The following is a 55,988-nucleotide window of genomic DNA, read 5'->3' as shown; positions in this document are numbered from 1 at the left end:
CGAGGGCGGCGCGGATCACGGCGGGTTCGGCCACGGCGACGATCAGGCCCTCGTCGGCGGGGCGGGTGTTGAGCCAGCCGCCCACCCGGCCGATGAAGCCGAATAAGGACTCGCCGCCGTGCGGGGCGCTGCGCGGATCGGCGAGCCAGGCGTTGACGGCGTCCGGTTCACGGGCGGTGACCTCGCCCAGGGTCAGCCCCCGCCAGTGCCCCATGTCGCAGTCGCGCAGCGCGGGTTGTGCCATCGGCGCCAGCCCCAGGGCGTCCCCGGTGGCGCGGCTGCGCGGCGTCGGGGAGCAGTAGCGCAGTTCGGCCGCGCCGAGCGGGATCAGCGTGTGCGCGACGAGCCCCACCTCGTACCAGCCCGCCCGGTCCAGCGGGCGGTCGTCGTCGAAGCGTTCGGACAGCTGGGAGGAACTGCGCGCCGCTGCGACCAGGGTGACCCGAAGCGTCATGGCGGGATCGTCGGGCCGAACGCCAGTCCGGTCAAGAGGGCCTGCCGCCGAGACTCCTCGCGTACCGTGCCGTCACTCCGCGGGAGCCCCGTCGCCCGCGGCCGGGGCCGCCGGTCCCGTCAACGACCCGTAGGCGGTACGGAGGCGGCGGACGCCCTCCGCGATCTCGGCCGCCCCGGAGACCGCGGCGAAGCTCAGGCGGACGTGTCCGGCCGGGGGCTCGGCGCAGAAGTAGGGGCGGCCGGGGGCGATGGCGACCGAGGCGCGCAGCGCGGCCGAGACGACGGCGGGTTCGTCGGCGCCCGCGCCCGCCCCGCCGTCCGGCAGCCGGAGCCAGAGGCTGCCGCCGCCCGCCGGGAGGTGCGGCAGGGTGAGCGCGGGCAGTTCGCTGCTGAGGGCGGCGGCCATGGCGGTACGGCGGTGGCCCAGCTCCCGGGAGACGGCGGCCAGGTGGCGGGCCCAGGACGGGGAGCCGACCAGTTCCAGCGCGGCCTCCTGGAGCGGCCGGGGCACGAAGAAGCTGTCGACGACCTGGATGGCGCGCAGCCGCTCCAGCACCGGGCCCCGGGCAGCCAGCGCGCCGACCCGCAGGCTGGGCGAGGTGACCTTGGTGAGCGAGCAGACGTGCACGACGACGCCGTCCGGGTCGTCGGCGGCCAGCGGCGCGGGCAGCGGCCCCGCGTCGTCGTGGACGAGCCGCCGGGCGAAGTCGTCCTCGACGACGAACGCCCCCGCCGCCCGCGCGATCGCCAGGACCTCCGGGCGCCGGGCGGCCGAGAGGATGGCGCCCGTGGGGTTCTGGAAGAGCGGCTGGGTGACGAGGACCCGGGCGCCGGTGGCCCGGAAGGCGTCGGCGAGCAGCTCCGGGCGGATCCCGTCGGCGTCCATCGGGACGGGTACGGGGCGCAGCCCGGTGGCGCGGGCGGCGGCGAGCATCCCGGGGTAGGTGGGCGACTCCACGAGGACCGGGGCGCCGGGCGGGGCGAGCGCGCGCAGGGCGGTGGCCAGGGCGCTCTGGCCGCCCGCGGTGATCAGGACGTCGCTGCCGGAGACGGCGGGGCCGATCTCGCGGGCGAACCAGGACCGCAGTTCGGGCAGTCCGTCCGTCGGGGGGCGGCCCCAGGCCCCCGGCCGGCGGCCCGCCCGCGCCAGGGCGGCCGACAGCGCCCGTTCCGGCTGGAGGCCGGGGTGGAGGTAGCCGCCGTTGAACTCGATGACACCGGGAGGCGGTGCGGCGAGGGTGACCAGGACCCCGGAGGCGTCGACCGTACGCGGCACCGCCTCGGGCCCGCCGTCGCCGCTCAGCGACACCTCCTGCCAGGACGTGTCGCCCGGGGCGGACAGTCCGGCCCGGGGCCGGGCCCGGAAGGCGCCGGAGCCGGGGCGGGTGACGACGAGCCCCTCGGCGGCGAGCTGGGCGATGGCGCGGGAGACGGTGACGGGGCTGACCCGGAACCGCTCGACGAGGACCCGGCTCGACGGCAGCTTTCCACCGGGAGAGTAGCGGTGGAGCTCGGCCCGTAGGAAAGTGACCAGTTCGGTGACGCTGCTACGCTCCTGCATGAGAGCAGAGAATAGCGCTACCCCCTCGTCCTCGATAGCGGTCACGTCCCCGGGAGCGGGGGCAACCGCAGGACCGGCCACCTCCGGTGCCGCCCCGGGTGCCGCCCGCGCCTCCGCGCCGCCGACCGGTCGGGGCGGCACGGTGCTCGCCGCGCTCGGCGTCGTCGCGTTCTCGCTCACCTTCCCGGGTACCGCGTGGGGGCTGGAGAGCTTCGGTCCGTGGTCCCTGGTCGCCCTGCGCAGCGTGCTCGCCGCCGTGATCGCGGGCGGTTTCCTGCTGGCGGGCCGCATCCCGCCGCCCGGGCGCCGACACTGGGCCGGGCTCGCGGTGGTGGCGGGCGGTGTGGTGGTGGGCTTCCCGCTGCTGACGACGCTGGCCCTGGAGACCTCCACCACCTCGCACGCGGCCGTCGTCGTGGGCCTGTTGCCGCTGACCACGGCCGTCCTGGGCTCCCTGCGCACCGGCGAACGGCCGTCGCGGACGTTCTGGGCGGCGGCCCTCGCCGGGGCCGCCGTGGTGATCGGCTTCACGGTGTGGCAGAGCGGCGGGACCCTGACCACGGGCGACCTGTATCTGTTCGGCGCGCTGCTGGTGTGCGCGGCCGGGTACACCGAGGGCGGACGGCTGGCACGGGTGATGCCGGGCTGGCAGGTGGTCGGCTGGGCGCTGGTGCTGTGTCTGCCGCTCGCGGTGGCGGGCAGCGTGATGGCCCTGTCCCTGGAGCCCGTCCGCCCGAGCGCCCACGGGGTTCTCGGCCTGGTCTGGGTGGCCGCGGGCTCCACCTTTCTGGGGCTGTACGTCTGGTACCGGGGCATGGCCGCCATCGGCGTCGCCCGCGCCAGCCAGCTCCAGCTCGCCCAGCCGCTGCTGACGCTTGTGTGGTCCTTCTTCCTGCTGGGCGAGGAGGTGTCGGCGGCGGCTCCGGTGGCGGCGGTGGCCGTTCTCCTCTGCATCGCCGCCACCCAACGGGCGGGCCGCGGCCGCGGCCGGTTTCAGCGACCCTCGCGGCCGTGTGCCGGATACAGCCGGACCCGGTCCGTGTAGTGGTCGCTCACCACGCGCCGCATCGCGCCGATCCGGTCGGCCCGCACGCTCTTGCCGGAGAAGAAGACGTGCCCGCCCACCTCCGCGTGGTCCTTGGCGAGAGTGAGGTGGCGGGAGAGCTCGGCCGGGTCCTGCCAGGCCTCGGCCTGGGCCGGGTCGCCCGCCTTGTACAGCGCCTCCCCGACGTACAGGTCGACGCCCGTCCCCCGCACGGTCCCGCTCCACCAGGCCAGCACCTCGGCGTAGTCGGCGGCGGTCTGGCCGATGTGCCAGTAGATCTGCGGGCAGATGTAGTCGATCCACCCCTCCTTGACCCACTTGCGGGTGTCGGCGTGCAGGTCGTCGTAGGTCTCCACACCCGCCCGGGTGTCCGAACCCAGCGGGTCGGTCTCCTTGTTGCGCCAGACCGCGAAGGGGCTGATGCCGAACCGGACGTCCGGCTTGACCGCCCGGATCCGTTCCCCCGTCTCGCGCACGAGCCGGTCGATGTTGTCGCGCCGCCAAGCCGCCCGGTCGGCGAAGTCTCCGCCGTACCGCTCGAAGGCCGCGTCGTCGTCGAAGCTCTGCCCGGCCACCGGATACGGGTAGAAGTAGTCGTCCCAGTGCACCGCGTCGATGTCGTAGCGGCGCACCGCGTCCAGCATCGCGTCCTGGACGAAGCGGCGGACCTCCGGGAGCCCGGGGTTGTAGTAGAGCTTCCCGCCGTACGGCACGACCCAGTCGGGGTGCTTGCGGGCCGGGTGGGAGGCGATCAGGCGGGACGGGTCGGTGTGGTTCGCCACGCGGTACGGGTTGAACCAGGCGTGCAGCTCCAGGCTCCGGTCGTGCGCCGCGCGCACCGCCGTGCCGAGCGGATCCCAGCCCGGGTCCTTGCCCTGGGTGCCGGTGAGGCAGTCGGCCCACGGCTCGTGCGGCGAGGGCCACAGGGCGTCGGCGGTCGGCCGGACCTGGAGCACCGCCGTGTTGAGCCGCAGCTCGACCGCCCGGTCCAGGTAGGCGAGCAGTTCGGCCTCCTGCTGCGCCGCGGTGAGACCGGGCTTCGACGGCCAGTCGATGTTGGCGACGGTGGCGATCCACATGCCCCGCACCTCCCCCGCCGCCTCCGGGAGCCCGCCGCCCCGCCGCCACCTCGCCGGGGAGGCGACCGCGTCACCGGCCGTGGTCATCGCCGCCAGCAGTCCGGCCGCGCTCAGCACGAAAGCCCTTCTCGCCAGTCCCGTACGCCGCATGGTGCTTCGCCTCTCTCCGCCGCTGTCTCCGCCGACCGCACCGCGCTTCGACAGCGGTGCGTAACGGCATCATGCCCATCCGTAGCCGCAATGACCCGCAAGCCGCCCGCGTCGGCGCGCGGAGTAACGTCGGGGAGTCGAGGCGGGCACCGGAATCACACGGGACCCTGCGATACGGAGAACGGCGAAAGGCACGAGGTGACGGACTCTATGGCCGACATTGCACGCGTCGGAGTGGTCGGCTGTGGCCAGATGGGCGCGGGTATCGCGGAGGTCTGCGCACGCAGCGGCCTGGAGGTGAAGGTCGCCGAGACCACCGGCGAGGCCCTAGAGATCGGTCGCACCCGTCTGCACAACTCGCTCTCGAAGGCCGCCGAGCGGGGCAAGATCACCGCGGAGGAGCGGGACGAGACCCTCGGCCGGCTGAGCTTCACCACCGACCTCGGTGAGTTCGCCGACCGCGACCTCGTCATCGAGGCCGTCGTGGAGAACGAGCAGGTCAAGACCGAGATCTTCCAGGTGCTCGACCAGGTGGTGGTCCGGCAGGACGCGATCCTGGCGTCCAACACCTCCTCGATCCCGCTGGTGAAGCTGGCCGTCGCCACCTCGCGCCCGGACCGGGTCATCGGCATCCACTTCTTCAACCCGGCCCCGGTGCAGAAGCTCGTCGAGCTGATCCCGGCGCTGACCACGTCGGACGAGACGATCCAGCGTGCCGAGTCCGTGGTGCGCGACGTGCTGGGCAAGCACGCGATCCGCGCGCAGGACCGGTCCGGGTTCGTGGTGAACGCCCTGCTGATCCCGTATCTCCTCTCGGCGATCCGGATGTTCGAGTCGGGCATCGCCAGCCGCGAGGACATCGACAACGGGATGGAGATGGGCTGCGCCCACCCGATGGGCCCGCTGAAGCTGGCGGACCTGATCGGCCTGGACACCGTGGCCTCGGTCGCGGACTCGATGTACATGGAGTACAAGGAGCCGTTGTACGCCGCTCCCCCGCTGCTCCAGCGCATGGTCGACGCGGGCCGCCTCGGCCGGAAGACGGGCTCGGGCTTCTACCCCTACTGACCGTCGCGCGAGCGGGCCCGGCATTCACCTCTCCGGGCCCGCCGGGGTCTCACCGCCCGCCGCCCGCACACCGGGACGACGGCCGGGAGCGGATTTCCCTCAAGAGGAATTCAGCATTCACCACGCCAGGTCGCTTTGGTGAAGACGACTCCGCCGAGGAAATCCGCCTTGTATTCGCCGGGACCCGGGTTGTAGTGGAAGCACTTCTCGTGGGTGCGGCCGCCGTAGGTCCAGGTGAGCTGGATGTGGTCCTCGTTGGGAAACGGAATCCCGTTGTTGAAGAATGATTTCCCGCTGACGCTGCCCGTCCAGTTGTTCGGGGTGCGTACCAGAACGGTGCCGGTCTGGCCTTCTCCCGCGTAGATGCAGAAATTCTCTTTCGGGCAGCCGGACGGATCGGGCTCCGCCGAAGCGGTCGGAGCCAGGGCCAGAGTGGTGGCGACGGACAGGGCGATGGCCAGCGGGGCCAGGGTGCGGATACGCATGGAGCCAACTCCTCGATGAGGGTGTGCGGAGAGTGGAAAGCCGACCGCGCGAACGGGACTGACAGGCCATCAGTAAGGTGCGGCGGGTACCCGGGCGTGGTTCGGAGAAACGCGGTTCGTCCAGCGGTGATCCCCCCGGAGTCCGGCGACGACAACATTTGTACCGGTTAACGAGAAAGGAGGCCCATATTCCGGGGATGTGATCCGGCCAATCCGACCGTCACCCCGGGTTCGCGTCGGGGCACGTCGGCCACGTGGCCGGATCCCGGAAGGCGGTGCGGCCCATGTGGCGCTTTGGCTCATTCGAGCCGACAACCTTTCGTGCTTCACGGAAAAGAGACGCTGTTCTCCCACTCGCTGTGCCACCTTGACGGCGGCAACAACGCAGCCTTGCGGCACCGCGGACGATCTCCCGGCCGCCGCGACAAGGGGGAACGCATGACCAGCACACTCGGCCTGTTCAGACCTCGGCGGCCACGCCGCCCCGGAGCCCGTGGAGCGGCGGCGGCCGCCCTGCTCGCACTCGCCCTCACCGCCGCACCGGCGCCCGCGCTGGCCGCGCCGTCGGCGCCGAGCGCACCGGACGCTCCCGCCGGCAGCCACTGGGGGGACAACGGCCGGGCGCGGCCCCCGGCGGTCGTCACCGGTTCCAACCGGCCACCGCAGAGCGTCTCCTCCCGCCCGCCCTCCGCCGGTCAGCGCGCCTGGCAGCAGCGGGAGGACCAGCGGCTCCGGCGGGGCGAGCGGGCGCCGCTGGACCGCGCGGCGGCCGCTGCCGCGCCTGCCGGTCAGGGCGACGTGCCCTGGCACCGGATCACCGACTTCCGTATCACCGACGCGCTGGTCGGCCGGATCGACCACTCGACCGGCAACCTGATGCTGGCCGCGACCGACGCCGAGATCGCCGGAGCGGGACAGTCGCTGACCCTGACCCGCACCTACAACTCGCTCGACGCGCCCTCCGGGCAGGTCAGCCGCCCGTGGTGGCTGGGGTACGAGCGGTCGCTCGATCTGAGCGCGGCCGACGCGGTGACCCACTTCGACGACACCGGGGCCGGGCTCCGCTTCGTCCGTGCCGCGGACGGCGCCCTCACCACCCCGACCGGCTACTCCGTCGACCTCCGCAAGAGCGCCGACGGCACCCACACCCTCACCGACCGGGCGAGCGGCACCAGCGACACCTACGACGCCCAGGGCCGGCTGACCCAGGTCACCGACCGCAACGGCGGGGTGATCACGGTGTCCGGACACCGCAGCGGCAGCGGCGCGCCGGAGGGCTTCAAGCTGACCGAGACCCGCTCGGGCCGGTGGATCGACCTGACCCGTTCCAGCGCGACCCGGTGGCAGGCGACCGACAACGGCGGCCGCACCACGGGGTACGAACTCGACGGCCAGGGCAACCTCGTCCGCACCACCGACACCTCCGGCGCCACGACCGGGTTCGCGTACGACACGGACGGCCGGGTCACCCGCGTCACCTCACCCGGGGGCCGCTCCACCGCGTTCACCTATGACGCGGCCGACCGGATCACCTCGCTCCGCCGCTACGGCGCCGGGGACCCCGCGACCGGTCCCACCCACACCTACGCCTACAGCGCTCCCGGCGCCCTGGACGCGGGCAGCACCAAGGTGACCGACCCGCTCGGGCACACCACCACCTACGAGCACAACGCCGAGGGCGAAGTGACCCGGGTCACCGACGGCCTGGGGCACCAGCGGTCCACCGCCTACCAGGGCCACCTGGTGCAGACCGCGACCGACGCCATGGGCACCGGTGGCGGGGGCGGCGGCGGGAACGTCACCGTCTACGGCTGGGACGCCCGCAACAACCCGGTGTCGACGAAGCTGCCGACCGGGGCGACCGCTGGCGGCTCCTGGCAGACCGTCGCGGGCACCGAAGTGCCCAGCACCTCCACCGGAGCGGACGGGCAGAAGACCGACTACGCCTACGACACCGCGGGCAACACCCTCTCGGTCACCACGACGGGCACCGGCGGCGGCAAGCGCACCTTCACCTACAACCCGGCCACCGCCGACTGCGGCGGGTTCCGGGGCCAGCGCTGCTCGGCCACCGACGCCAACGGGCAGCGTACGAACTTCCGCTACGACAGCGCCGGGAACCTGGAACGCGCCACCCCGCCGGCCCCGCTGGGAGCGACCGGCTACACCTATGACGCGCTCGGCCGCGTGGCCAGCGTCACCGACGGCCGCGGTGTGAAGGTCGTCTACGGCTACGACCGGCGCGACCGCGTCGTCTCCGTCACCTCCTCCAACACCCCGACGGTCACCTACGACTACGACGGGGACGGCAACCTGACCGCCCGTACCGACGCCACCGGCTCCCAGTCCTACCGGTTCGACGCCCTGAACCGGGAGACCGTCCGCAGGCTCCAGGACGGGTCGGAGACCGTGCTGGCGTACACCGCGGACGGCAACGTCAGCACCTACACCGATCCCGGCGGGACGACCCGCTACGCCTGGGACGCGGCCGACCGGCTGACATCGCTGACCGGCCCCGACGGCAAGCGGACCACCTACGACTACGACAACAACGACCGGCGCACCAGGACCACCTATCCCGGTGGGACGGTCCAGCTCCAGGAACTCGACGCCTCGGGACGGCCCACCCGGGTCCGAGCCGCGGCGCCCTCCGGCATCGTCATCAGCAGCCTCACCTACACCTACGGCTACACCGCGGGCGGCCAGAACAAGGACGGCGTCAAGATCCGCTCCCGCAACGACGACCTGACCAGGACGAGGACCGACTACAGCTACGACGGCACGGGCCGCCTCACCCTGGCCGAGGAGAGCCACCCCTCGGGAACCAAGAAGTCCTGGCAGAGCTGCTTCGACCCGGCGGGCAACCTCACCTCGCGCGGCACCTCGCCCGGCTGCCCCGGCTCCACCCTCTACGGCTACGACGCGGCGTCGCAGCTCGTCGCCACCAACGGCGTCACCACGGGCTGGTCCTACGACAAGGCGGGCAACGAGACGGCGGGCGCCCCCGCCGGCACCCCCGCCCGGTCGGCCGAGCGGTACACCGCGCACGGGCAGCTCTCGTCCCTGCGGGTCGAGAACACCGTGCACGACGCCCAGTACGCCAGTACCGACAACAGCGAACGCACCCGGCTGGGAGCCATCGCCTTCCACAACGGCCCGCTGGGCCTCTCCGGCCAGACGCAGGGGGGCAAGGACACCGAGTTCGTCCGGGAGCCGGGCGGCACCCTGAACTCCGTCACCACGGGCGGCAAGAGCCACTATTACCTGAGTGACGCCATCGGCTCGGTCATCGGCCTCGTGGACGAGACCGGCAACATGGTCAACACCTACGCCTACACCCCCCAGGGCGAGTCCAGGGAGGGCACGGCCGAACGCGTCGGCCAGCCCTACCGGTTCGCCGCGGGCTACCTCGACCCGACCGGGCTGTACCACCTGGAGGCCCGCTACTACGACCCCGCCACCGGGCGCTTCACCCAGCCCGACCCCTCGGGACAGGAGGTCAACCCCTACCTCTACGCGGAGGGCGACCCGCTCAACCGCATCGACCCGGGCGGACTGAGCGTGCTGGGAGCCGTGGTCGGTGCCGCGGCCGGCACCATCGCGAGTGCCGCTCTGGACGGAGTCGTCGGCCCAGTCCTCGGAGGCGCAGCCGCTGGCTGCGTCTCCGGGGTGATCACAGCAGCCATCGACAACTCCTCGAAGGGCCAGGCATGCGCCGAAGGCGCGGCAGGAGGAGCGGTCAGCGCCGGCCTCGGCGGTGTGATCAAAGCAGCGAAGGCCGTCAAGTCCTCCTGACCCGCTCCTCAGGCCTGAAAGTCCGAGAGCGATGCCAGACACAGCGGGGTGGTCCGGAGGCTCGCGCGCTCCGTACCTCCCCGCTGTGCGGCCGACTCCGAAGGGAGAGCAGATGAAACGGAAGGGCCGTGGCCGACTGGCCGTCCTTCTCCTCGCCATCCTCGCTCTGGGGGTCGTCTGCCTGCCTGCCGTGATGTGGGCTCAGAGCTCCCTTCCCCCTGCAGGTCGCGTGGCCGTCTCCGCCGTGCTGTTTTCCCTTCTGGCCGCGACGATCCTCGTCGGTGGAAAATGGGTGAACCATGGACGCGGGCGGCAGACTCGGCGCTGAGGCTGGATTCCCTCCGCCTGAGCGCCGTTCCGGCGGAAGGGCGGAGCAGACCGCCTCCCAGGGGTAAGGAGAGCGGGCCACGGCGTTCTCCCCGTCCACCTGAGCACCCCGTATCCGAAAGGAGCCGGTTCCGGATCTTCCGGGACCGGCTCCCGCGCGTTCAGAGCCGCAGGTGGTGGAGCATCAGCAGCGCGGCCGCCATGTTCGCGGCGGGCACCTCGCCGCGGGCGATCATGTCCGGGACCACCTTGAGCGGTACCCACTCGCGCCGGGAGGACTCGAAGGCGTCCGCGGGCGGCCCGGTCCAGTGCGCCTCGTCGGACCAGTAGAGGTGGTGCCGGGCGTCGGTGAGGCCGTTGGCGGGCTCGACGGTGAGCAGCGGGCGCAGCTCGCCGGGGCGCCAGCCGGTCTCCTCCTCCATCTCCCGGGCCGCGGCGGCGGCGATGTCCTCGCCGTCCTCGACGACCCCGGCGGCCAGCTCCCAGCCCCAGCTGTCGGTGATGAAGCGGTGGCGCCACAGCAGCAGCACCTCGTTCGCCTCATTGACGACGGTGGCCGCCGCGACGGGGCGCAGCCGGATGACGAAGTGGTCGAGGTGTCTGCCGTCGGGCAGCTCCACATCGGCCAGATTCACCCGGAACCAAGGATTCTGGTACACATTTTGTTCGCTTAAGTTCGTCCACTGCACGGTTCTGCCGCCTTTCGACATGTTGAGGTCAACATGCCAGCAGGGTCGGCGGTGGAGCGGAACGAACGGCGGGGCGGCCCCGGAGCTCACAGAGGCACGCGGAGCGCCCCGGCGATCAGACCGGCGGTCTCCACGGCGTCGGCGCAGCCGCTCTCCGCCAACTGGGCGCGGGCCTGCCGCAGCCGGTCGCGCAGCCGCTGGGACTCCATGCCCCGGGCCTTTATCGCCATTTCGGCGGCGGTACCGGCCGCCCGGTCCGGCTCGCCCTGGAGCAGTTCGATATGGCTGAGCATTGCCAGCCGGTGCACGCGCCCCCGGTCGTGCGCCGGGGCGCGCACCGCGGAGGCCGCGTGCTCCCGCGCCCCCGGCAGGTCCCCGATGCTGAGCAGGGCCTCCGCCACCTGGACGTCCACCAGGCCGGGCTGCACATACCCCGTCTCGTCCGGTTCGCGCCCCGCGCGGATGCGGCCCGCCTGGGTCTGGGCCCGGCCGATGCAGGCCCGCGCGCTCGCCGCGTCGCCGAGCCTGCCGTACGCCTTGGCCTGCATGGCGTGCAGATCGGCGGCGAGGGCCGGGGTGATGTGCGCCCCGGCGGCCCGCAGCGCCGCCTCGGCGAAGGCGATGGAGCGCCGGTAGTCGCCGAGGAACAGGGACTGGGTGACCAGCAGCGCGATCACGTAGCCGCCCAGTCCCCGGTCGCCACTGGACTTGGCGAGCCGCAGCGCCTGGTGGAAGTAGCGCTGGGCGAGCCCGTGGGCGTCGGAGTCGTAGGCGCAGATGCCCGCCACCGCGACCAGACCCGCTGTCGCCCGGTGCAGCCCCCGCCCCAGGGTGTCGTCGTGGCCGCCGCGCAGCAGCGGCGCGGCCTCGGCGTTGAGGAAGCGGACGATCCGGGACCTGGTCGCCACGCCCCCGGTCTTGCGGTACATCTGCTCGTAGTGGTCGCGGGCCGCCTTGAGCATCGCTATGTCGGCCTCGCTGACCCGGCCGGGCCCCGGCCGCGAGACGTCGGTGTCCTCCGGGGGGTTCTCCCACTCCCAGACCGGCATCACCGCCGTGGTGCCGGTGACGGCGGGCACCTGGGCCAGATGCGGGCGCTGCTCGTCCGAGCGCCACAGCGCGGTGGCCCGGTCGACGAACCCGGAGAGGGATGTGCCCTCGACGCCGGTTTCCGCGGTCGAGGCGGCCGCGGCGCCCATGCCGATGTCGTCGAGACCGACCGGCCGCCCCAGCCGCCCGCCCAGCACCTCGCAGATCAGGTCCGGCACCTGGCCGCGCGGGCGCTGGCCCTTCAGCCAGCGGGAGACCGCGGTGTGTTCGTACCGCAGGCTCAGACCCCGGTTCCGGCCCGCCCGGTTGACGTGACCGGCCAGGCCCGCCCGGGAAACCGCGGCCTCCTCGATCAGGGATTCGAGCAGGACATTGGGCTCCATCGTCCCCCCAGGTGCGTGTCGCGATCAGCCTAGTGGAGCACGATTCACACGGGGTGTGAACGGAATGCCCGAACCCTCCTGCTGTGCGCTCTGCCGTGCCGTGCCCGGTCTCGGTTGAATGGGCTCCCTCGCAAGAGGCGGCCGGGTCGTCGGCTCCCCCTCGTAACGGTTGACGACCCGTCCCGCGCCGTCCGCACTGCTGTCCTGCCCGACACTCCGAGGCAGCGCGGACGGCGTCAGGACCGCACGGCCCACTGCCCCGACGACGAAGGAGGGTGGCTGCGGAACAGCGGCACGGAACCGCGCTTCCTCCCGGTTCCCGCCCAGGTCCGCGTGTGGTCCCCCGCCGCTCGGCGGGACAGGGAGAAGGGGCGTGTCCGGTGGCCGGACACGCCCCTTCTCAGCGCCGTCGCGCCCGGTCCCTACGCCCCGCGCAGCACCGCGCCCGTCCGCTCGGCGGCCAGGGCCACCGCGCTGTCCCGGGCGGCCGATGCCTCCTCGACGGTCAGCGTGCGGTCGGCGGCGCGGAAACGCAGCGCGTACGCCAGGGACTTGTTGCCCGTACCGATCTGCTCGCCGGTGAAGACATCGAACAGCCGCAGCGATTCGAGGAGTTCACCCGCGCCCTCGGAGAGCGCCCGCTCCACGTCGGCGGCCGGGACGTCCCCGGCGACGACGAGCGCGACGTCCTGGGTCGCCACCGGGAAGGTGGAGATCCTCGGCGCCCGCAGCGCTCCGTCGACGGCCCGCTCCAGCACGTCCAGGCCGACCTCGGCGGCGCAGGTCCGCTCGGGCAGGTGGAGCGCCTTGACGACCCGCGGGTGCAGTTCGCCCGCGTGTCCGAAGAGGGTCTCCTCGCCGTTCACGGTGACGTACAGCGCGGCGCAGCGGCCCGGGTGCCACGGGGCGTACCGGCCGGCCCGGACGGTGACCTCGACCCCGGCCTCGGCCGCGATGGTCCGGGCGGCCTCGACCGCGTCCGCCCAGGTCGCCGGGGTGCCCTTGCCCCACCAACCGGCCTGCTCGCGGGCGCCGGCGAGGACGACGGCGGCGTGGCGCGGCTGGTGCGGCAGGGCCGCGTCCAGTTTGGCGATCTCCTCGTCGGTGGGGCGGCGGTCGACGGGCAGCCGGGCGGCGGGCGTCTCCTGGCCGGTCGACGGGGCCTCCCCTGCTCGAACGGAGCCGGGAGCGTGGGGCAGGAAGACCAGACCCGTCTCGAAGAGGGCCAGGTCGTGGCTGCCGCGGCCGTCGTTGCGGCGCAGCGCGCCGAGGAGACCCGGCAGCAGCGTGGTGCGCAGCGAGGGCTCCTCGTCGGAGAGCGGGTTGACCAGCCTGACCGTGCGGCGGCGCTCGTCGTCCGCCTCCAGCCGGAGCTGGTCCAGGACCGCGTCGCCGGTGAACGGGTAGTTCAGCGCCTCGACGTAACCGGCCCCGGCCAGTGCCCGGCCGATGCGGCGGTGCAGCCGCTGGCGGTCGGTGAGACCGCGGCCGGAGGGGGGCGTGGGCAGGGTGGAGGGCAGGTTCTCGTAGCCCTCCAGCCGGATGACCTCCTCGGCGAGGTCGTTCGGCTCGGCGAGGTCGGGCCGCCAGGACGGGACGGTGACGATCAGCTCGTCCTGCCCGTAGACGTCGCAGCCGACCTCCTGGAGGCGGCGGACGACGGTCTCCCGCCCGTACGCCACACCCGCGACCCTGTCCGGGTGGTCGGCGGGCATCGCGACGGTGCGCGGGGCGGAGGGGGTGGTGATCTCGGTGACCCCGGCCTCGGCGGTGCCGCCCGCCAGCAGGACCAGCAGGTCGACCGTGCGCTGCGCGGCAGCGGCGGCGGCCTGCGGGTCGACGCCGCGCTCGAAGCGCTTGGACGCCTCGGAGGACAGCTTGTGGCGGCGCGCGGTGCGGGCGATGGAGATCGCGTCGAAGTGCGCGGCCTCGATGACGACCTCGGTGGTGAGCGCGTGCTCGCCGTCCGCGTCGGCGATCTCGGTGTTGGCGCCGCCCATGACGCCCGCGAGGCCGATGGGCCCGCGGTCGTCGGTGATGACCAGGTCCTCGGCGTCCAGCACGCGCACGGTGCCGTCCAGGGTGGTGAGCTTCTCGCCCTGGGTGGCGCGGCGCACGCCGATCGGCCCGTCGACCCGGTTGCGGTCGTAGGCGTGCAGCGGCTGGCCCAGCTCCAGCATCACGTAGTTGGTGATGTCGACGGCCAGCGAGATCGGCCGCATCCCGGCCTTCTGGAGGCGGCGCTGCATCCAGATCGGGGAGCGGGCGTCGGGCTGGAGCCCGGTGACGGTGCGCGCGGTGAAGCGGTCGCAGCGGAGCGGGTCGGCGATCTGGACCGGGTAGCCGTACGCGTTCGGCGCGGGCACGTCCAGCAGCGCCGGGTCGCGCAGCGGCAGCCCGTAGGCGGTCGCCGTCTCGCGGGCGACCCCGCGCATCGAGAGGCAGTAGCCCCGGTCCGGGGTGACGGCGATGTCCAGGACCTCGTCGACGAGCTGGAGCAGCTCGATCGCGTCGGTGCCGGCCTCGTGCTCGGGCGGCAGCACGATGATGCCGTGCGTTCCGTCGTCGCCCATGCCGAGCTCGTCGGTGGAGCAGATCATGCCGTGCGAGGTCTTGCCGTACGTCTTGCGGGCGGCGATCGCGAAGTCGCCGGGCAGGACCGCGCCCGGGAGGACCACGACGACCTTGTCGCCGACCGCGAAGTTGCGGGCGCCGCAGACGATCTCCTGCGGTTCGCCGGTGCCGTTGGCGGTGCCGACGTCGACGGTGCAGAAGCGGATGGGCTTCTTGAACCCCTCCAGCTCCTCGATGGTCAGGACCTGCCCGACGACCAGGGGGCCCTTGAGGCCCGCGCCGATCTGCTCGACGGTCTCGACCTCCAGGCCGACGGAGACGAGCTTGGCCTGGACGTCACGGCCGGTCTCCGTCTCCGGCAGGTCGACGTACTCCCGCAGCCAGGAAAGCGGGACGCGCATCAGATCTCCATCCCGAACGGCCGGGTGAACCGGACGTCACCCTCGACCATGTCTCGCATGTCTTCGACGTTGTGGCGGAACATCAGCATCCGTTCGATGCCGAACCCGAAGGCGAATCCGCTGTACTTGCGGGGGTCGACGCCGCAGGCGGTGAGCACCTTGGGGTTGACCATGCCGCAGCCGCCCAGCTCGATCCAGCCCTCGCTGCCGCAGGTGCGGCAGGGGCGGTCGGGGTTGCCGACGGACTCGCCCCGGCAGACGTAGCAGACCATGTCCATCTCGGCGGACGGCTCGGTGAACGGGAAGAAGTTCGGCCGCAGCCGGGTCTTCATGTCCGGTCCGAAGAGCGCCTGGACCATGTGGTCCAGGGTGCCCTTGAGGTCGGCCATGGTCAGGCCCTCGTCGACGGCGAGCAGCTCGATCTGGTGGAAGACCGGGGTGTGCGTGGCGTCGAGCTCGTCGGTGCGGTAGACCCGGCCGGGGCAGACGACGTAGAGGGGGGGCTCGCGCTCCAGCAGCGAGCGGGCCTGGACGGGCGAGGTGTGCGTGCGCAGGACGACACCGGACTCGTCGCCCTCGGTGACCTTGCCGTCGGGCGTGGTGCCCTGGACGAAGAAGGTGTCCTGCATCTGCCGGGCCGGGTGGTCGGGCACGAAGTTCAGGGCGTCGAAGTTGAACCACTCCGCCTCCGCCTCGGGGCCCTCGGCGATCTCGTAGCCCATGGCCACGAAGACGTCCGCGACGCGCTCCATGAACGTCGTCAGCGGGTGGCGGGCGCCGGCCGGGACGCGGTCGTAGGGCAGCGTGACGTCCACGGCCTCCTCGACGAGCACCCGGGCGTCGCGCTCGGCCTCCAGCTCGGCCTGGCGGGCGGCCAGCGCCTTGGAGACGGCGCCGCGGGCCTGACCCACGCGCTTGCCCGCCTCGGCCTTGGCCTGCGGGGGCAGGGCGCCGATCTCGCGGTTGGCGAGGGACAGCGGCGAGGTGCCTCCGGTGTGCGCGGTCTTCGCCTGGGCGAGCGCGTCGAGGTCACCGGCGGCGGCGAAGGCGGCGAACGCCTCGTCCCGCAGGCGCTCGATCTCTTCCGGTTTCAGTGCCTCGACCTCGACTGGGTCGTACGACTTGTTCGGTGCCGACATCTCTTCCCGTGCTTCCGATTGGCTGGTGGCGCGACCCGGCTCGATGCCGCTGGACGCGAAGGTGCCAAAGGCCGAGTCTACGGGCCGCGGGACGGTCGGGGCGCCCGTGGGCCGCTCACACCCCCTGCCGCCCCCCGCCACCCTGCCCGATCGCCGCGCGAGGCTCTACTTCATATGGGCGGGCAGGCTCACGGGCAGGACGAACCGGAACTCGGCGCCGCCGCCGGGGCCCCGGTCGACGGTGATGGTGCCGCTGTGGGCCTCGACGATGCCCTTGACGATGTAGAGGCCCAGCCCCGTGCCGCCGCGCTTGCTGCCGCGCCAGAAGCGGGTGAAGACGCGGCTCATGGACTCCTCGGGGATGCCGGGGCCCTCGTCGCTGACGGTGACGGCCGTTCCCGTCTCGTCGTCGGCGCCCGGCGCGGGTGCCGGGGCGATCTCGATGGTGACGGTCCCCTCGCCGTGGCGCACCGCGTTCTCCAGGAGGTTGCCGAGGACCTGGTCGACCTTGTCGGGGTCGGCCCACAGGCCGGGCAGCGGCCCCTTGGCGCGGACCCGGAAGCGGTCGGGCGGCTGGCCGCCCGTGATCAGGCCCTGGATGTGGCGGGCGACGGCGGCGGGGATGTCGACGGGCTGGCGGCGCAGCTCCAGGCGGCCGGAGTCGATCCGGGAGATGTCGAGCAGTTCCGCGATGAGCCGGGTGACCCGTCCCGCGTCCGCGTCGACCGTTTCCAGCATCAGCCGTTTCTGGTCGTCGGTGAACCGCTCCCACTTGGCGAGCAGCGTGGCGGTGAACCCTTTGACCGAGGTCAGCGGGGAGCGCAGCTCGTGGGCGACGGTCGCGATCAGCTCGGCATGGCTGCGTTCGGTACGCCGCCGGGCCTCGGTGCCGCGCAGCGAGACCACCACCCGGCGCACCGGCCCGGCGGGCGTCCGGCGTACGTAGCGGGCGGAGACCAGGATCTCGCGGCCGCCGGGGAGCAGCAGATTGCGCTCGGGCTGGCCGGTGCGGATGGCGAGACCGCCGTACGGGTCGGTCAGCGGCCACCAGCGCTTGCCCTTGAGGTCCTCCAGCGGGAGGGCGGCGTCCAGGGGGCGGCCGAGGGCGGCCTCGCGGGGGGTGTCGGTGATGCGGGCGGCGGCGGCGTTGAAGCAGATCACGTGCCCGGTCTCGTCGGCGACGACCAGACCGTCGGGAAGGTCGTCGGGGTCGATGCCGAGGTCGTCCAAGCCGGTTCCCCCCGTGGCCGGATCGCCGCCCGCGGCGCGCACAGTGGTGGTGTGCGCCGGTCGCGGCGAGCTCATGCCGACAGTCATGTTCCCGTATCCCCACCTCTCGAACCGGTGCAGTGGGCGCCCGAGTTCGTCACCCTACTAGCCGTGGGTGAACGGGCGACACCCTGCGGAAGAGCGGACGGGGGCGCACGGGCGGGCGGGGCGCGGGATTGGCCGGGATCGTGCGCTGACGTGCCGTCGGACGCCCCTACGCGTCGGGGGTGTGCCGGGGGCGCTGGGCACGGGCGGAGGCGTAGAGGCAGACCGCGGCGGCGGTGGCGAGGTTGAGGCTCTCCGCCTTCCCGTGGATGGGGACGCGCACGACGGCGTCGGCGAGCGCCCGGGTCTCCTCGGGGAGCCCCCAGGCCTCGTTGCCGAAGACCCAGGCGGTGGGGGTGCCCATGGTGCCCGCGTCCAGTTCGTCGTCCAGGTCCTCGTCCCCGGCCCCGTCGGCCGCGAGGATGCGCACCCCGGTTTCCCGCAGGCTCCGCACGGCCTGCTCGACCGGGACGCCGACGGCGACGGGCAGGTGGAAGAGGGAGCCGACCGAGGCCCGTACGGACTTGGGGTTGTAGAGGTCGACGGAGGCGTCGGTGAGGACCACGGCGTCCGCGCCCGCCGCGTCGGCGCAGCGCAGTACCGTACCGGCGTTCCCGGGGTCGCGGACGTTGGCCAGAATCGCCACCAGGGTGGGCCGCGCGTCCAGGATCTCCTGGAACGGGGAGTCCAGGAAGCGGCAGACGCCGATCAGGCCCTGCGGGGTGACGGTCTGTGAGACGTCGGCGAGGACGTCGTCCCCGGCGAGGTGAACCCTGGCCCCCGCCGCGTGGGCCGCCGCGACGATGTCGGCGTACCGGTCGGCCGCCTCGGGGGTGGCGAACAGCTCGACCAGGGTCGGCTCGCCGTCGCCGCCCCGGTGGGCCGCGGCCTCGCGCACGGCCTGGGGCCCCTCGGCGATGAACCTGCGCTCCTTGCCGCGGAAGTTGCGGCGGGCCAGCCGGCGGGCGGCGGCGACGCGCGGGGAGCGCGGGGAGATCAGTTCGGGGGTGCCCATGATCGGCGGCGGGCCTCTCTGCTCTGCGTACGGCGGTGGGGGCCGCCCGGTCACGGCGGCGGGGTGCGGCGGCAACGCACCGGACCCGCAGACGGCGTGCGCCTGCGGGTCCGGTTCACATACCTGGAAGGTGGGCCTGGGTCAGGCGGCCTTCGGGGCGTTGACGTCGCTCGGGAGGGCCTTCTGGGCGACCTCGACGAGGGCGGCGAACGCGCCGGCGTCGTTGACCGCGAGCTCGGCCAGGATCTTGCGGTCCACCTCGATGTTGGCGGCCTTCAGACCCTGGATGAGGCGGTTGTACGTCATGCCGTTCTGGCGGGCAGCGGCGTTGATGCGCTGGATCCACAGCTGACGGAAGTCGCCCTTGCGCTTCTTGCGGTCGTTGTAGTTGTAGACCAGGGAGTGGGTGACCTGCTCCTTGGCCTTGCGGTACAGGCGCGACCGCTGACCGCGGTAGCCGCTGGCCTGCTCCAGGATCGCCCGGCGCTTCTTGTGGGCGTTGACTGCCCGCTTGACGCGTGCCACTTGTTAACTCCTTGTAGCGGGGCCGTGGGTGTCCTCACACGGCCCGGAAACGAATTGGTCCCGGTGTGATCGAGGTCGTGCCCCCGGAGAAGGTCCGGGGGCCGGGCCTCACTTGCCGAGAAGCTTCTTGATCTTCTTGGCGTCGGCCGGAGCCACGACGACCGTGCCGGTCAGCGAGCGGGTCTTCTTGGACGACTTGTGCTCCAGCAGGTGGCGCTTGCCCGCCCTCTCGCGGAGCACCTTTCCGGAGCCGGTGACCTTGAAGCGCTTGCTGGCACCGCTGTGCGTCTTGTTCTTCGGCATCGCGCCGTTCTCTCCTCGTCAGTGGCGCCCCTCACGGTGCGGGCACCGGACAGCAGGGGCGTCAGATCTCTATGGGGTTCCGGGGGGACCCGGGGCCGCCTGGGTGGCAGCCCCTTGAGGTCACGCCTCGGAAGGTGTCTCGGCCGGAGCCTCGGCGGTGTCGTCCTCGGACGGCGCGTCGGAGGAACCCTGACGCCCCGCCTTGCGGGCGGCCTGGGCCTCACGGGCCTCGGCCATGGCTTCGGTCTTCTTCTTGTGCGGGCCCAGAACCATGATCATGTTCCGGCCGTCCTGCTTCGGGTTGGACTCGATGAAGCCGAGGTCCTCGACGTCCGAAGCGAGACGCTGGAGCAGTCGGAAGCCCAGCTCGGGGCGGGACTGCTCACGACCACGGAACATGATCGTGATCTTGACCTTGTCACCCTGCTTGAGGAACCGGACGACGTGACCCTTCTTGGTGTCGTAGTCGTGCGGGTCGATCTTCGGCCGGAGCTTCATCTCCTTGATGACCGTGTGCGCCTGGTTCTTGCGCGCCTCACGGGCCTTCATGGCCGACTCGTACTTGAACTTCCCGTAGTCCATGAGCTTGCACACGGGCGGACGGGCTGTCGCCGCCACCTCGACCAGGTCGAGGTCGTACTCCTGTGCGAGCTCCAGGGCCTTGGCAAGCGGAACAATCCCGACCTGCTCGCCGCTGGGACCGACAAGTCGGACCTCGGGAACGCGAATCCGGTCGTTGATGCGGGGCTCGGCGCTGATGGATCCTCCTCGGTAGCACCACGCGACCGCCTGGCGGACAGCCGCGTATACGTTTTCTCACGTCAGGACCAACCGAACGGGAAGCACAAAAATGCCCCGGACGGGACACAAGGCGAGGCTCCAGGAACTACCGGAACACCGCCGCGGTCAACCGCGGGGCTCTCGGGCGGGCCCATCGTCCGTACGGAACCATGGTCTCCGCCTGACCGGTGACCCGCCGTCCGTCACGGACAGCCAGGTGGGAGATCGGAGCCTCCACTTGTGGGCCGGGCACACAGGTGTCCGGCCGGTCGTGATACCAGCCTACCGCACGATCCGCGGGACCCGCACCAGCAGGCCGTCGCCCTCCCGCGCGCGGGAGGGCGACGGCCTGCCCTTATCGTGTGGGCATGAGTGACGCGACCCCCAGCGGCGGGAACCCCGGCTTCGACGACATGACCCGCGACATCGCGGAGGTGCCCGCGGTCGAGGTGATCGTGACGGTCGCCGTCAACCTGATGAGCGCGGCCGCCGTGAAGCTCGGCCTCACGGAGGAGGGCGACCAGCACAAGGACCTCGACGAGGCCCGCAAGCTGGTCCACGCCCTGGCCGGGCTGCTGGACGCGAGCGCCACCGAGATCAGCACCTTCCACGCCTCGCCGCTGCGCGACGGCCTCAAGTCCCTCCAGCTCGCCTTCCGCGAGGCCTCCCTGGTGCCCGACGAGCCCGGCCAGGGCCCCGGCGAGAAGTACACCGGCCCGGTCTACGGCTAGCCCCCCGCCCGGTCCGCAGGTACGCGAGAGCCCGCCGTCCCCATGGAGCGGCGGGCTCTCGTGCGTCGTGCGCCGGAGTGGCGCGGCCTCAGACGGCGTCCTCGGTCTCCGCGGGCAGCACGTTGGGGTACGGGTGGGTCAGCCGGTGGGCGTAGGCGGCGATCGCTCCGCCGACGAGGGGCGCCACGATGAACAGCCAGAGCTGGGAGAGGGCGCCGCCACCCGCGAAGAGCGCCGGGCCCAGGCTGCGCGCCGGGTTGACCGAGGTGCCGGTGAGCGGGATACCGACCAGGTGGATCGCGGCGAGCGCCAGACCGATGGGCAGTCCGTCGAAGCCGGTGACCGCGACCCTGTGGGTCACCGCGAGGACGACGTAGACGAGCAGGAACGTCAGGACCACCTCGGCGAGGAACGCTCCGCCGATGTTGATGCCGACCGCCGACCGGTCGTCGTAGCCGTTGGTGCCGAACTCGCCGCTGGTCTCCAGCCCCGGGATCTGCTTGGCCAGCAGGAACAGCAGGGCCGCGCCGACGATCGCGCCGAGGAACTGGGCCACCCAGCGCTCCACGGCGGCACGGACGTCGATCCGGCCGGCCATCAGCATCCCCAGCGTCACCGCCGGGTTCACATGGCACCCGGAGATCGGACCGAGCGCGTAGGCGAGGGCGAGAAGGGTGAAGCCGAAGGTGAGGGCGATGCCCACCGTGCCGAGGTACTCGACGGCGACCACCGCGGACCCCACGGCGAAGAACACCAGGAGCAGGGTGCCGAGGAACTCTGACGCCACGATCCGCGTCTTCATGCAACCACCTCGCGAGCTAGGTCGATACGTCCGGGTGTGAACCGAATTTTCTCGACAATTCTCACGGGAGACGGTGCGCGGCGCTCGCCGAGGACGGCGGCGGAGCTCTCAGCGAGCGAACAAGGGCTCACCCGGAGTGTCCGTCCCGGCGGGCAGCAGGGCGAGGTCCAGGCCGCTCACCAGACGGGTGCGCAGCACCTCGCTCGCCGCCAGGGCGGTGGCGATCCGGCGGGCCGCCTCGGCGGGGACCGCGTCCGGGGCGAGGACGAGCGCGAGGGTGCCGTCGGCGCTGCCGGGCCCGAGATGGGCGCGGACGACGGCGGGGTCAGCGGCCACGGTCTCGCGTACGGCGGCGAGGACCGCGGGGTCCTGGAGCGGGTCGGTGCTGGTGCGGTTCTCGGCCAGCGCCAGGAGGGCTTGCCCGGACAGCTCGAAGGCGACGGGCCCCGCGAGGTCCAGCACGACGGTGTCGGCCTTCTCGTGGGCGGCGGCCTGGAGCGCCTGGTGCAGGGGTACGGCGACGGGGCGCGCCTCGGGGTCCCAGAGCGCGAGCGACGCGGTGGAGGTGAAGGCGGGGAGCGCGCGCCGGTCGCCCGCGTGGAGGGTGGGGACGGCCATGTCGCTGGTCTTCTCGCGCCGCAGCCCCCTCTCGTCCTCCTCGGTCTCGCCGAGGAGGACGACGACGGGGACCAAGAGCCGGGCGTCCCTGAGGGCCGTCAGGACGGGGCCGACGGCGCTCCGGTCCTGCGACCAGGCGGCCAGGGCGCTGGTCAGGGCGGGGGACGCCGAGCCGTCGTCGTCGGAGAAACCGGGGTCCGGAATGTTCTTGAGCTCCACGGGACGAGCGTAGTGCCTGGCATCCGGCGTCCGGCCCGCAGGCCGTCGACGTGCGTGGTCCTCAGCGGCGGCGAGGGGCGTTCCGGCCGCGCCACAGGACGACGGCGGCGGCCAGCAGCGCCGCGCCGAGTCCGCCCGCGAGCGGAGCGGCCCGGTGGACGCTGTCCGTCCCGGCGCGGGGCGGTGTGGGTCCCGCGCCGAAGTAGCGGCCGGTGTGTCCGGCCGGGGCCGCCTTGGCGTCCAGTCCGGCCCCGGGCAGCCGGGAGCCCGCCTCGATGGCCTCCGCCGGGTCGACGATGCCGTAGCCGCGGGCGTCGTCGCGGCCCTCGGCGGGGGCGTCGCGGGCGGTGTCGGCGAGCAGCTTCTTGATCTGGGCCGGATCGAGGCCGGGGTGGGCGGCGCGGACCAGGGCGACCGCACCGGAGACGGCGGCCGCGGCGGCCGAGGTGCCCCACTCGATGTAGTAGTGCCCGTCGGGGTTGGCGACCACGATGTCGACGCCGGGGGCGCTGACGGTGGCGTACCAGCGGCGGGTCGAGAACGCGGCGTGCGTGCCGTACTTGTCGACGGCGGCGACCGCGATCACCCCGGGGTAGGCGGCCGGGTAGGAGATCCGGTCGCCCTTCTCGCCGCCGTTGCCCGCCGAGGCGACCACGGGCACGCCCTTGGACAGGGCGTACTGGACGGCGGAGTCCTCGCCCGGGTCGGGGTGGGCGGACTCGCTGTCGTCGCCGAGGGAGAGGTTGATGACGTCGGCGCCGTTGTCGGCGGCCCAGCGGATGCCGTCGGCGAGCGCGGTGCCGCGGGACGAGCGGGCCTTGGCGCGGGCCGGGTCCTTGGACTCCAGGATCACCCGGACGGGCAGGACACGGGCCTCGGGGGCGATGCCGAGGACGCCGTCGGTGCGCCCGGGGCCGTTGCCGCGTCCGGCGATGATCCCGGCCATCGCGGTGCCGTGGAGGGCCCAGGCGGCGTCGCCGCGCGCGGCTCCGAAGCCGATGAGGTCCTTGCCGGGGAGCACCTGTCCGGTCAGGTCGGGGTGGGCGTCGTCGACGCCGGTGTCCAGGACGGCCACGGTGACGCCCTGCCCCCGGGTGGTCTCCCAGGCGCGGTCGGCGTGCAGGGCCGCCAGGGCCCACTGCTGGTCGCGGATGGCGTCCGCGTGGGCGGGGGCGGCGGGGGTGAGCACGAGGACGGCGGCGGCGCAGAGGGCGGCGGGGACGCGGTGGGGGCGTCGGGTCATCCGGGCTGCTCCGTGAGGTCGGCGACGGCTCTGCGCAGGCCCCGCTCCACCCGGTCCGCGACGCCCTTGGCCTCGTGGCCGAGCCCGGCCTGGGCGATGTCCGTGGTGGCGTCCGGCGCCATGGCCTCGGCGGCGGGCTGCGGGGCGGCGACGGTGCGCCCGTCCGCGAAGCCGGAGACGGCGAAGACGACGACGGGGATCTCGGTGAGCGGGTTCACCGTCCAGCTGGCGCGCTGCCCGTCGCCGAAGGAGGCCGCGGCGGTGCCCTCGGGGGCGTACGTCCGGGGCAGGAGGTCCTTGCGGGCGGTGAGCCGCTGCTCGGCGAAGCGGGTGCGCAGGGCCGCCATCGCCGGGGCGTCGGCCTCGGTGAAGACGAGGCCCACGGTGGTGTAGCCGGAGCGGGTCGCGTCGGTGTACGTGGCGCGCACCAGCCGTTCGCAGCCCACCGACCGCAGGGTGGTCAGCAGCAGCGGGTCGAGCCCGTCGCGGCAGGAGCTGTCGGCGGCGACGGCGATCCGCTCCCATGTGCGGTGCGTGCCGCCCGGTCCCGCGCCCCTGCCGTCGAGCGTGCGCGGGAAGAGCGTGTCGACGGGGACGCTGTGCCAGGCGGTCCGGCCGGTGGTGTACGGGGTGCGGGTGGTCTCGGCCGAGGAGTCCCCGGTCAGCCAGGCGCCGGTGACCGCCCCGCCGATCAGCCCGAGCCCGAGCACGGCGCAGGCGGCCGCGGCAACGGTCCTGCCCCGCCCCCCGGCCGGGACGGGCCGCAGCCGGGTGGTGGTCTCGGCGGGTGTCTCCGGGGAGCCGTAGGGGTACGGAGTGCCGGGCGGCGGGGGGCCTCCCGGGGCGGTGCCGGGGCCGGCGGCGCCGGCGGCCCCGGCCCGGGGCGCGGCAGGCGGGGCCGAGGGGCGCGGCGGGGGCGGGGGCGTCGGACGGGGCGGGCCGGGTGGGGGCGGAGGGGCCGCCGGGCGGGGCGGCACGGGGGCGCGTCGCGCTTCGGTACTCATCCGGCCCCCTGCGTACACGTTCTCGTACCGACCACGGATCACCGCCGCCGACAGGCCCGTTGGTGCTCGCGTGCCCGTCACTCTACGGGCTGTGGACCGGCGGCGGGGAACGGGACGCCGCAGCGGGCGGTGATCTGTCCCGATCGTCCCCCTACCCAGTGCTCACGGCTCTCTGGCAAGCTGCGGCCATGACTGCCCGCGCCGCTGACCGGACCCGCTACAACCGGGCCACCGCCCATCTCGACGCCCCGATCGCGATCGTCGATCTGGAGGCGTTCGACGCCAACGCCGACGACCTGGTGCGGCGGGCGGGCGGCAAGCCCGTCCGGGTCGCGAGCAAGTCGGTGCGGTGCCGGACCCTGCTGGAGCGGGTGCTCGGGCGGCCGGGGTTCGCCGGGATCATGTCGTACACGCTGGCGGAGTCGCTGTGGCTGGCGCGGGCCGGGGCCGACGACGTCCTGCTCGCCTACCCGTCGGCGGACCGGGGTGGCTTCGCGGAGCTGGCCGCCGATCCGAAGCTGGCCGCCGCGGTCACCGTGCTGGTGGACGACCACTCCCAGCTGGAGCTGATCGACGCCTCCCGGGCCGGGGGTCAGGAGGAGATCCGGGTCTGCCTGGAGCTGGACACCTCGCTGCGGATGCTGGGTGGCCGGATCAGGATCGGGGCCCTGCGCTCGCCGTTGAGCTCCCCCGCCCAGCTCGCCGAGCTGGCCCGCTCGGTGGCGCGCAGGCCGGGCTTCCGGCTGGTGGGGCTGATGGCCTACGAGGGCCACATCGCCGGGGTCGGGGACGCGGTGGCCGGGCGGCCGCTGCGGTCCCGGGCGATCCGGCTGATGCAGGCCACCGCCCGCCGGGAGCTGGCGGCGCGCCGGGCCGAGGCGGTGCGGGCCGTGCGGGCGGTCGCGCCGGAGCTGGAGTTCGTCAACGGCGGCGGGACCGGCAGTGTGCAGCACACGGCGGCCGAGGACGCGGTCACGGAGATCGCCGCCGGGTCGGGGCTGTACGTGCCCCGGCTGTTCGACAACTACACCTCGTTCACCGGCCGTCCGGCGGCGCTGTTCGCGCAGCCCGTGGTGCGGCGGCCCGGGGTGGGCGTGGTGACGGTGCTCGGCGGCGGCTACCCGGCGTCGGGGGCGGCCGGGGCGGACCGCTCCCCGGTGCCGTACCTGCCGGAGGGGCTGCGGTACGACCCGCAGGAGGGCGCGGGCGAGGTGCAGACGCCGCTGCTCGGCTCGCCCGCCGACGACCTGCTGATCGGTGACAAGGTGTGGTTCCGGCACGCCAAGGCCGGGGAACTGTGCGAACGCTTCGACACGCTGCACCTGGTCGAGGGCGACCGGGTCATGGCGAGCGTTCCGACGTACCGGGGTGAGGGGCAGAACTTCCTCTGATCCGGCGGAGTCGGTGGGGGCGGTGGGAGACCGGTGCGTCTCAGGGGCCGACCGAAGCGCCCACTCCCCCGTTCGTCGCGCTGTCGCCCAGCGGGCGGATGCCCCGGGTGATCGTGTCCATGAGCGAGAGGGGCAGCCGCGCCACTCCCGCGTCGAACGCGAACCGGACGATCACCGGCGATTCGCTGCCCACCGTCGAGGGGAAGACGACGGACTGCACGACGCCCCCGTCTCCCTTGCCGGTGGTGACCCGCCAGCGCACGAGATAGCCGGTGCGTCCGGCGACGGTCACCTCCTGCGCCTTGAGCACCTGGTGGGACGTGATGCCGCCGTGGGTGCGCACGCCGACGGAGTCCTCCTCGTAGGCGTGGTCGGCGGCGGTGACGATGTCGGCCTCGGCCAGGGTCCTGGGGTCGCTCTCGCCCGCCCGTGCGGTCCGGGTGCTGACCGTGCCGTGGTAGCAGAGGGCGGACCCGCCGGGGCAGTCGTAGGAGTTCTTCGTCCGGACGGTGGGCGCGTCGTCGAGGGTGCTCGTGGGCTTCTCCCAGCCGTCGGGCACCGGCAGCGTGATCCCGTTGAGCTGGTCGACCAGGACGGCCGGATCCTTGTCCGGATCCGCCCCGGCGGAGGGGGCGGTGGTCGGGGTGGCGCCGGAGGACGGCGCGGACGCGGTCGCCGTCGGGGCCGTCCGCGTACCGCCGTCGTCGCCGCCGCTCAGCAGCACGGCCCCGGTGACCGCGGCGCCCGCGACGACCAGCACGCAGAGCGTGATCGCGACGGCCTTCGCACGGCCGCCACCGGGCCCGTCCCTCGGGTCGCGCTGATGCGGCACGGGCACCGTCGGCGGGCCGAATCCGGCGGCGGCGAGCGGGCGGGTGTGCGCGGTCCAGGCCGTGCCGTCCCACCAGCGTTCGGCCCCGGGGGCTCCCGCGTCCCGGTACCAGCCGGGCGGCGTCGCGTGACTCATGCCCCCACCCTAGGGAGTGGGGGTGACAGGGGGGTCAGGTGTCCCGGGCCGTCAGGGCCAGCAGGTCGCGGGCCGGGCCGGTGGGGCGGTGACCGGTGGGCCAGACGGCGCGGAGCTGGCGGCGCAGCCGTACGCCCGCGACGGGGATCCTGATCAGGCGGCGGGCGGACAGCTCCTCGCCGAGGGCCAGTTCGCTCAGGACGCAGGGGCCCGCGCCGCTCTCCGCCGCGCCCTTGACGGCGGTGGTGGAGGAGAGTTCCAGCAGGGGCTGGGCGAGGCCGCCGTGCACGGCGAGCGCGGCGTCCAGCACCTGACGGGTGCCGGAGCCGTGTTCGCGCAGGATCAGCGGGGTGGCGGCCAGTTCTCCGGGCAGCAGCGGGGTGCGGCGGCGCGCCCATGGGTGGCCGGGGGCGACCACGACGACGAGGCGGTCGTGGGCGATGACGGTGCCGTCCAGGCCCTCCGGTATCGACAGCCCCTCGACGAAGCCCAGGTCGGCCTCACCGGTGACCAGGCGGTGGGCGACAGCGGCGGAGTTGCCGGCGAGGAGCGAGACGGCGGTGTCCGGGCGCTCGGCCCGCAGCGCGATCAGCCAGCCGGGCAGGAGGTACTCGGCGATGGTCATGCTGGCGGCGACCCGCAGCCGGGAGTCACGGCGGTCGCGCAGCGCCTGCGCGCCCGCGTCGAACGCCTCGGCGGCCTCGACGATCCGGCGGGCCCAGTCGGTGACCAGCGCGCCCGCCCCGGTGAGCCGGGAGCCGCGTGGCGAGCGGTCCAGCAGCGCCACGCCGAGGCGGCGCTCCATGGAGCGGACGCGGCTGGAGGCGGCGGGCTGGGTGATGCCGAGGTCGCGGGCGGCCCGGCCCAGGCTGCCGTGCCGGGCGACGGCGAGCAGCAGTTCCAGGGCCCCGAGGTCGGGGACCCGGTGGGCGAGGGAGGTGGGGGGTGCCTGGGAAGCGTCACCGGTCATAAAGGCAGCTTATGACCTCATAGGAACATGATCCCTGGTGGGCGGTGCCCGGCCCGCGAAGAATCGTGGCATGGCCGTCCTTCCGCAGACCCGCGCATCCGTCCCGCCGCCCGCCGGGGCGCTCCCCCGACCGGCGGACGGGACGCGGCTGCCGTCCCTGCGGCACATCGGTCCGAACTGGTACGCGAGCGTCATGGGCACCGCGATCGTCGCGGGCGCCGGGGCCGCGCTGCCCGTCCAGGTGCCCGGTCTGCGCGCCGCGATCACCGTGGTGTGGGCGGCGTCGGCGCTGCTGCTGGCCGCCGTGCTCGCCGCCCGGACCGGGCACTGGATCCACCACCGCGACCAGGCCCGCGCCCACCTCCTGGACCCGGCGGTCGCTCCGTTCTACGGCTGTCTGTCCATGGCGCTGCTCGCGGTCGGCGGGGCGACGCTGACGGTCGGGCAGGACGTCGTGGGCGCGCGGGCGGCGCTCGCGGTGGACGTGGTGCTGTTCGTCGCGGGTACGGCGGTGGGTCTCGCCGCCGCGGTGGTGGTGCCGTATCTGATGGTCGTACGCCACCGCCCGGCCCCCGGGACCGCGTCGCCGGTCTGGTTGCTGCCCCTGGTCGCGCCGATGGTGTCGGCGTCGCAGGGTGCGCTGCTGGTGCCGCACGTCCCCGCCGGGCAGGGGCGCGAGGCGCTGCTGATGGCCTGCTACGCGCTGTTCGGTCTGTCGCTGCTGGCCACATTGGTGGTGCTGCCGCTGGTCTTCGCCCGGCTGGTCCACCACGGGCCGCTGCCGCTCGCGCTGACCCCGGCGCTGTTCCTGGTACTGGGTCCGCTCGGGCAGTCGACGACCGCGGTCAACCAGCTCGCCGATGTCGCCCCGGGCGCGGTCGCGGCCCCCTACGCCTCGGCGTTCAGCGCGTTCGCGGTGCTGTACGGGGTGCCGGTGACGGGCTTCGCGCTGCTGTGGCTGGCGCTGGCGGGCGCGCTGGTGGTGCGGGCCGCCCGGCAGGGCATGGGGTTCGCGATGACGTGGTGGGCGTTCACCTTCCCGGTCGGTACGTGTGTGACCGGGGCCTCGGGTCTGGCCCGGCACACCGGTCTCGACGCCTTCGCCTGGCTGGCCGTGGCGCTGTACGTGTTCCTGGTGGCGGCGGTGGCGGTGGCCGGGACGCGGACGGTGGGCGGGCTGGTCAGCGGAGCGCTGACGGCAGCTCCCGTGCCGCCCGCGCCAGCGACGGCCCGTACCAGGTGAGGAGCCGCCCGTCGACGAGGGCGGCGGGCAGGGCGGGGAACGCCTCGGGCCCGTCGTCGGCGGTGAACCGGTAGGGCTCGTCGGGCAGCACGACCAGCTCGGCACCGGAGGCGTTCAGCTCTCCGAGCGGGACGCGCGGGTAGCGCTCGGCGTGGTCCGCGTACACGTTGCGGACGCCGAGGCGGGCGAGCAGGTCCCCGGCGAAGGTGTCGCGGCCGAGCACCATCCAGGGCCTGCGCCAGACCGGTACGACGGCGGGCCGGGGGTGCTCCGGGGGCGCGGGCAGGGCGGCCCAGGCGGCCTCGGCCTCCTCCAGCCAGGCGGGGCGGGTGAGCCCCAGAGCGGTGGTGAGGACCCGGTCCAGCTCGGCGAGGGCCTGGTCCAGGGTGCGGATCTCGGTGACCAGGACCTCCAGCCCGGCCGCCCGCAGCGCCGCGAGGTCGGGGGCGCGGTTCTCCTCCTCGTTGGCGATGACGAGGTCGGGGGCGAGGGCGGCGACCGCGGCCGTGTCCGGGTTCTTCGTGCCGCCGATCCGGGCGGCGGTCAGGTCCGCGGGGTGCGTGCACCAGTCGGTGACCCCGACCAGCAGCCCGGGGGCGGTCACGGCGACGGCCTCGGTAAGCGAGGGGACCAGGGAGACGACGCGCACGGGCAGCCCGGCCGCTCAGCGCCGCGAGTCGTACGTGGCGTCGATGTGCTCGGCGACCGCGACGACCAGGAGTCTGGTGCCGGGCGCGGTGGCACGCCAGCGGTGGCGGACCCCGCCGGAGAGGAACAGGGTGTCGCCGCTCTCCAGCCGGTGCGCCTGGCCCTCCGCCTCGACGTCGACGGCTCCCGCGACGACGTACATCAGCTCGTCGTTGCGGTGCTGGAACTCGACGCCCAGGTCGGGTTCGCCGGTGAACTCCAGGGCGCTGAGCTGGTGGCGGCCGCGCACCAGACGGCGTACCCCCTCGCCCTCCTCGCCCCGGACGACGTCCACGGCGCGGGCGGAGTCGGCGGCGGCGTGCAGCTTCCCGGTGGTGGTCTCCAGCGCTTCGGCGACCCGGTCGAGGGAGCGGGCGCTGGGGCGGGCGCGCTCGTTCTCGATCTGGCTGAGGAAGGGCACGGACAGTCCGCTGCGCTCGGCGACCGCGGCCAGCGTGAGGCCGAGGGTTCTGCGCCGGCGCCGGACCGCGGCGCCCACCCGCGGTGTGTCCTTGTCGTCCATCTCCCAGCTCCCTCCCGCACCCGCCCATCCTCGCGGTTGCCAGCACCTTACGCACATGGTTGCGCAAGCTGTCCGGTAAACGGCCCCGGGCAGCCGGAAGGGGCGGCCCCGCCCGACGGCGGGGGCCACCCCTTACGACCTGCGCTTTCGTGCCTGTGCGGCCCCTACTGGGGTGCCATGGTGTCCGCCATGCCCGGGTTGTCGTCCATCCAGGCCTTCACGGCTTCCTCCTCGTGGCCCGCGCCGCGCTTCTGGATCTCGTTCTCCAGTCCGGCGAGCTGCTTCTCGCTGAGCTTGAAGTCCTTGAACCACTTGGTCAGCCGCGGGTACTGCTCCGGGAACTCCTTGGAGGCGATGGTGTGCAGCCGGTCGCCGTCACCGAACACCTTCTGGGGGTCCTTCAGCTTGGTGAGCTTGAACTCGTTGTACGACCAGTGCGGGGTCCACAGCAGGACGGCGATGGGCTCCTTCTTGGCGTACGCGCGCTTCAGCTCGGCCAGCATGCCGGGCGTGGAGGAGTCGACGACCTTGTACTCCCCGTCCAGGCCGTACTTCGGCAGGACGTTCTCCTTGAGGTTCTCCATGACGGCGGTGCCGGGCTCGATGCCGACGATCCGCCCCTTGAAGTCGGAGGCCTTGCCCTTCAGGTCCTCCAGCGTCCGGACGTCCTTGACGTACTCCGGGACCGCGACCTCGACGGAGGTCGGCCCGTACCAGGAGCCGATGTTCGTCAGCTTGTCGCCGTACTTGTCCCAGTAGTTCTTCTGGGTGTACGGCAGCCAGCCGTCGAACTGGACGTCGATCTGGCCGCGCGACATCGCCGCGTACATCGGCCCGATCTCGAACTGCTTCAGGTTGATCTTGTAGCCGCGCTCCTCCAGGACCGCCTTCCACAGGTAGGTGGCGGCGATGTCCTCCTCCCAGGGGAACCAGGCGATCTCGACCGGGCGCTTGCGCTCGTCGTCGCCGCCCGCGGCCTGGGCGTCCTTCGGGGCGGGGGCCCAGGTGTCCACGACGCCGGAGTTGCCCTTGAGCCAGGTGCGGACGGCCTCCTGCTCCTTGCCCGAGCCGGCCTTCTGGATCTCGGCCTCCAAGCTGGTGAGCTGCTTCTCGGTCATCTTGAAGCTCTTGAGCCACGTGGCGACCTCGGGATTCTCCTGCGAGAAGCCCTTGCGCGCCAGGGTGTGGATGCCGTCGCCCTCGCCCCACAGGCCCTTGGGGTCCTTGAGCTTGGTGAGGTCGAAGTCGTTGTAGGCCCAGTGCGGCGACCAGAGCGGAACGACGATCGGTTCCTTCTTGGCGTACGCGCGCTTCAGCTCGGCGAGCATGGACGGCGTGGAACCGTCGATGAGCTTGTACTCCTTGTCCAGGCCGTAGCCCGGCAGGAGCTTGTCCTTGAGCAGGCCCATCTCACCGGCGCTCGGCTCGATGCCCACGATGCGGCCCTTGAACTCGGAGGCCCTGCCCTTGAGGTCCTCCATGGACGCGATGTCCTTCATGTACGCCGGGACGGCCAGCTCCAGGGAGGTGGGGGCGAACCACGAGCCCATGTCCTCCAGGCGGTCCTGGTACTTCTTCCAGTAGCTGGCGTGGGTGACCGGCAGCCAGGAGTCGGTCTGGAAGTCGATCTGGCCGTTGGCCATGCCGGTGTAGAGCGCCCCGGCCTCGTACTGCTTGACGTCGACCTCGAAGCCGCGCTGCTCCAGCATCTCCTTCCAGAGGAAGGTGGAGGCGATGCCCTCGTCCCACGGGATGTAGCCGATGGAGATCTTCTTGCCGTCGCCGACCTTCGCGCTCCCGCCCGCGGTGTCGTCCTTGGCACCGCCGAGGACGCTCATGCCGCCCGCCACGAGGGCGAGGGCGACGATCGCGGCGACCGCGACGACGGGCTGCGGGCGGTAGGTCCAGATCTTCCAGCCCTCGGCCATGGCGCGGGCCTTGGCGACCGCGCGGCGGCCCAGCGGGGAGACGACGGTGCCGAGCGCGCCGGTCATCCGGTCCAGGTACATGGCGAGGATGACGATGGAGATGCCCGCCTCGAAACCGAGGCCGACATCGACGTTGCCGATGGCGCGGTAGACGGAGCCGCCGAGACCGCCGCCGCCGACCATGCCCGCGATGACGACCATGGACAGGCCGAGCATGATGACCTGATTGATACCGGCCATGATCGTGGGCAGGGCGAGCGGCAGCTGCACCCGCAGCAGGGTGTTGCGCGAGGTGGTGCCGAAGGCCTCGGCCGCCTCGACGAGCTCGCCGTCGACCTGGCGGATGCCCAGTTCGGTCATCCGGACGCCCGGGGGCAGCGCGAAGATGATCGTGGCGATGATGCCGGGGACCACGCCGACGCCGAAGAAGATGACGCCGGGGATCAGGTAGACCATGGCGGGCATGGTCTGCATGAAGTCAAGGACCGGCCGGACCACCGCGCTGACCGTCCTGGACCGGGAGGCCCAGATGCCCAGCGGTACGGCGATGACCAGGGTGACGAGGGTGGCGACGAGCACCAGGGTGAGGGTGTCCATCGCCTCGTCCCACAGTTCGACGGAGTCGATGAGGGCGAATCCGGCGAAGGTGAGCAGGGCCGCGGGCAGTCCGCGCAGCCACCAGGCGATGACGGCCACGATGCCCGCGAAGAGCAGCGGGGCCGGGGCCGACAGGACGGCGGCGATGCCGTCGAACATGCCGCTGACGATCGAGCTGATGGCGTCGAAGAGCCAGGCGAGGTGGGTCTGCAGCCACTCGACCGCGGAGTCGACCCACTCGCCGAGGGGGAGCCTAAACACCGGCCACCTTCTTCATGCTGTCCGCCGCCGGTTCGACGTCGCGGGGGGCCTCGGCCGGGGTCATCGGCTCGCCGAGCACGGCGAGCAGCCGGGAGCTGGGCACGACGCCGATGAGCCTGCCCCTGGCGTCGGTCACGGCGACCGGGTTCGCGCTCTGCGAGCAGGGGGTGAACAGGTCGATGATCGGGGTGTCGCCACCGACCGTGGCGGGCGCCGCGGCGAGCACGTCCTGCGGGGAGCGCAGTTCGGTGCCGTCCTCGGCGGTGGAGCCCATGACGGTGTGCGGCTCGGCCATGATCGCGGAGGCGGTCAGCACCCGGGAGCGGTCGACGTCCTGGGTGAAGGAGGCGACGTAGTCGTTGGCCGGGGTGACGAGGATGTCCTCGGCGGTGCCGAGCTGGACGATCCTGCCGTCGCGCATGACGGCGATCCGGTCGCCGAGGCGCATGGCCTCGTTGAGGTCGTGGGTGATGAAGACGATGGTCTTCTTCAGCCGCTTCTGGAGCTCCAGCAGCTGGTCCTGCATGTCACGGCGGATCAGCGGGTCGAGCGCGCTGAAGGACTCGTCCATGAGGAGCAGGTCGGCGTCGGTGGCCAGGGCGCGGGCGAGGCCCACGCGCTGCTGCATACCGCCGGACAGCTCGTCGGGCCAGGACTTCTCCCAGCCTTCGAGTCCGGTCAGGCGCAGCGCCTCGGCGGCCCGCGTCTCCCGCTCCTCACGCGCCACGCCCTGGACCTCGAGGCCGTAGGCGGCGTTCTCCAGGACGCTGCGGTGGGGGAAGAGCGCGAAGTGCTGGAAGACCATGCTGATCTTGGTGGAGCGGACGTCCCGCAGGTCGCGCGGGGCCAGGGCGGTCAGGTCCTGGCCGTCGAACAGCACCCGGCCCGCGGTGGGGTCGAGGAGACCGTTGAGCATCCGCAGCAGGGTGGACTTGCCCGAGCCGGACAGCCCCATGACGACGAAGATCTGTCCCGGCTCCACCGTGAACGAGGCGTCGATGACCGCTGCGGTCGTTCCGTCGGCGCGCAGCTCGTCGCGGTCGGCGCCGCCTTCGAGCTTCCGCACGGCTTCCTCGGGTCGTCTGCCGAACACCTTGTACAAGTGCTCGGCTTGCAGCCTTGACACATACACCTCACGCGTTGAACCGAAAAACGGTCTGCCACCCCCTCCGGCAGACCGTGGAGCGGCGCGGATTCGGCCCGCGCGCCACCCGCACCCAGTAGCAATGCGACGTGGTCCACTCCGCTGGCGCGCCTGCCCGCACTTATTCGCATCAAACACCTGTGTGATTCAGTTCACTAAGAGTAACGCAGAGGTCATAAGTGATCACCCAAGGTGACTTCGCGGCCGATCGGGCGGTCGTCGGCGCGGTACGGCGGCTGTCAGTGGCGTGGGGCATCATCGGGCCTGTGACGCGACGCCTGATGCTCCTCGACACCGCCTCCCTGTACTTCCGCGCCTACTTCGGGGTCCCCGACTCGGTCCGCGCCCCCGACGGGACGCCGGTGAACGCCGTGCGCGGCCTGCTGGACTTCATCGGCCGCCTGGTGCACGACCACCGCCCGGACGACCTGGTCGCCTGCTGGGACAACGACTGGCGTCCGCAGTGGCGCGTCGATCTGATCCCGACGTACAAGGCGCACCGGGTCGCCGAGGAGACGCCCGCCGGGCGGACCGACGAGGAGGAGATCCCGGACACGCTCTCCCCGCAGGTCCCGGTCATCGAGGACGTCCTGGCGGCCCTCGGCATCGCCCGCGTCGGCGTCACCCCCTACGAGGCGGACGACGTCATCGGCACGCTGACGGCGCGCGCGACGGGCCCGGTGGACATCGTCACCGGCGACCGCGACCTCTACCAGCTGGTCGACGACGCCCGGCAGGTGCGGGTGCTCTATCCCCTCAAGGGCGTCGGCACGCTCCAGGTGACCGACGAGGCGTGGCTGCGGGAGAAGTACGGGGTGGACGGCGCCGGCTACGTCGACCTGGCCCTGCTCCGCGGCGACCCGAGCGACGGACTCCCGGGCGTCCCCGGCATCGGCGAGAAGACGGCGGCGAAGCTGCTGGACGCCTACGGCGACCTCGACGGGATCATGGCGGCGGTGGACGACCCGAAGGCGAAGCTGACACCCTCGCAGCGCAAGCGGCTGGACGAGTCGCGGGATTACGTGGCCGTTGCCCCGAAGGTGGTCCGGGTGGCGAAGGACGTCCCGCTGCCCGACTTCGACCCGGCGCTTCCGCGCGAGCCGCGCGACCCGGCGGCGCTGGAGTCGCTGGCCGGGCGGTGGGGGCTGGGCGGCGCGGTGTCGCGCCTCCTGACCACTCTTCAGCACTGAGCCCCGAAGTGTTAGCTTAGGTATGCCTAAGTAATCGAACCAGGGAGTACCTCGTGGCAGAGCGGCCGGCCCGGCAGGGACCCAAGGCCCAGGGGGCGCAGGTCGTGCGCACCGAGCAGATCACCCCGCACATGGTGCGCGTGGTCCTCGGCGGCGAAGGTCTCGCGGACTTCACCCTCTCCGGCTTCACCGACCACTACATCAAGCTGTGCTTCGCGCCCGAGGGCGCGGACTACGCCCACCCGTTCGACCTGGCCGCCATCCGCGAGACCCGGCCGCGCGAGCTGTGGCCCACCACCCGCACCTACACGGTGCGCTCGTGGGACCCGGTCGCCCGGGAGATGGCCGTCGACTTCGTCGTCCACGGCGACGAGGGCCTCGCGGGCCCCTGGGCGCGGCGGGCCCGGGTGGGTGATCAAGTGACGTTCCTCGGCCCCGGCGGCGGCTACGGACCGCGCGCATCGGCCGACTGGCACCTGGTGGCGGGCGACGAGAGCGCGCTGCCCGCGATCGCCGCGTCGCTGGAGCAGATGCCGGCGGGCGCGCTGGTGCACGCCTTCGTCGAGGTGTCCGACGCCTCGGAGGAGCAGAAGATCGTGACGCCGGACGGGGTGGCCGTGACCTGGCTGCACCGCGGCGACCGTCCCGTCGGTGAGCTGCTGACCGCCGCCGTGCGGGGGCTGGAGTTCCCCGCGGGTGAGGTCCAGGCGTTCGTCCACGGCGAGGCGGGCTTCGTGAAGGAGATCCGGCGCCACCTGCGGGTGGAGCGGCAGATCCCGCTGGCCCAGCTGTCCATCTCGGGCTACTGGCGGCTCGGCCAGAACGACGACGCCTGGCGCGCCGTCAAGCGCGAGTGGAACGAGCAGGTGGAGCGCGAGCAGGAGGGCGGCGCGACGGCCGCCTAGCAGTCGCCCGCCCGTCCTCGTCCGGACCCCGTTCGCCGCACCCCGCGGCGGGCGGGGTCCTCTCGTCCGCCCTTCCCGGAGCGGCACATCCCGCGGGACGCGTACGAGGGGACGCGGACGAGGGAGCGCGGCGCTCGTCCGGGGCGCGCCCCGCGGGGTCCCCGCTCCGGACGGGAGGTTCTGGAAAGATCGCGGGCGTTCGACCAATCCGTCCGGCCGTCGGCTCCGAATCACTCCCGGAATCGTTGAAGCCCTGGGAGGAAACCGCGTGAAGGAAGCCGTCCACATCAGCGGGGTCCCCTCGCCCGGACCGGACCTCCAGGAACTCCTGGTGCAGGTCGCGCGGGGGGACCAAGAGGCGTTCGCCGCGGTGTACGACGCGGTGAGCGGACCCGTGCTCGGGCTCGTCCGCAGCGTGCTCCGCGACCCGGCGCAGTCGGAGGAGGTCGCCCAGGAGGTGCTGGTGGAGGTGTGGCGCACCGCGCCCCGGTTCCAGGCCTCCCGCGGCAGCGCGATGAACTGGGTGCTGACCCTGGCCCACCACCGGGCCGTGGACCGGGTCCGCTCCGCCGAGTCGGCCGCCGCCCGGGAGACCAAGGCGGCCCTGCTGGAGCGCACGCCCGCATTCGACGAGGTCTCCGAACAGGTGGAGACCCGGCTGGAGAGAGAGCAGGTGCGCCGCTGTCTGCGCACCCTGTCCGAGCTGCAACGGCAGTCAGTGACCCTGGCCTACTACCAGGGTCTGACCTACCGTGAGGTCTCCGAGCTCCTCTCCGTGCCGCTGGGCACCATCAAGACCCGACTCCGCGACGGCCTGATCCGGCTGCGGGACTGCCTGGGGGTGAGCGCATGACCACGGCCGAGCTGCACACACTGACCGGCGCCTATGCTCTGCACGCGCTGCCGGAGTCCGAACTCCGTGCGTTCGAGAGGCATCTGGAGGACTGCGAGGCCTGCACCCAGGAGGTGCGGGAGCTGTCCGCGACAGCCGCCAGGATGGGACTGGCCGTCGCCGAGACCCCGCCCCGGGAGATGCGGGAACGGGTGCTGCGGGAGATCACGACCGTCCGCCAGGAGCCTCCGGCGCACGGCAGACGCGAGCGGAGCGGCGGGAGTGGCCGGACCGGCCGCTGGTCGCGCTTCGCGCTCGCCGCCTGCCTCGCGGCGGCCGCCGCGTTCGGCGGGGTCGCGGCCTGGCAGAACCAGGTCGCCCAGGACGCCCGTCAGGAAGCGAACCAGGCACAGCGGCAGAACCAGCAGCTGGCCCAGGTGATCTCCGCACCGGACGCGAGGACCTCGTCGGGCGAACTGACCGGTGGGGCGCACGGCACGGTCGTCGTCTCCCGGAGCGAGAACCGCGCGGTCTTCCTGGCCTCCGGCATGGGACGGCCCCCGAACGGCAAGGTCTACCAGCTCTGGTTCAACGACCAGGGGACGATGCGTTCCGCCGGTCTGATGGACCCCTCGGCCACCGACGACGCGGTGCTCCTGAAGGGCTCCCTGGACCAGGCGTCCGGCATGGGCATCACCGTCGAGCCGTCCGGTGGATCGGCCGAACCGACCTCCGATCCGGTGGCGTTGATGGACTTCCCGACCGCCTGACCCCGCCACCCGCACCGACGGTGCTCATGGTTCCCTCCCGACCTGTCATCCCCGAACCCGGCAAGGAGCATCCGTTCGATGAGTGTCGCGGTGGTGCTGTTCACCTCCGATCTGCGTCTGCACGACAACCCGGTGCTGCGTTCCGCCCTGCGGGACGCGGACGAGGTCGTCCCGTTGTTCGTCCGGGACGCCGCCGTCCACCGGACCGGGTTCGACGCGCCCAACCGGCTGGCGTTCCTCGCGGACTGCCTGGCGGATCTGGACGCCGGGCTCCGGAAGCGGGGCGGCAGACTGATCGTCCGCCAGGGGGAGGTGGCCCGCGAGGTGAAGCGGGTCGTCGAGGAGACCGGGGCGGAGTCCGTACACATCGCCGCCGGGGTCAGCGGGTACGCGGCACAGCGCGAGGAGCGGTTGCGGGACGCCCTGGAGGGCACCGGCTGCGACCTGCGCATCCATGACGCGGTGGTCACCGCGCTCGCTCCGGGCCGGGTGGTCCCATCGGGCGGCAAGGACCACTTCGCGGTGTTCACCCCGTACTTCCGCCGTTGGGAGGCGGAGGGAGTACGGGGAACACTGGGCGCTCCGCGTACGGTACGGATGCCCGAGGGCCTCGCCTCGGACGCGCTGCCGGACCGGGACGCCGTCAAGAAGGTCTCCCCCGGCCTCGCCCGGGGCGGTGAGGGCGCGGGCCGCAAGCTGGTCACGTCCTGGCTGAACGGGCCGATGGCCGACTACGACGACACCCACGACGATCTGGCCGGGGACGCGACGTCCCGGCTCTCCCCGCATCTCCACTTCGGTACGGTCTCCGCGGCCGAGCTGGCCCACCGCGCCGAGGAGAAGGGCGGTCCCGGTGGCGAGGCGTTCGTCCGGCAGCTGGCCTGGCGCGACTTCCACCACCAGGTCCTCGCCGCCCGCCACGACGCCTCCTGGTCCGACTACCGGCCGCGCCAGGACCGCTGGCGGTCCGACGAGGACGAGATCACCGCGTGGAAGACCGGGCACACCGGATATCCGGTGGTGGACGCGGCGATGCGGCAGCTGGCGCACGAGGGGTGGATGCACAACCGGGGCAGGCTGCTGGCGGGGAGCTTCCTCACCAAGACGCTCTACGTCGACTGGCGGGTGGGCGCCCGGCACTTCCTGGAGCTGCTGGTCGACGGGGACATGGCGAACAACCAGCTCAACTGGCAGTGGGTGGCGGGCACCGGCACGGACACCCGCCCCAACCGGGTGCTGAACCCGGTGATCCAGGGCAAGCGCTTCGACCCGGACGGCTCCTACGTACGCCGGTGGGTGCCGGAGCTCGCCGGGGTGACGGGGTCCGCGATCCACGAGCCGTGGAAGCTGACGGGGAAGGACCGGGCGGACCTCGACTACCCCGACCCGGTGGTGGACCTGACCGAGGCCCGGTCCCGCTTCGAACGGGCCCGCGGTCTGGACTGACCCGGCCCGGTGAACCCCGAGGGGGCCCGTCCCGCGCGGCTGCGGGACGGGCCCCCTCGCGCACTCACGTCCGGCGCGGCGGCCGGGGGAAGAAGGCGCTGGTCCGGGCCTGGTACTCCGCGAAGCCGGGGCGGTCGGCCATGTGCCGCTCCAACAGTGCCGCGCCGCTGCCCTTGGTGAGCAGGAAGCTCATCACCAGCGGGGAGACGAGGGTCGCGGCCGCCGCGGCCGGCGCCTGGAGGACGAGGACGAAGAGCCCCCACCAGACGCAGAAGTCACCGAAGTAGTTGGGATGGCGGGTCCAGGACCAGAGCCCCCGGTCCATGACCTTCCCCTTGTTGGCGGGGTCCGCCTTGAACCGGGCGAGCTGGGCGTCCCCGACCGTCTCGAACGCCAGCCCGACCGCCCACAGCGCCACGCCCGCCCAGGCCCACCAGGCCAGCGGCCCGGTGAGGTAGTGCGCGGCCTGCACGGGCAGCGAGACCAGCCACACCAGCGCGCCCTGGAGCAGATACACCTTGCGCAGGGCGTAGAGGTTCGGGTTGCCCGGCGCCTTGGCCAGCATCTTCTCGTAGCGGGGGTCCTCGCCGTGCCCCCGGCCGCGCCGCCCGATGTGGACCGCCAGGCGCAGCCCCCAGACGACGGTCAGCACGGTCACCAGGAGGCGGCGGCCGTCGTCCCCGTCGCCCGCCGACAGCCCGTAGGAGACGAGCGCGACGGCGGCGAACCCGATGCCCCAGGCGACGTCGACGATGCGGTGCACGCCCTTCCTGAGAGCGACGGCGAAGGTCACGAGCATGACGCCGAGGGCGGCGGCGGCCGCGCCCCCGAGACCGCCCGCGAACGCGCCCCACGCGAAACCGCTCACCGTGCCGCCTCCGGCTCGCCGGGCACGTACCACTCCCGCCGGGTCGGCGGCATCGCGGCGGAGCCGCCCGGGTCGGGGCGTACGCACAGGATCTGGTCGACGCCCATGCGCCGCTCCTCGAAGGCGAGGGCCCCGCCGACGAGGTAGAGCCGCCACACCCGCGCGGTCTCCTCGCCGACCAGCGCGACGAACTCGGCCCAGCGCTCCTCCAGGGTGTGCCGCCAGGCCTCCACGGTCCGTACGTAGTGCTCGCGCAGCGACTCCACGTCCCGCACCTCGAACCCGGCGCCCTCCAGCAGCCCCACGGTCTCCCCGACCGGCCGCATGTGCATGTCGGGGGCGATGTAGGACTCGATGAACGCGCCGCCGCCGGGGGCGTTGCGCCCGCGCGACATCTGCTGGACCAGGGCCCGGCCCTCGGGCCGCAGCGCGTCGTGCAGGATCGCGGTGAACGCCGGGTACTCCGCGTCCCCGACGTGCTCGCCCATCTCGATGGTGGACACCGCGTCGTAGGCGCCCCGGGTCTCCGGCCGCGCCGCGATGTCCCGGTAGTCGATGTTCAGCACCTCGACGAGGTCTTCGAGGCCGCGTTCGGCGACCTGCTCCCGCACATGGGCGGCCTGCTCGGCGGCGAGGGTGACGGCGGTGACCCGGACACCGTGACGCTCGGCCGCGTACAGCGTCAGTGAGCCCCAGCCGCAGCCGACGTCCAGCAGCCGGGCCCCGGGCCGCAGTCCCAGCTTGCGGCAGATCAGCTCCAGCTTGTCGCGCTGGGCGTCGGCCGGTCCGTAGTCCGGTGCGCCGCTGGTCCAGTAGCCGCAGGAGTACGCCATCGTCTCGTCGAGGAGCAGGGCGTAGAAGGCGTTGGACAGGTCGTAGTGGTGGCTGATGGCCGCCCGGTCCCGGGCCTTGCTGTGCAGCGCCCCGCTCAGTCCGGCACGGGCGGCCGGCACCGGCGGCCGGGGGCCGACCGCGCCCAGGAGCAGCGCGGTCCCGGCGGCCCGGACCCGGTCCCCGAGGGTGGGCGAGGGAGCGGTCAGGCCGCGTTCGCGCACCGCGCGGCGCACCGCCCGCAGCCCCTCCCCCAGGTCCGTGTCGAGGTCGATGTCGCCGGTGATGTAGGCCTCGGCGAGGCCGAGTTCGCCCGGCGCCCACAGCAGCCGCCGCAGGGCCCGGCGGGTCCGTACGTGGACGGTGGGGGCGTCGTGGGGGCCGGTCTCGCTGCCGTCCCACATCCGGATGCGCACCGGCAGTCCGCCGTCGAGGAAGCGCTCGATCAGCGGCTCCACCCGCTGGGCGGCCCCGTTCGTCCGGGGGCGCGGGGCGGTGGGCCGGGGGGCGGTGGTGGTCACGCGGTCTCCTCGCGGGTCAGGAGCAGTTGCTGCACATCGAGGTATCCGGAGCGGAATCCCGCTTCGGAGTAGGCGAGGTAGAAGGTCCACATGCGGCGGAACACGGCGTCGAAGCCGAGGGCGTCGACCTCCGCGGCCCGCTCGGTGAACCTCTCCCGCCACAGCCGGAGCGTTTCGGCGTAGTGCGCTCCGAAGGGGATGCGCTGGGTGATGTTCAGGTGGGTGTGTTCGGCGGTGACGCGTCGCACGGCCTCGGTGGAGGGCAGCAGGCCGCCGGGGAAGATGTACTTGTGGATCCAGGTGTACGTGGAGCGGCTGACGCGGAGCCGGTCGTCGGGCATCGTGATGGCCTGGAGGGCGACCCGGCCGCCGGGGGCGAGCAGCCGGTCCAGGGTCTGGAAGTAGACCGGCCAGAACTCCTCGCCGACCGCCTCGATCATCTCGACGCTGACGATGGCGTCGTAGGCCCCGGTGACCTGGCGGTAGTCGCTGAGCCGCACCTCGACGCGGTCCTCGAACCCCGCCTCGCGGATGCGGGTCAGGGCGAGTGAGCGCTGCTCGGCGGAGAGGGTGACGGTGACGACGCGGGCGCCGCGGGCGGCGGCCCGGATGGCCAGTTCGCCCCAGCCGGTGCCGATCTCCAGGAGGCGGGTGCCCTCGGTGACCCCGGCGGCGTCGAGCAGCCGGTCGATCTTGCGGTGCTGGGCGGCGGGCAGCAGGGCCTGCTCGGCGGGGAAGCCGCGGAAGAGGGCCGAGGAGTAGGAGAGCGTCTCGTCGAGGAAGAGGGCGAACAGCTCGTTGGACAGGTCGTAGTGGTGGCTGATGTTGTTCCGGGAGCCCTCGGGGGTGTTCAGCTGCCCGGTGGGCTTGCGCAACGCCCAGATCCCGCGCAGCCGTTGCAGCGAACGGGGCACGAGGTCGGCGGCGTTGTCGGCGAGCACGGTCAGGACGGCGACCAGGTCGGGCGCGTCCCACTCCCGGGCCATGTAGGACTCGCCGAAGCCGATGAGTCCGCTCGCGCCGATCCGGCGGAAGAAGGCGTCGGGGTCGCGGATGTCCATGAGGGGCCCGCCGAGGCCGATGTCCTCCCGGCCGGCGAGCCGGGCCCGCAGGGGGAGCCGGGACAGGGCGCGGCGGACGATGCGTTCGGCCACGGCGGTGCGGGCGCGGGACGCGGTGGGCAGGGCGACGACGTCGGGCCAGCGTTCCGGGTCGGTCCCGGGGGTGTGCTCGGCGGGCGGCGCGGAGGTGGGCGCGGTCACTGCATGCCTTCCTGGGTGCGGTGAGGGGGACGGGGCTGCACGGGGAGCCCGCGCAGGTAGAGCCGGATGCCGTGGAAGCGGATCGCGGCGGAGACGACGAGGGGTGAGAGGGGGTGGCGCAGCGCGAGCCGCAGGAGTGCGCCGGGGGTGGCCGTCCTGCGTTCGCCGCGTACGGTCGCGGTGAACGGGCGGGCTCCCGCCCGCTCCAGGTGGATGCTCAGGTCGAGACGGGACCCGGGCTCGGGCAGCCGCATCCGGTAGTCGCCGTCCACGGGGAAGAACGGCGACACGTAGAACTCCTTGCCGGTCACGGCCCGGTCGTCCTCGTCCGGGCGCAGCAGGTAGCCGTGCCGTCCGCCGTAGGTGTTGTGCACCTCGGCGACGACGCAGAGCGGGCTGCCGTCGGGGCGATGGCACCAGTAGACGGTGATCGGGTTGAAGACGTGGCCGAGGACCCGGGCCTGGGTGAGCATGGTGACGGTGCCCTCGCCCAGTTCCACGCCCCGTGCCCGCAGGAAGCGCTCCAGCCCGGCCCGGATGGTGGGGGCGGTGCCGCCGAAGTGGTCGCGGGCGTCGAAGCGGGCCAGCGGACGCAGGATCCGCGGCAGCCGGGGCGGCCGGTCGGGGTCGATCAGCCACAGGTAGGTCCGGTGGCGGAGCGCGTACTTCGTGGGCCGGTTCCGTACGTGCGTGACGGTGCACGGGTAGAGGGCGCTCACCAGACCACCCCCAGGGCGGCGGCGGCCTCGACCCCCGAGCGGCAGCCGTCCTCGTGGAACCCCCAGCCGTGGTAGGCCCCGGCGTAGGCGGTCACCGGCCCCGACAGGGCGGGCAGCCGGGCCTGGGCGGCGACGGACTCCGGGGTGTAGACGGGGTGCTCGTAGACCATGCGGGCGCGGACGGACGCGGGGTCGACCCGGTCGGAGCCGTTCAGCGTGACGACGTAGGTGTCGGGCGCGTCGAGCCGCTGGAGCCGGTTCATGTCGTAGCTGACCGTGACGTGATCGGCGTCGGCGGCGCAGGAGGGCATCAGATAGTTCCAGGAGGCACGGGCGCCCCGGGCGCGCGGCAGCAGCGTGGTGTCCGTGTGCAGCAGTGTCGGGTTGCGGGAGTACCGGAAGGCGCCGAGCGTGCTGCGTTCGGCGTCGGTCGGGTCCGCGAGCAGCCGGAGCGCCTGGTCGGGGTGGGTGGCGATGACCACGGAGTCGTACGGGGTGGTGGTGCCGTCCTCGGTGGTGACGTCGGCGCCGTCGGCGTGCCGGGTGACCGTGCGCACCGGGGTCGCGGTGTGCACGGCGGCCAGTTGCTTGACGACCCGGTCGACGTAGGTGCGCGAGCCGCCGGTGACGGTGCGCCAGACCGGGGAGTCGCCGATGGTGAGCATCCCGTGGTGGGCCAGGAACCGGAAGAGGTAGCGGGCCGGGTAGCGCAGGGCGGTGACCGGGTCGCAGGACCAGACGGCGGAGACCATGGGGGTGAGGAAGTGGGCGTGGAAGTACGGGGAGAACCGTCCGCGCCGGGCGAACTCGCCGAGCGTCATGCCGTCCGCGGCGCTCTCGGGCAGTTCCAGCAGGGCGCGGGCGGCGCGGTGGAAGCGCGGCACCTCGGTGAGCATCCGCAGATAGGGTCCGCGCACCGCCGAGCCGGGCCGGGCGAACAGTCCGGCCGGGCCCCGGGCCCCGGCGTATTCAAGGCCGCACCCCTCGCACCGTACGGACATGCTCATCTCGGATTCCTGGGTGGGGACGCCGAGTTCCCCGAAGAGCCGCAGCAGGTTCGGGTACGTGCGCCGGTTGTGCACGATGAACCCGGAGTCGACCCGGTGGACCCGGCCGTCGGACCCGCCCAGATCGTGGGTGTGGGCATGGCCTCCGACGCGGTCGTCCGCCTCGTACAGCGTCACCTCGTGCGCGTCCCGGAGCACATGCGCGGCGGTGAGCCCCGCCACTCCGGACCCGATCACGGCCGTCCGCCGCCGTCCCTCTGCCATCTGGGCTCCCTCCGGTTCCGTCTCACTGGTGGAAGCGCTGGTGAAACGCGCTCCTTTACTCCATTCGTGGCCGGTGGCCGGGTGGATTGGTCGAAGATCGGCTTTGCTCCGAACGGGTGAATGAGGATCCGGGACCAATCCGCGGCCCGCCCGGCGCCGAATCCCCGGTGTGAGAACAGATCGGAACGATGAGCGGAAGCACGGGGTGTCCCCGCCCCGGCGGTCCCGCTCGGCGCGTGCTGTGAGCGCCGCGCCCGGCGGCTCGGCCACCGGGTGCGGAACGCGCCGGTCGTTGCGGTCTGTGGGATGCGGTCGGGGCCGCGAGGCCGCTCGGAGGGCCGGGGAGCCCTCCGGGCGGTGCACCGCCTCGCCGTATCCGCGGCAGGACAGCAGACCGCGTTCCCCGGGTCCCCGGCGCGGTTGAGGCCCGCCGTCCCGCAACCCGCCTCACCCCCCAGTCCCCGCCCATCCCTTCCTCACCACACCATCGATCCTGGAGACACTCCATGAACTCCCGCCTCTTCCGCCGCGCCGCTCTCGCCGTCTCCGCCGCGGTCGTGCTGCCGCTGACGCTGACCGCGTGCTCCTCGGACGACTCGTCCAAGGACAACGACTCGGCCGCCGGATCGACGCCCAGCGCCTCCGCGTCGGCGAGCGCGTCGGCCGATGACTCCATGAACATGAACGAGCCCTTCGGCGCGGCCTGTTCGTCGGTGCCGAAGGAGGGCGCGGGCTCGTTCGACGGCATGGCCCAGGACCCGGTCGCCACGGCCGCGTCGAACAACCCGGAGCTGTCGACGCTGGTGACCGCCGTGAAGCAGGCCGGCCTGGTCGACACCCTCAACAACGCCGAGAACATCACGGTGTTCGCGCCCACCAACGAGGCCTTCGCGAAGGTCCCGAAGGCGGACCTGGACGCGCTGCTCGCGGACAAGGCGCAGCTGACCAAGGTGCTCACCTACCACGTGGTGGGCCAGAAGCTGACCCCGCAGCAGCTGGAGAAGGGCTCCTTCGACACGCTGGAGAAGAGCAAGGTGACGACGGCCGGTTCCGGTATGGAGTACACCGTGAACGACGCCTCGAAGGTCGTCTGCGGCAACGTCCCGACCGCCAACGCGACGGTGTACATCGTCGACTCGGTCCTGATGCCGCCCAAGTAACCCCCCACGGGTGAAGGGGCGGGGAGCCACGGTCCACCGTGGCTCCCCGCCCCTTTCCCGTCGGCGCTCCACCGCGAGGCCTGGCTTCGGACAGCGGGCATCGGGCGGCGTAGATTCCTCTCGATCCCTTTCGCCCGATCTCTACACATAAGCGGCGAATAAGCGCATGATGGGGGTACGGGTGCCTGCCGCGCCTTCCGCTCAGCGGCGGGGCCCGCGGGATCGAAGGAGACGACATCTCATGAGCAAAGTCTCACACGCGAGGAGCGACATATCGGGCCACCCCGATGCCTCCGAAATGCGCGCGCGGTACGACCGGGTGATGGGCGGCCGCGACGTGGCCCTGGTGGACGCACCGGTCTTCCTGGTCGGCCTCTACTGTGCGGTCTCCCCATGGGTGCTGCACTTCACGGCCAACCAGTCCGCCCTGGCCACGCACAACCTGGTGATGGGCATCGCCATCGCGGTCCTGGCCCTCGGCTTCACCGTGATGCCCGAGCGCATGTACGGCCTGAGCTGGGCGATGTGCGCCATGGGAGCCTGGGTCATCGTGTCGACCTGGGTGGTCGGGAGCAGCCCGGACACCGGGATCGTCCTCAACAACATCATCGTCGGCGGTCTGACCGTCCTGCTGGGCATGGCCTGCGCCGGGGCGGCGGCCAGGAGCCGCAGCACCTGACCCGACTCCCCAGGATCCGCACCCCGAGGACCCGGCCCCGGGGTGCGCGGCAGACCCGTCGGGCCTCAGCCGACGGAGCTGTACGCCACGACCCCCCGCAGGACCGCGTCGACCGCCTTGCGCGCGTTGCGCGCCACGGAACCGTCGCCCCCGGCACCGGTCTCCGATTTGGAACCGGCACCCGGCGCGGCCGCGGCCACCTGCCCCAGCACGTCGATCACCTGCTTGCACCACCGGACGAAGTCCCCCGCCGGCATCTCCGCCTCGCGCAGCACCTCGTCCAGCGAGCGGCCGGAGGCCCACATGTAGACCGCCCACGCGAAGCCGAGATCGGGCTCGCGCTGCCCGACCCCCTCCGCCTGATTGATCGCGAAGTCCTCCTCCAGGGCGTCCAGCCGCCCCCAGATCCGCACCATCTCGCCCATGGCCGTCTTCGCCGGACCGGACGGCAGCTTGGGCGCGACCGCGTCGTCGGCCTGACGCGCCTCGTACACCAGCGCCGAGACGCACGCGGCGAGTTCGGCCGGGTTGAGCCCTTCCCACACGCCCTCGCGCAAGCACTCGCTGGCGAGGAGGTCCAGCTCTCCGTAGAGCCGGGCCAGACGCCGCCCGTTGCCGGTGACCTCGTTGCCCCGGAGGTAGTCCAGCTCGGTCAGGAGCGCGACGATCCGGTCGAAGGTGCGGGCGATCGTGTTGGTCCGCCCCTCGATCCGCTTCTCCAGCTGCCGGGTGTCCCGCTGCAACCGGTGGTAGCGCTCGGCCCACCGCGCGTGGTCCTCCCGCTCGTCGCACCCGTGGCAGGGGTGGGCGCGCAGTTCGCCGCGCAGTCGGCTGATCTCCCGGTCGTCGGCGGCCGGCGCCCGCCCCTTGCGGTGCCGCTCGGGCACGATGTGCCCGGCCTTCGACCGCAGTGCGGAGGCGAGATCGCGCCGGGACTGCGGTGAGCGGGGGTTGAACGACTTCGGGACGCGCATCCGCTCCAGCGCCTCCACCGGCACCGGGAAGTCCATCGAGGCCAGCCGCTTGACCTGCCGCTCGGCGGTCAGCACCAGCGGCCGCGGCCCGTCGTGGTGGTCGAACCCGCGGTGCCCGTTGGCCCGCCCGGCGGGCAGCCCCGGGTCCAGCACCAGCGCCAGCCCGGCGAACTTGCCCGTGGGGACGTGGATGACATCGCCCGGCTTCAGCTTCTCCAGCGACGAGGCCGCCGCCGCGCGCCGCTGCGTGGCGCCCTGCTTGGCCAGCTCCGTCTCCCGGTCCTTGAGGTCGCGGCGGAGCCGGGCGTACTCCTCGAAGTCCCCGAGGTGGCAGGTCATGCCCTCCTTGTAGCCCTCCAGCCCCTCCTCGTTGCGCTGCACCTGCCGCGAGATGCCGACGACGGACCTGTCCGCCTGGAACTGGGCGAACGAGGTCTCCAGCAGTTCCCGCGAGCGGTGCCGCCCGAACTGCTGCACCAGGTTGACGGCCATGTTGTACGAGGGGCGGAAGCTGGAGCGCAGCGGATACGTACGCGTACCCGCCAGCCCCGCCAGGGCGGTCGGGTCCATGCCGCGCTGCCACAGGATGACCGCGTGTCCCTCGACGTCGATGCCCCGGCGTCCGGCGCGGCCAGTGAGCTGGGTGTACTCGCCCGGTGTGATGTCGGCGTGCTGCTCGCCGTTCCACTTGACGAGCTTCTCCAGCACCACGGTACGGGCGGGCATGTTGATGCCGAGCGCCAGCGTCTCGGTGGCGAAGACGGCCTTCACCAGCCCCCGGACGAACAGCTCCTCGACGACCTCCTTGAAGGTCGGCAGCATGCCCGCGTGGTGGGCGGCGATGCCCCGCTCCAGGCCTTCGAGCCACTCGTAGTAGCCCAGCACATGCAGGTCCTCGCCGGGGATGGACGCGGTGCGCTCCTCGACGATCTCCCGGACCAGACCGCGCTTGTCCTCGTCGTTCAGCCGGAGCCCGGCGTACAGGCACTGCTGCACGGCGGCCTCGCACCCCGCCCGGCTGAAGATGAAGGTGATGGCGGGCAGCAGTCCCTCGGAGTCCAGCCGCTCGATGACCTCGGGGCGGCCGGGGGTCCAGATCCGGCCGCGCTGACGCCGCTCGCGCTCGCGGTCGGCCTCACGGACCATCTTTCCCCGGCGGCGGTCCCGGGGGTTGTAGGTGTTCTGGTTCTCCTGGCGGGCGAGGCGGACCAGATCGGGGTTGACCTCGCGGCGTCCGGACCCGCGGCCCCCGTGGTCGGTCCCCTCCTCGAAGAGGTCGTACGTCCGGCGTCCGGCCATCACGTGCTGCCACAGCGGGACGGGCCGGTGCTCGGAGACGATCACCTCGGTGTCACCGCGCACGGTGTCCAGCCAGTCGCCGAACTCCTCCGCGTTGGACACGGTGGCCGACAGGGACACCAGGGTCACCGACTCCGGGAGGTGGATGATCACTTCCTCCCAGACCGCGCCCCGGAAGCGGTCGGAGAGGTAGTGCACCTCGTCCATGACCACGTAGCCGAGGCCGGAGAGCGACTGGGAGCCCGCGTACAGCATGTTCCGCAGGACCTCGGTGGTCATCACGACCACGGGAGCCTCGGAGTTGACGCTGTTGTCACCGGTCAGCAGACCGACCTTGTCCGCGCCGTAGCGCTTGGCGAGGTCGGCGTACTTCTGGTTGGAGAGCGCCTTGATCGGCGTGGTGTAGAAGCACTTGCGGCCCTGCTCCAGGGCCAGGTGCACGGCGAACTCGCCGACGATCGTCTTGCCCGACCCGGTGGGCGCCGCGACCAGCACCCCCTTGCCCGCCTCCAGGGCCTGGCAGGCCTCGGTCTGGAACGGGTCCAGTCCGAATGCGTACATCTCCCGGAAGGGCCCGAGGGCCGTCGCCATCTCGGCCGCACGGACCCGGGAAGCCTGGTATCGCTCAGCTGGTGAGAGGTCCTCTGTCATCTTGGCTACGAGCCTACCCGGCGCCTCCGACACTCAGCGCGATCTTTGACGGCCCCCGGCCGGTCACCCGGCGAGCACCCGCACGGCCCCCGGGACGCAGGTGGCGGTGAGCGGAAGCGGACCCACCGGTTCACCGTCCGCGTACGCGGTGACACCGGCCGCCGCCAGCCCGCCCGAGGAGACCCGGTGCACGGTGACGGCGGGGTGGCTCAGATGCGTGCCCCGGTAGACCCTCGGGAGCACCGTGAGCAGCGTGGTGCGGGAGCACTCCCCCACCACGGTCACATCCAGGAGCCCGTCGTCCAGGGCGGCTCCGGCGCAGATCCGCATGCCCCCGCCGTACGTCGTCCCGTTGCCCACCGCTATGAGCGTGGCCTCGATGTCGCGGGGCTCCCCGCCGTCGAGCCGGATCCGGAACGGGATCGGCTCGACGGCGGCCAGGTACGGACAAAGAATCCGGCGTCCCGCAACGCGGAAGCGGCCGGCTGCGCGGCCCGCGCGCCCCGGCCGCCTCCCGCGGTGGGATTGACGAAGAGGGTGATCTCGCTGGTCATCCGGCGGACCCTGCAAGGTCAGGTGATGTCGTCGTAACCGTTCAGCCGACGCGGTCCCCGGTCGTCCGCGTCGCCGGATGCCTGCCCCGGCAGCGCCCGGCGCGGGTCGGCCACGGGCTCGATAGCGCCGACCGGCTCGGGCCGCAGATCGAGCGGAGAGGCCTCGTCGTCGTCGAGTTCGGCGTCGGGGTTGTTGCGGTTGCGGCGCTTGTCGTTCAGCAGGGAGAAGCCGACGGCGAAGAAGTAGAGCACCGCGAGGGGACCGGCGAGCAGCAGCATCGAGATGGGCTCACCGCCGGGGGTGGCGATGGCCGCGAAGGCGGTCAGGCCGACGATCATGCCGCGCCACCAGCGCAGCATGCGGGAGCCGGAGAGGACTCCGGTCATGTTGAGGGCGATGAGCAGCAGCGGCAGCTCGAAGGCGAGACCGAAGACGACCACCATGCGGGTGATCAGGTCGAGGAAGTCGTCGAGCGGCAGCAGGTTCGTGACGTTGGCGGGGGTGAAGCCGAGCATGATCTCGGCCGTCTCCGGCAGGATCATGTAGGCGAGATAGGCGCCCGCGACGAACAGCGGGACGCCCGCGGCCACGAATCCCAGGGAGTACCGCTTCTCCTTCTGGTGCAGCCCGGGGGCGACGAAGGCCCAGAGCTGGTAGAGCCAGACGGGCGTGGCGATCAGCACGCCCGCCATGAGGGACACCTTCAGCGCGATGGTGAAGGGCGACAGCAGACCGTTGGTGGTCATCTCCGCACAGGGGCGGCCGTTGACCATGGTCTCGATGCCGTTCTTGCAGCCGACCGAGTCGAGGATCGGCTTCATCAGGAACTCGAAGATCTCCTTGTGGAAGAAGGCGGCCCCGATGACGGCGACGATGATCGCCAGCACGGCCTTCAGCAGCCGGTTACGCAGCTCACGCAGGTGATCGAGGAGCGGCATCCGCCCCTCGTCGTTCTTCTCCTGCTTGCGGGCAGACTTGAGCAACCCACTTCCCTCGTCTCGTGCGGCGGCTGGCGGCGGAGCGCGGCAGCGGTCAGGTCTGGGTGGTGGGCTTGGGCTCGTTGACCGGGCGGGAGCTGGTGACGTCTCCCGGCGCGGCCTGGATGGTGCGCGCGGTGGCGGACTGCGGCGGGACCGTGTCGTCGACGGTCTCCGTGGTGGGCGCCGCCGCGGCGTCGTCCTTCTTCATCGCCTTGGCCTCGCTCTTGAGGATGCGGGCCGACTTGCCGAGCGAGCGCGCCATGTCCGGGAGCTTCTTGGCACCGAAGAGCAACAGGATGACAGCGATGATCAGAACGATCTCTAGGGGCTTCAGATTGCCGATCATGTGCGACTTCCTTCTCACTGAGGCGGCTGGAGGGTGGGCTCGCTACCCGACCCCGTGCGACCGGGCATACGTCCGATCATTGCGCTTGGCAGCGATCGTAACCCGCAGGGGTAAACGTGAGGCAATGCCCGTGCGTACTCCCGCTTGCGGCCCGCACCTCCCGGCCTGGGCCGACTCGACGCAGCGTACCCCTCCGCGCCGCCGGGCAGCAGGCCCCGCTCCCTCATCCCGCCCGATCGGCAGGACACCCCCTAGCGCAGCCCCTCGCCGGTGGCCGCGAGGCGGGTCGCCGCCCGTTCGAGGTCCTCGGACGCCTGGTTGATCCGCTCCGTGGTGGCGGTGACCTGGCGGGCGAGGCGGCGGGCCTCGACGAAGACCTTGACGCCGAGCACACCGAGCACGGCGATGCCCAGGAATCCCAGGGCGATGGCGAGCATGGGCCAGAACATACGGCGGGCCTCTTTCCTGTACGGCTGTACGGCTGTGCCGCGCTGCGGCGGGCGCTACGGGGTGGTGTGCAGGCGCAGCGTGCGGACACCGCCGCCGGTGAGCAGTTCGATGATGCGCTCCCCGGCGGGCTTGCGGACCGAGGCGCCGCACGCGGGGCAGGTGAAGGTGTAGAAGGTGGTGCGGCTGCTGGCGCCGATCGCGAGGCGGAGCTCCCCGGCGCCGAGTTCGCAGCGCGCGCGGCAGTCGGGGCACCCGGCCCGGAACAGCTGGGCGGCGGTCCCGGGGAACGCGGTGGTGCCGTTCATCCTCGTCTCCGCTCCCGGGCCGCTCAGGCCGCTTCCTCGTAGGCGGCGAGTGCGTCGCGGGCCGCGTCGCGGGCGCTTCGCGCGAGCTCCGGCGGGGCGACGATGCGGCCCTCGCCGCCGAGGCGCAGGGCCAGACGGCGCAGCGAGGCCGGGTCGGGGGTGCGCAGGGTGATGCGCAGTCCGCCGTCGGGCAGTTCCTCGGCGGAGTCGTGCGGGTAGTACTCGGCGACCCAGCGGCCCCCCGTACCGACCTCGATCACGACTTCCGGATCCTCGGCCGCGGGCTGCACGAGCCCTGCGGACAGGTCCCGCAGCTCCAGCTCGGGCGGGGCGGCGGGGGCGTCCAGGAGCCGGATCTCGGCGACCCGGTCCAGGCGGAAGGTCCGACGCGCCTCGGAGAGGCGGCACCAGCCCTCCATGTAGGTGTGGCCGACGGCGAAGAGCCGGATCGGGTCGACCTCGCGCTCGGTCAGCTCGTCGCGGGCGGGCGAGTAGTAGCGCAGCCAGAGGCGGCGGCGCTCGGAGATGGCCCGGTCGACGTCGGCGAAGACGCCGCCCTCGGACTCGAAGGTCACCGAGAGCCGGGAGCTGGCCGCCCCGGACTCCCCGGCCGCCGTCTCCAGCTTCGCGGTGGCCCGGAGGAGGGCCTCGCGGTCGCTCTCGCGCAGCCCGGGGAGGGTGGCGACGGCCCGCGCGGCGACGAGCAGGGCGGTCGCCTCGTCGGCGGCGAGCCGGAGCGGCTCGGCGACATCGTCGGGGTTGTGCCACCAGATCCGGTCCCCGTCGGTGTCGATGTCGAGGAGGTCGCCGCCCCGGAAGCTGGTGCCGCACATGGGCAGCACGTCGAGGTCGGAGATCAGCTCGTCCTCGGTGATCCCGAAGGCCCGTGCCACGTCCTGGACATGGGCGCCGGGGCGCTCGCGCAGATACGTCACCAGGGACAGCATCCGGCGGGTCTGGTCGATCGCGTTCGTGGCCATCGCTACGGTCCCTCGTCCTAGTCCTTGGCCACGGCGCGCAGCCGGTCCACCACATCGGCCCGCAGATCGGCGGGTTCCTCCACGACGACGTCCGGCCCGAACTCCACGAGCCAGGCGTCCAGGCCGTGTCCGTAGGGGATCTCCAGCTCGTCCCAGCCGTCGCCGCGCTCCCGCAGGGTCATCGCCCGCGAGCGCAGCGGGTAACCGGCCCCGGCGCGGAGCCTGATCCGTGCGGTCCGGGTCGCGGTCTCGCCCGCCCAGCTCTCGACGGTCTCGCGGACGGTGACGACGTCGGGGACCTCGGCGGTGAAGGCTCCGGCGCGGGAGCGGACCTTGCCGGTGATGCGGGAGAGCCGGAAGACGCGTTCGGCGCCCCGCTCGCGGTCCCAGCCCGCCAGATACCAGTGGCCGCGCCAGCATTCGAGGGTCCAGGGCTCGACCTGGCGCTGCTCGGGGCGGGCGGAGTTGGACTTGCGGTAGTCGAAGGTGACCGGGCGGCGGTCGCGGCAGGCGAGCATCAGCGGCTCGAACGCGGCCTCGTGGACCGGGATACGGGGTTCGAGGGCGCTGTGCACCTCGTAGGCGTCCTCGGTCTCGGGCATCCCGGCGGCGCGCAGCTTCTGGAGGGCCCCGCTGGCGGCCCCGGCGAGGCGGGCCTGCTGCCAGACCTTGGCGGCGAGCCCGAGGGCGGCCGCCTCCTCGGCGTCCAGGGTAATGGGGGGCAGCCGGTTGCTGTCGCGGCGGGCGAGATAGCCGGTGTCACCGTCGAGGTTCTCGACGGTCTCGATGACCAGGCCGAGTTCGCGCAGATCGTCCTTGTCGCGCTCGAACATGCGGTTGAACGAGTCGTCGGTGCCCGCTTCGAGGTAGGCCTCGATGGACGTGCGGAGTTCACGCTTGCTGAGCGGGCGCCGGGTTCCCAGCAGGCACAGCGCGAGGTTCATCAACCGCTCGGCCTTGGCAATCGCCATCGACGCCCTTTCTCCGGTGCTCTACGACGGTCGACCGTACCGCTCCGGGGTGCGGTGGCCAAAGCCGGGCCGAGGGCGGGGAGGGGCGGCGAAAGACGGCGAGGGCCCCCGCCGGACGGCGGGGGCCCTCGTCCACGTCGACCGGAGCCGGTCAGACGGATACCAGGTCGCAGACGAAGATCAGCGTCTCGCCCGGGGCGATACGGCCGCCTCCGGCGCCGCGGTCACCGTAGGCGAGGTGCGCGGGGATGGTCAGCTGGCGGCGCCCGCCGACCTTCATGCCCTGCACGCCCTGGTCCCAGCCGGAGATGACCTGGCCGGCGCCGAGCTGGAACTGCAGCGGGGTGCCGCGGTTCCAGGAGGCGTCGAACTCCTCGCCGGTGGAGAAGGCCACGCCCACGTAGTGGACGGAGACGGTCTGGCCGGCCTGGGCCACCGGGCCGTCGCCCTCCCAGATGTCCTTGATCTCCAGGTCGGCCGGCGGCTCGCCACCCGGGAAGTCGATCTCGGGCTTGTCGATGCTCACTGAACTGCTCCTCCAAATGATGAACTGGACAACCGGGACAGTCTTACACCTTGGCGAGGATGTCCACGGCGAAGACCAGGGTGGAGTTCTTCGGGATGGCCTGCTGCTGCTGGTCCCCGAAGGCCTGGTCCGGCGGGATGACGAGGAGCACGCGGCTGCCGACCTTCTTGTCGACCAGACCGGTCTTGAGCCCCTTGAGGGTGACCTGGGAGAGCGGGAAGGTCTGGGTCTTGCCCGTGGAGTAGGTGTTGTCGAACTCCTTGGCGCCCTTCCAGATCATGCCGACGTAGTTCACGACGACGCTGTCGGACTCCTTGACGACCTCGCCGTCGGACTCCAGGACGTAGTTGGAGACCAGCTTCTTCGGCGGGTCGCTCTTGGGGATGGTGACCGTGGGGGCCTTGCCGTCGGCCTTCACGCCGACCTTCGGCAGGTCGACGTTGTCCTGGGCGACCTCGGTGCCCTTGGCGGCCTTCGGGATCTGGGTGGCCTTGAGGATGTCGACGACGAACACGAGCGTGGCGTTGGGCTTGATGTCGCCCTGGCCCTGCTCGCCGTAGCCGAGCTCCGGCGGGATGACCAGCTCGACGCGGCTGCCGACCTTCTGGCCGACCAGACCCTTGTCCCAGCCCTGGATGACCATGCCCGCGCCGAGCGTCAGGTCGAAGGGCTGCTTGCGGTCGAAGCTGTTGTCGAACGGCTTGTCGGAGTCCCAGGCCTGGCCGAGGTAGTTGACCTGGATCGCGTCGCCGTTCTTGAGCTTCGCGCCGTCGCCCTCGCTGATGACCTCGGTCTTCAGCTCCTTGGGCGGGGATCCCTCGCCCTTGGAGAGGGTGGGCTTCTCCCCGGCCTTGGCGCCCGCGGTGATGGCGGGCACGCCGTTCTTGGACGAGGCGGAGTCGGAGGCCTTGTCGTCGCTGCCGCACGCCACTGCGGACAGCAGCAGGAGGGGGGCGACGAGAAGGCCGGCAATTCGGCGCACTGGTTCCTCAGATCTCAGGGGGCACGGTCGGGTACGTCCGCCCCACTC

General features: G+C 72.6%; 50 protein-coding genes and 1 pseudogene (1 of these 51 only partly in view). 13 read left to right on the top strand and 38 right to left on the bottom strand.

The window, feature by feature from the left end:
- On the bottom strand, positions 1 to 454 hold the 5' portion of the coding sequence (locus tag ACIRRU_RS17475; protein WP_403681180.1) for a histidine phosphatase family protein. Its footprint begins 122 nt before the window's first position; 454 of the gene's 576 nt are visible here — the first part of the coding sequence; the start codon lies at positions 452 to 454; the stop codon falls past the left edge of the window.
- Between the two features lie 72 nt (positions 455 to 526).
- Entirely contained in the window at positions 527 to 2,017 is a 1,491-nt protein-coding gene (locus tag ACIRRU_RS17470) for a PLP-dependent aminotransferase family protein (protein WP_403681177.1), read from the bottom strand.
- Between ACIRRU_RS17470 and ACIRRU_RS17465 the strand changes: the two genes are divergently transcribed.
- Positions 2,016 to 3,062, top strand: coding sequence for a DMT family transporter (locus ACIRRU_RS17465; RefSeq protein ID WP_403681175.1), 1,047 nt, complete (start codon positions 2,016 to 2,018; stop codon positions 3,060 to 3,062). The two genes, ACIRRU_RS17470 and ACIRRU_RS17465, sit on opposite strands and share 2 nt — an antisense overlap.
- Here the strand turns inward: ACIRRU_RS17465 and ACIRRU_RS17460 are convergent.
- Entirely contained in the window at positions 3,011 to 4,258 is a 1,248-nt protein-coding gene (locus tag ACIRRU_RS17460) for a glycoside hydrolase family 10 protein (protein WP_403681172.1), read from the bottom strand. The genes ACIRRU_RS17465 and ACIRRU_RS17460 overlap by 52 nt on opposite strands.
- 243 nt (positions 4,259 to 4,501) lie before the next feature.
- Here ACIRRU_RS17460 and ACIRRU_RS17455 point away from each other — a divergent pair, with 243 nt between their 5' ends.
- Positions 4,502 to 5,359 (top strand): 3-hydroxybutyryl-CoA dehydrogenase, encoded by an 858-nt coding sequence (locus tag ACIRRU_RS17455; RefSeq protein ID WP_403681170.1) that lies wholly within the window; start codon positions 4,502 to 4,504, stop codon positions 5,357 to 5,359.
- Positions 5,360 to 5,469: 110 nt separating this feature from the next.
- Here ACIRRU_RS17455 and ACIRRU_RS17450 read toward each other — a convergent pair whose 3' ends face one another.
- Positions 5,470 to 5,844, bottom strand: a complete 375-nt coding sequence (locus ACIRRU_RS17450; RefSeq protein WP_403681169.1) for a hypothetical protein — start codon at positions 5,842 to 5,844, stop codon at positions 5,470 to 5,472.
- 438 nt (positions 5,845 to 6,282) lie between these two features.
- Here ACIRRU_RS17450 and ACIRRU_RS17445 point away from each other — a divergent pair, with 438 nt between their 5' ends.
- Entirely contained in the window at positions 6,283 to 9,639 is a 3,357-nt protein-coding gene (locus ACIRRU_RS17445) for an RHS repeat-associated core domain-containing protein (protein ID WP_403681166.1), read from the top strand.
- Between the two features lie 488 nt (positions 9,640 to 10,127).
- On the opposite strand, the gene ACIRRU_RS17440 is transcribed toward ACIRRU_RS17445, so the two are convergent.
- The 9 genes from ACIRRU_RS17440 to infC all read right to left on the bottom strand — a co-directional run bounded on the left by ACIRRU_RS17440 (position 10,128) and on the right by infC (position 20,118).
- Positions 10,128 to 10,655, bottom strand: coding sequence for an NUDIX domain-containing protein (locus tag ACIRRU_RS17440; protein WP_403681164.1), 528 nt, complete (start codon positions 10,653 to 10,655; stop codon positions 10,128 to 10,130).
- Positions 10,656 to 10,741: 86 nt separating this feature from the next.
- Entirely contained in the window at positions 10,742 to 12,088 is a 1,347-nt protein-coding gene (locus ACIRRU_RS17435; protein WP_403681162.1) for a transcriptional regulator, read from the bottom strand.
- A 422-nt stretch (positions 12,089 to 12,510) separates the two neighbouring features.
- Positions 12,511 to 15,063 carry a phenylalanine--tRNA ligase subunit beta gene (pheT, locus tag ACIRRU_RS17430; protein WP_403681160.1) on the bottom strand — a complete coding sequence of 851 codons (2,553 nt, stop codon included), beginning with the start codon at positions 15,061 to 15,063 and terminating at the stop codon, positions 12,511 to 12,513.
- On the bottom strand, positions 15,063 to 16,202 hold the full coding sequence (gene pheS / locus ACIRRU_RS17425; protein WP_363202380.1) for a phenylalanine--tRNA ligase subunit alpha: 1,140 nt from the start codon (positions 16,200 to 16,202) through the stop codon (positions 15,063 to 15,065). The genes pheT and pheS overlap by 1 nt, the downstream gene beginning before the upstream one ends.
- Positions 16,203 to 16,367: 165 nt before the next feature.
- Positions 16,368 to 17,519 carry an ATP-binding protein gene (locus ACIRRU_RS17420; protein ID WP_403681158.1) on the bottom strand — a complete coding sequence of 384 codons (1,152 nt, stop codon included), beginning with the start codon at positions 17,517 to 17,519 and terminating at the stop codon, positions 16,368 to 16,370.
- Between the two features lie 166 nt (positions 17,520 to 17,685).
- On the bottom strand, positions 17,686 to 18,531 hold the full coding sequence (locus ACIRRU_RS17415; protein ID WP_403681155.1) for a TrmH family RNA methyltransferase: 846 nt from the start codon (positions 18,529 to 18,531) through the stop codon (positions 17,686 to 17,688).
- Positions 18,532 to 18,672: 141 nt separating this feature from the next.
- On the bottom strand, positions 18,673 to 19,056 hold the full coding sequence (gene rplT, locus ACIRRU_RS17410) for a 50S ribosomal protein L20 (RefSeq protein WP_005319596.1): 384 nt from the start codon (positions 19,054 to 19,056) through the stop codon (positions 18,673 to 18,675).
- A 108-nt stretch (positions 19,057 to 19,164) separates the two neighbouring features.
- Positions 19,165 to 19,359 carry a 50S ribosomal protein L35 gene (rpmI, locus tag ACIRRU_RS17405; RefSeq protein WP_019762413.1) on the bottom strand — a complete coding sequence of 65 codons (195 nt, stop codon included), beginning with the start codon at positions 19,357 to 19,359 and terminating at the stop codon, positions 19,165 to 19,167.
- A gap of 120 nt (positions 19,360 to 19,479) precedes the next feature.
- A complete protein-coding gene (gene infC, locus ACIRRU_RS17400) occupies positions 19,480 to 20,118 on the bottom strand; it encodes a translation initiation factor IF-3 (protein ID WP_403681257.1) in 639 nt (212 codons plus the stop codon).
- 389 nt (positions 20,119 to 20,507) lie between these two features.
- Between infC and ACIRRU_RS17395 the strand changes: the two genes are divergently transcribed.
- The gene (locus tag ACIRRU_RS17395) at positions 20,508 to 20,870 is read left to right on the top strand and encodes a DUF1844 domain-containing protein (protein WP_363202377.1); all 363 of its coding nucleotides are present in this window, start codon (positions 20,508 to 20,510) and stop codon (positions 20,868 to 20,870) included.
- Positions 20,871 to 20,958: 88 nt separating this feature from the next.
- On the opposite strand, the gene ACIRRU_RS17390 is transcribed toward ACIRRU_RS17395, so the two are convergent.
- The 4 genes from ACIRRU_RS17390 to ACIRRU_RS17375 all read right to left on the bottom strand — a co-directional run bounded on the left by ACIRRU_RS17390 (position 20,959) and on the right by ACIRRU_RS17375 (position 24,756).
- Complete coding sequence (locus ACIRRU_RS17390) at positions 20,959 to 21,672, bottom strand: MIP family channel protein (RefSeq protein ID WP_403681153.1); 714 nt, start codon at positions 21,670 to 21,672, stop codon at positions 20,959 to 20,961.
- A gap of 108 nt (positions 21,673 to 21,780) precedes the next feature.
- Positions 21,781 to 22,509 carry an SseB family protein gene (locus tag ACIRRU_RS17385; protein WP_403681150.1) on the bottom strand — a complete coding sequence of 243 codons (729 nt, stop codon included), beginning with the start codon at positions 22,507 to 22,509 and terminating at the stop codon, positions 21,781 to 21,783.
- Positions 22,510 to 22,570: 61 nt separating this feature from the next.
- The gene (gene mycP / locus ACIRRU_RS17380; protein WP_403681147.1) at positions 22,571 to 23,752 is read right to left on the bottom strand and encodes a type VII secretion-associated serine protease mycosin; all 1,182 of its coding nucleotides are present in this window, start codon (positions 23,750 to 23,752) and stop codon (positions 22,571 to 22,573) included.
- Positions 23,749 to 24,756, bottom strand: a complete 1,008-nt coding sequence (locus ACIRRU_RS17375; protein WP_403681145.1) for a hypothetical protein — start codon at positions 24,754 to 24,756, stop codon at positions 23,749 to 23,751. The genes mycP and ACIRRU_RS17375 overlap by 4 nt, the downstream gene beginning before the upstream one ends.
- A gap of 188 nt (positions 24,757 to 24,944) precedes the next feature.
- Here ACIRRU_RS17375 and ACIRRU_RS17370 point away from each other — a divergent pair, with 188 nt between their 5' ends.
- The gene (locus ACIRRU_RS17370; RefSeq protein WP_403681143.1) at positions 24,945 to 26,147 is read left to right on the top strand and encodes an amino acid deaminase/aldolase; all 1,203 of its coding nucleotides are present in this window, start codon (positions 24,945 to 24,947) and stop codon (positions 26,145 to 26,147) included.
- A 40-nt stretch (positions 26,148 to 26,187) separates the two neighbouring features.
- Here ACIRRU_RS17370 and ACIRRU_RS17365 read toward each other — a convergent pair whose 3' ends face one another.
- Entirely contained in the window at positions 26,188 to 27,114 is a 927-nt protein-coding gene (locus ACIRRU_RS17365) for a DUF2510 domain-containing protein (protein WP_403681140.1), read from the bottom strand.
- 34 nt (positions 27,115 to 27,148) lie between these two features.
- On the bottom strand, positions 27,149 to 28,084 hold the full coding sequence (locus ACIRRU_RS17360; RefSeq protein WP_403681137.1) for a LysR family transcriptional regulator: 936 nt from the start codon (positions 28,082 to 28,084) through the stop codon (positions 27,149 to 27,151).
- A gap of 70 nt (positions 28,085 to 28,154) precedes the next feature.
- Between ACIRRU_RS17360 and ACIRRU_RS17355 the strand changes: the two genes are divergently transcribed.
- On the top strand, positions 28,155 to 29,327 hold the full coding sequence (locus ACIRRU_RS17355; RefSeq protein WP_403681135.1) for a TDT family transporter: 1,173 nt from the start codon (positions 28,155 to 28,157) through the stop codon (positions 29,325 to 29,327).
- On the opposite strand, the gene ACIRRU_RS17350 is transcribed toward ACIRRU_RS17355, so the two are convergent.
- From ACIRRU_RS17350 to ACIRRU_RS17335, 4 genes are all read right to left on the bottom strand, one after another.
- Positions 29,266 to 29,976, bottom strand: coding sequence for a helical backbone metal receptor (locus tag ACIRRU_RS17350; RefSeq protein WP_403681132.1), 711 nt, complete (start codon positions 29,974 to 29,976; stop codon positions 29,266 to 29,268). The genes ACIRRU_RS17355 and ACIRRU_RS17350 overlap by 62 nt on opposite strands.
- Before the next feature lie 15 nt (positions 29,977 to 29,991).
- Entirely contained in the window at positions 29,992 to 30,537 is a 546-nt protein-coding gene (locus ACIRRU_RS17345) for a helix-turn-helix domain-containing protein (protein WP_403681130.1), read from the bottom strand.
- Between the two features lie 164 nt (positions 30,538 to 30,701).
- Positions 30,702 to 33,323, bottom strand: a complete 2,622-nt coding sequence (locus tag ACIRRU_RS17340) for an ABC transporter permease/substrate binding protein (RefSeq protein WP_403681128.1) — start codon at positions 33,321 to 33,323, stop codon at positions 30,702 to 30,704.
- A complete protein-coding gene (locus ACIRRU_RS17335) occupies positions 33,316 to 34,449 on the bottom strand; it encodes a glycine betaine/L-proline ABC transporter ATP-binding protein (RefSeq protein WP_403681125.1) in 1,134 nt (377 codons plus the stop codon). Before ACIRRU_RS17335 ends, ACIRRU_RS17340 begins: the two co-directional genes overlap by 8 nt.
- A gap of 299 nt (positions 34,450 to 34,748) precedes the next feature.
- On the opposite strand from ACIRRU_RS17335, the gene ACIRRU_RS17330 reads away from it, so the two are divergent.
- From ACIRRU_RS17330 to ACIRRU_RS17310, 5 genes are all read left to right on the top strand, one after another.
- A complete protein-coding gene (locus tag ACIRRU_RS17330) occupies positions 34,749 to 35,657 on the top strand; it encodes a 5'-3' exonuclease H3TH domain-containing protein (protein ID WP_403681254.1) in 909 nt (302 codons plus the stop codon).
- Between the two features lie 53 nt (positions 35,658 to 35,710).
- Positions 35,711 to 36,562 (top strand): siderophore-interacting protein, encoded by an 852-nt coding sequence (locus ACIRRU_RS17325; protein ID WP_403681122.1) that lies wholly within the window; start codon positions 35,711 to 35,713, stop codon positions 36,560 to 36,562.
- Positions 36,563 to 36,830: 268 nt separating this feature from the next.
- Positions 36,831 to 37,415: a sigma-70 family RNA polymerase sigma factor gene (locus ACIRRU_RS17320; protein ID WP_403681119.1), complete on the top strand. Its 585-nt coding sequence runs from the start codon at positions 36,831 to 36,833 to the stop codon at positions 37,413 to 37,415.
- Positions 37,412 to 38,164: an anti-sigma factor domain-containing protein gene (locus ACIRRU_RS17315; RefSeq protein ID WP_403681116.1), complete on the top strand. Its 753-nt coding sequence runs from the start codon at positions 37,412 to 37,414 to the stop codon at positions 38,162 to 38,164. Before ACIRRU_RS17320 ends, ACIRRU_RS17315 begins: the two co-directional genes overlap by 4 nt.
- Before the next feature lie 78 nt (positions 38,165 to 38,242).
- On the top strand, positions 38,243 to 39,610 hold the full coding sequence (locus ACIRRU_RS17310; RefSeq protein ID WP_403681114.1) for a cryptochrome/photolyase family protein: 1,368 nt from the start codon (positions 38,243 to 38,245) through the stop codon (positions 39,608 to 39,610).
- Between the two features lie 64 nt (positions 39,611 to 39,674).
- Here the strand turns inward: ACIRRU_RS17310 and ACIRRU_RS17305 are convergent, their stop codons facing one another.
- Genes ACIRRU_RS17305 through ACIRRU_RS17285 form a run of 5 tightly spaced genes read right to left on the bottom strand, consistent with a single transcriptional unit; the run spans position 39,675 to position 45,082 of the window.
- Positions 39,675 to 40,478 (bottom strand): DUF1295 domain-containing protein, encoded by an 804-nt coding sequence (locus ACIRRU_RS17305; RefSeq protein WP_403681111.1) that lies wholly within the window; start codon positions 40,476 to 40,478, stop codon positions 39,675 to 39,677.
- Positions 40,475 to 41,830 carry a class I SAM-dependent methyltransferase gene (locus ACIRRU_RS17300; RefSeq protein WP_403681108.1) on the bottom strand — a complete coding sequence of 452 codons (1,356 nt, stop codon included), beginning with the start codon at positions 41,828 to 41,830 and terminating at the stop codon, positions 40,475 to 40,477. The genes ACIRRU_RS17305 and ACIRRU_RS17300 overlap by 4 nt, the downstream gene beginning before the upstream one ends.
- The gene (locus ACIRRU_RS17295; protein ID WP_403681106.1) at positions 41,827 to 43,092 is read right to left on the bottom strand and encodes a class I SAM-dependent methyltransferase; all 1,266 of its coding nucleotides are present in this window, start codon (positions 43,090 to 43,092) and stop codon (positions 41,827 to 41,829) included. Before ACIRRU_RS17295 ends, ACIRRU_RS17300 begins: the two co-directional genes overlap by 4 nt.
- The gene (locus ACIRRU_RS17290) at positions 43,089 to 43,814 is read right to left on the bottom strand and encodes a DUF1365 domain-containing protein (protein ID WP_403681251.1); all 726 of its coding nucleotides are present in this window, start codon (positions 43,812 to 43,814) and stop codon (positions 43,089 to 43,091) included. The genes ACIRRU_RS17295 and ACIRRU_RS17290 overlap by 4 nt, the downstream gene beginning before the upstream one ends.
- Positions 43,808 to 45,082, bottom strand: coding sequence for an NAD(P)/FAD-dependent oxidoreductase (locus ACIRRU_RS17285; protein ID WP_403681103.1), 1,275 nt, complete (start codon positions 45,080 to 45,082; stop codon positions 43,808 to 43,810). Before ACIRRU_RS17285 ends, ACIRRU_RS17290 begins: the two co-directional genes overlap by 7 nt.
- A gap of 506 nt (positions 45,083 to 45,588) precedes the next feature.
- Between ACIRRU_RS17285 and ACIRRU_RS17280 the strand changes: the two genes are divergently transcribed.
- Both ACIRRU_RS17280 and ACIRRU_RS17275 read left to right on the top strand, forming a co-directional pair.
- Positions 45,589 to 46,242 carry a fasciclin domain-containing protein gene (locus ACIRRU_RS17280; RefSeq protein ID WP_403681101.1) on the top strand — a complete coding sequence of 218 codons (654 nt, stop codon included), beginning with the start codon at positions 45,589 to 45,591 and terminating at the stop codon, positions 46,240 to 46,242.
- A 241-nt stretch (positions 46,243 to 46,483) separates the two neighbouring features.
- Positions 46,484 to 46,921: an SPW repeat protein gene (locus ACIRRU_RS17275; RefSeq protein WP_403681099.1), complete on the top strand. Its 438-nt coding sequence runs from the start codon at positions 46,484 to 46,486 to the stop codon at positions 46,919 to 46,921.
- Between the two features lie 65 nt (positions 46,922 to 46,986).
- On the opposite strand, the gene ACIRRU_RS17270 is transcribed toward ACIRRU_RS17275, so the two are convergent.
- The 10 genes and pseudogenes from ACIRRU_RS17270 to ACIRRU_RS17225 form a co-directional block, all read right to left on the bottom strand.
- Positions 46,987 to 49,845, bottom strand: coding sequence for a DEAD/DEAH box helicase (locus ACIRRU_RS17270; protein WP_403681097.1), 2,859 nt, complete (start codon positions 49,843 to 49,845; stop codon positions 46,987 to 46,989).
- A 63-nt stretch (positions 49,846 to 49,908) separates the two neighbouring features.
- Positions 49,909 to 50,289 (bottom strand): annotated as a pseudogene (locus tag ACIRRU_RS17265) (sphingosine kinase); the annotation flags it as partial.
- Positions 50,290 to 50,417: 128 nt separating this feature from the next.
- Entirely contained in the window at positions 50,418 to 51,383 is a 966-nt protein-coding gene (gene tatC / locus ACIRRU_RS17260; RefSeq protein WP_363202353.1) for a twin-arginine translocase subunit TatC, read from the bottom strand.
- Positions 51,384 to 51,432: 49 nt separating this feature from the next.
- A complete protein-coding gene (gene tatA, locus ACIRRU_RS17255) occupies positions 51,433 to 51,726 on the bottom strand; it encodes a Sec-independent protein translocase subunit TatA (protein ID WP_403681094.1) in 294 nt (97 codons plus the stop codon).
- 251 nt (positions 51,727 to 51,977) lie between these two features.
- Positions 51,978 to 52,175 carry a hypothetical protein gene (locus ACIRRU_RS17250; protein ID WP_403681092.1) on the bottom strand — a complete coding sequence of 66 codons (198 nt, stop codon included), beginning with the start codon at positions 52,173 to 52,175 and terminating at the stop codon, positions 51,978 to 51,980.
- A gap of 54 nt (positions 52,176 to 52,229) precedes the next feature.
- Positions 52,230 to 52,481 carry a hypothetical protein gene (locus ACIRRU_RS17245; protein ID WP_403681090.1) on the bottom strand — a complete coding sequence of 84 codons (252 nt, stop codon included), beginning with the start codon at positions 52,479 to 52,481 and terminating at the stop codon, positions 52,230 to 52,232.
- A 23-nt stretch (positions 52,482 to 52,504) separates the two neighbouring features.
- Positions 52,505 to 53,461 carry a WYL domain-containing protein gene (locus ACIRRU_RS17240; protein ID WP_363202349.1) on the bottom strand — a complete coding sequence of 319 codons (957 nt, stop codon included), beginning with the start codon at positions 53,459 to 53,461 and terminating at the stop codon, positions 52,505 to 52,507.
- A 17-nt stretch (positions 53,462 to 53,478) separates the two neighbouring features.
- Positions 53,479 to 54,432 carry a helix-turn-helix transcriptional regulator gene (locus ACIRRU_RS17235; RefSeq protein ID WP_403681087.1) on the bottom strand — a complete coding sequence of 318 codons (954 nt, stop codon included), beginning with the start codon at positions 54,430 to 54,432 and terminating at the stop codon, positions 53,479 to 53,481.
- A 151-nt stretch (positions 54,433 to 54,583) separates the two neighbouring features.
- Entirely contained in the window at positions 54,584 to 54,958 is a 375-nt protein-coding gene (locus ACIRRU_RS17230) for an FKBP-type peptidyl-prolyl cis-trans isomerase (RefSeq protein ID WP_363202347.1), read from the bottom strand.
- Between the two features lie 43 nt (positions 54,959 to 55,001).
- The gene (locus ACIRRU_RS17225) at positions 55,002 to 55,940 is read right to left on the bottom strand and encodes an FKBP-type peptidyl-prolyl cis-trans isomerase (RefSeq protein WP_363202346.1); all 939 of its coding nucleotides are present in this window, start codon (positions 55,938 to 55,940) and stop codon (positions 55,002 to 55,004) included.
- Positions 55,941 to 55,988 lie beyond the last annotated feature (48 nt).

The sequence above is a fragment of the Streptomyces sp. NPDC101181 genome (assembly GCF_044767975.1).
In the GTDB taxonomy this organism is placed as follows: domain Bacteria; phylum Actinomycetota; class Actinomycetes; order Streptomycetales; family Streptomycetaceae; genus Streptomyces.
This window is presented reverse-complemented; position numbering and strand designations above follow the sequence as displayed.

Bases quoted from the DNA above. Each gene is read 5' to 3' on its own strand.
- ACIRRU_RS17275 (WP_403681099.1), top strand. From the start codon at position 46,484: ATGAGCAAAGTCTCACACGCGAGGAGCGACATATCGGGCCACCCCGAT.
- ACIRRU_RS17390 (WP_403681153.1), bottom strand. From the start codon at position 21,672: ATGAAGACGCGGATCGTGGCGTCAGAGTTCCTCGGCACCCTGCTCCTG.
- ACIRRU_RS17420 (WP_403681158.1), bottom strand. From the start codon at position 17,519: ATGACTGTCGGCATGAGCTCGCCGCGACCGGCGCACACCACCACTGTG.
- ACIRRU_RS17415 (WP_403681155.1), bottom strand. From the start codon at position 18,531: ATGGGCACCCCCGAACTGATCTCCCCGCGCTCCCCGCGCGTCGCCGCC.
- rpmI (WP_019762413.1), bottom strand. From the start codon at position 19,359: ATGCCGAAGAACAAGACGCACAGCGGTGCCAGCAAGCGCTTCAAGGTC.
- mycP (WP_403681147.1), bottom strand. From the start codon at position 23,752: ATGACCCGACGCCCCCACCGCGTCCCCGCCGCCCTCTGCGCCGCCGCC.
- ACIRRU_RS17250 (WP_403681092.1), bottom strand. From the start codon at position 52,175: ATGTTCTGGCCCATGCTCGCCATCGCCCTGGGATTCCTGGGCATCGCC.
- ACIRRU_RS17240 (WP_363202349.1), bottom strand. From the start codon at position 53,461: ATGGCCACGAACGCGATCGACCAGACCCGCCGGATGCTGTCCCTGGTG.
- tatA (WP_403681094.1), bottom strand. From the start codon at position 51,726: ATGATCGGCAATCTGAAGCCCCTAGAGATCGTTCTGATCATCGCTGTC.
- ACIRRU_RS17450 (WP_403681169.1), bottom strand. From the start codon at position 5,844: ATGCGTATCCGCACCCTGGCCCCGCTGGCCATCGCCCTGTCCGTCGCC.
- ACIRRU_RS17470 (WP_403681177.1), bottom strand. From the start codon at position 2,017: ATGCAGGAGCGTAGCAGCGTCACCGAACTGGTCACTTTCCTACGGGCC.
- ACIRRU_RS17395 (WP_363202377.1), top strand. From the start codon at position 20,508: ATGAGTGACGCGACCCCCAGCGGCGGGAACCCCGGCTTCGACGACATG.
- ACIRRU_RS17355 (WP_403681135.1), top strand. From the start codon at position 28,155: ATGGCCGTCCTTCCGCAGACCCGCGCATCCGTCCCGCCGCCCGCCGGG.
- ACIRRU_RS17435 (WP_403681162.1), bottom strand. From the start codon at position 12,088: ATGGAGCCCAATGTCCTGCTCGAATCCCTGATCGAGGAGGCCGCGGTT.
- ACIRRU_RS17365 (WP_403681140.1), bottom strand. From the start codon at position 27,114: ATGAGTCACGCGACGCCGCCCGGCTGGTACCGGGACGCGGGAGCCCCC.
- ACIRRU_RS17245 (WP_403681090.1), bottom strand. From the start codon at position 52,481: ATGAACGGCACCACCGCGTTCCCCGGGACCGCCGCCCAGCTGTTCCGG.
- ACIRRU_RS17270 (WP_403681097.1), bottom strand. From the start codon at position 49,845: ATGACAGAGGACCTCTCACCAGCTGAGCGATACCAGGCTTCCCGGGTC.
- ACIRRU_RS17330 (WP_403681254.1), top strand. From the start codon at position 34,749: ATGCTCCTCGACACCGCCTCCCTGTACTTCCGCGCCTACTTCGGGGTC.
- ACIRRU_RS17235 (WP_403681087.1), bottom strand. From the start codon at position 54,432: ATGGCGATTGCCAAGGCCGAGCGGTTGATGAACCTCGCGCTGTGCCTG.
- ACIRRU_RS17465 (WP_403681175.1), top strand. From the start codon at position 2,016: ATGAGAGCAGAGAATAGCGCTACCCCCTCGTCCTCGATAGCGGTCACG.
- ACIRRU_RS17360 (WP_403681137.1), bottom strand. From the start codon at position 28,084: ATGACCGGTGACGCTTCCCAGGCACCCCCCACCTCCCTCGCCCACCGG.
- ACIRRU_RS17315 (WP_403681116.1), top strand. From the start codon at position 37,412: ATGACCACGGCCGAGCTGCACACACTGACCGGCGCCTATGCTCTGCAC.
- pheT (WP_403681160.1), bottom strand. From the start codon at position 15,063: ATGCGCGTCCCGCTTTCCTGGCTGCGGGAGTACGTCGACCTGCCGGAG.
- ACIRRU_RS17345 (WP_403681130.1), bottom strand. From the start codon at position 30,537: ATGGACGACAAGGACACACCGCGGGTGGGCGCCGCGGTCCGGCGCCGG.
- ACIRRU_RS17445 (WP_403681166.1), top strand. From the start codon at position 6,283: ATGACCAGCACACTCGGCCTGTTCAGACCTCGGCGGCCACGCCGCCCC.
- ACIRRU_RS17310 (WP_403681114.1), top strand. From the start codon at position 38,243: ATGAGTGTCGCGGTGGTGCTGTTCACCTCCGATCTGCGTCTGCACGAC.
- ACIRRU_RS17280 (WP_403681101.1), top strand. From the start codon at position 45,589: ATGAACTCCCGCCTCTTCCGCCGCGCCGCTCTCGCCGTCTCCGCCGCG.
- ACIRRU_RS17455 (WP_403681170.1), top strand. From the start codon at position 4,502: ATGGCCGACATTGCACGCGTCGGAGTGGTCGGCTGTGGCCAGATGGGC.
- ACIRRU_RS17370 (WP_403681143.1), top strand. From the start codon at position 24,945: ATGACTGCCCGCGCCGCTGACCGGACCCGCTACAACCGGGCCACCGCC.
- ACIRRU_RS17285 (WP_403681103.1), bottom strand. From the start codon at position 45,082: ATGGCAGAGGGACGGCGGCGGACGGCCGTGATCGGGTCCGGAGTGGCG.
- pheS (WP_363202380.1), bottom strand. From the start codon at position 16,202: ATGTCGGCACCGAACAAGTCGTACGACCCAGTCGAGGTCGAGGCACTG.
- ACIRRU_RS17375 (WP_403681145.1), bottom strand. From the start codon at position 24,756: ATGAGTACCGAAGCGCGACGCGCCCCCGTGCCGCCCCGCCCGGCGGCC.